Here is a 57,671-nt window from a genome sequence, read left to right as displayed (position 1 = left end):
GTCAAAGGGCACACTGTTTTGAAATGGCTTGAAAGGGATCATCCGGACCTTAAAATTTCCCTGGTGGAAAGCACCATCGAAGGATTGACAGAGGTTTCCTTCGGCGTGTCCGACGCCATGATCGCAGAGCTTCCCACAGCCTCTTATGTAATCAGCCAAAAAGGCATAACCAATCTCAAAGTCGCCGGAGATACGGGATACAACTACGACCTGCGCATTGGAGTGCGCAAAGACTGGCCCATCTTGAAGGAAATCATAAACACTGCTTTAGCCGGAATTTCAAATGATCAAAGGAAGGAAATAAAACAACACTGGATATCCTTTGACGGTTACGGTGAAAGCCTTATCAGGCGTTATTCCCTTGAATTGGGCTTGGTCATCGGCTTTTTAGCACTGATTTTCCTTATTGTTCTGGTCTGGAACCTGACGCTCAAAAAACAGGTCTCCCAACGCACACAACAGCTTTTAAAAGAGTTGGAAGACAGAAAGCAAGCGGAAAAAAGGGCCAGGCAAAGTGAGCTCAAATACAAGGGCCTGGTCAATAATATCGTGGGAGCCAGTTTTCGATGCCAGTTTGACCACTCATACAGCATGGAATTCATGAGTGACTATATCCAGACCATCACCGGTTATGCCTCCAAGAGTTTTGTAAGTGAGCCCACCCGGAGCTTGCGGGACATAATCATTGCCCAAGACAGAAAGCCATTCCGGGAAGCCCTGCAAAACCAGATCGAAAAGAACCTTCCCTTTGACCTGGAATGCAGGATTGTGGATTCCAAAGGCGGTGTTCATTGGTTGCAGGTAAGGGGGCAGGCCATAAAAGACAATCAGGGTATGGTTCAATATATAGACGGGGCCATGTTTGACATAACCCAACGCAAGGAAGCCGAAAAACAACTGAACTATTTTGAGAAGATTGTGGCCACCTCAAACGACTTCCTTATCCTGGTGGATCAAAACCTGTTTATAAAAGTCTGCAACCAAAAATTCGCCGATGCCTTTGAACTAAGCCAATGGGAGCTTAAAGGTAAAAACCTGGCCCGTTTTTTCATGGAAATTTTGGGTGAAGATCATTTTTTGGAACTGGCCCAAAGCAGCAGGTCCCAGGGAAACGCCAAGACGGTTTTTTGGTACCTTTTCCCTAAACAGGTCCACCGGAAGCTACTCAAGGTTATGATTTACCCGGAAAAAACCGCAAACGGAAGCCTTGATACACCGGGCTACCTCATCAACATAAGAGATATAACCAAAATCAACAAACTGGAGGTTCAACTGCGTCAGGCCGCCAAACTGGAGGCCATCGGCACCCTGGCCGGTGGTATTGCCCATGATTTCAACAATATCCTTTCGGCCATAATCGGCTATACAGAGCTGACCTTGAGACAGAACCAGGAAACCCCGAAGGTGGCCCAAAATATGGAGGAGGTGCTCAAGGCCGCGGAGCGGGCCCAAAGCCTCATAGCCCAGATTCTGACCTTCAGCCGCCAGGATGAGCAGGCATTTCAGGCCGTGCAGCTGGGCTCTTTGGTCAAGGAAGCCCTCAAACTGCTGAAGGCGTCCCTGCCCTCCACCATTGAAATGAAATTCAAGATTGAAAGCGACCTGGCTATAATGGCGGACCCCACCCAAATCCATCAGGTGGTCATGAATATTTGCACCAACGCTGGTCATGCCATGCTGGAAAAGGGCGGGGTCATGACCGTGCAGCTTACCTCGGAGCGGATGAATGATCAGGAGCTGGAAGGACATCCCGATCTGAAACCGGGCCGTTACCTCAAGCTTACAGTAAGCGACACGGGAATCGGTATGTCCCAGGAAGTAAAAGAACGTATATTCGAGCCTTTTTTCACCACCAAGGACAAGGGAAAAGGCACGGGCCTGGGTCTCAGCGTGGTGCATGGCATAGTCAAAAGCCATGGCGGAGATATAACGGTCTACAGCGAGCCTAACCAGGGTTCGGCCTTTAACATCCTGTTTCCGGCCATTGATCAAAAGGTAAAGGCCCCGCAAAAAGCCATAAACCAGATCCCCAAGGGAAACGAAAAAATCCTTCTGGTTGATGATGAACAGGTGCTGGTGGATATAGGCAAGATGTCCCTGGAGGTTTTGGGCTACCAGGTGGTGGGCGAGACCAGCAGCCTCAGGGCCTTGGAAATCTTTACCAAAAACCTAAATACCTTTGATCTGGTGATCACGGATATGACCATGCCTAAAATGACCGGCGAGGAACTCTGCAAAAACATCCGCAAGCTGGACGCAACCACACCGGTTATTATTTGCACTGGTTTCAGTTCCATGCTTGACAAGAAAAAGCTGGCCGAGATGGGAGCGGACGGCCTGTTGCCCAAACCGGTCAAGACCAGGGATATGGCCCTGACGATCAGAAAAATCCTGGATGAAAAAGGCCAAAAAAACAAAGAAAAGGCCGGATTCGATTCCACTGATCAAACCCGGCCCCAAGCCGATTGATTGGTTTTAAGCCGACGTGCCTGTCAACAGTTTTGTCAGATCCAGATTATTTTCCGCCAATGCCGCCAGTTCTTCAAAAGAAGCTTCCCCAAGCCGGTCAAGCCAGGGCAGGGTCCCCAGGTAAGGGGTCTTTGTATATTCGTTTATCAGTCCGGGATTAAGGCTTACCGAAGGGTCATTTGCCTGCTCGGGCTTAAGCCCGCTTAAACAATACCCGACCGTTAGCACCTGCTCTCTGGCCAGTTCACGTAGGGAAAGCAAAGTGTGGTTAATAGTGCCCAATCCGGGACGACCGACCAGAAGGACAGGCAAATCAAGGACTTTGATCAAATCCAGCATGGTTTTATTTTCACTCAAAGGGGCAAGGAGGCCTCCTGCCCCTTCAAAGACCACGATTTCGCGCAGCCTCATTATTTCAAGGGCTTTTTCCCTTAACTCTTCCAGGCCAAAGAACCTGTTTTCCCTGCGGGCGGCCGCCAGGGGAGTCAGGGGCTCGCTAAAACAAAGGGGGTTTACCAGGCTGAGATTATCTTCCAATTGAGCGGCCTGTTTGATCCAAACCGCATCCGGATTGTAAAGCCCCCCGTCTTTGGAAATTCCTTCAGTGCCCACGCATTTTTGATAGGAAGCATCGAGGCTACGTTTTTTCATGGCAGCCACCAGGGCTGCCGAGACCACGGTTTTGCCGGCGTCGGTATCCGTACCGGCCACGAATATTCCCTTGGGGGTCATGAAAAAAGCTCCTGTCTGGCCTCTTCAAAGGCCTTTACCGCAAAATCCACGTCTTCTTCGGTATGGGCGGCACTCACTGTAACCCTGATTCTGCTCTCTCCCGCTGGCACAGTGGGAGGCCGCATGGCAGGAGCGTACAAACCGTTTTTTAAAAGGCTTTTGGCCATGGCCACGGCCCGGGATGCCTCTCCCACCATGACCGGCAGGATGGGTCCGCTTTGACTCTTTACCGAAAATCCTTTTTCGATAAGACCGTTGCGCAACCGCCTGGACAGATTATGGAGTTTTTCCCTTCGCCAGGGTTCTTCATCCACCAGATCCAAGGCCTTTTCAGCCACCGCAGTCTGGGCTGGCGGAGGCGCAGTGGTATAGAGAAGCGGCCTTGCCCCCTGTATCAGACTGTTTATGACCACCTGGTCTGCGGCCACAAAGCCTCCCAATCCGCCAAGAGCCTTGCTGAAGGTGCCGACCTGAATCAAACCGGGTTGGGGAATCATGCGGAAAAATTCCAGAGTTCCCCTGCCGGCGGCTCCCCAGACCCCAGTGGCGTGGGCATCGTCCACCACCATGAGCGCCCCGTTTTTCCGGGCCGCCTCCCACAGATCAGGGAGCAAGGCCAGATCACCATCCATGGAAAAGACCCCGTCCGTGACCAAAAGCTTCAGGCCTTTGGTCTTTTCAGCGGCCAGAATCCGGGCCGCCTCCTTGGGGTGGTTATGAGGATAAACCTTTATCCTGGCCCGGCTTAATCGACAGGCGTCTATAATGCTGGCATGGTTTAAAGAATCGCTCACCACCAGGTCGTCCGGACCGGCCAGCCCGGAAATCGCTGCCAAATTGGTCATGTAGCCGGTGGAGAAAAAAAGGGCTGCCTCTGTGTGTTTGAATTCGGCGATCTTTCTTTCCAACTCCTGGTGGCCATCCATAGTGCCTGCGGCCAAACGGCTGGCCCCACAGCCCGCCCCCAACTTATGCGAGGCATTTTTAGCGGCCTCGACCAAAGCGGGGTGGCGGCACAAGCCCAGATAATCATTGCCGGCCATGAGCAGGCAATCTTTGCCCTGGACCCTGACCCTGGCGCCCGTGGCAGGCCCCACGGTCACCAGGGAGCGGCCCAACCCGGCCCGCCTTTTTTCTTCCAGGCGGGCCGTGAGAATATCTAAAGCCTCCGGGTGCATCATGCCGTCTCCGTCACCTCTGAGATCGCCTTTTCCGTGGCAGCGAGCAAAAGATCAAGCTCCTCCAGGGTGGAGGACAAAGGCGGCATCAAAATAACCGTGTCTCCCAGGGGACGGATGATCACCCCGTGTTTGCGCGCGGCCATAATCACCTTGTGTCCCATGCGTTCGCTGGCCTCATAGGGCTCGTCAGCCTCTTTATCCAGGGCAAGCTCAATGCCGACCATCATGCCCTGGCGGCGGATCTCAACCACATGCTTGAGAGCGGCGATTTTAGCCAGGCCCTTTTCCAGGTGATCTATGGAAGCGGCCAGATTTTCCAGCACCCGGTTTTCGGAAAAGAGCTCCAGGCTGGCCAGGGCCGCGGCGCAGGCCAGGGGGTTTCCGGTATAGGTGTGACCGTGGAAAAAGGTCTTGAATTCATCAAAATCACCCAAGAAGGCATTGTAAACCCGGTCGTTGGCCATAGTGGCGGCCAGAGGCAGGGTTCCGCCGGTTATGCCCTTGCCCATGCACATGATATCCGGCTCGATTCCCTCCAGTTCACAGGCGAACATCTTGCCCGTGCGGCCGAATCCAGTGGCGACTTCATCGGCCATGAAAAGAATATCGTGTTTTTGGGCTATTTCATAAAGCCTGGTCAGATAGCCCTTGGGCTGGGCCACCATGCCTGCCGCACCCTGCATCATGGGTTCAACCACCAGGGCGCAGACCTCGGGACCGTGCTTTTCCAAGATGTCATCCAGGGCATTGGCACAGGCCAGGTCGCATTCAGGATATTTGAGCCCCAAACGGCATGCGCGGCAATGGGGCTGAGGCAGGCGATGGACATCAAAAAGAAGTGGCCCGTAAACCTTGTGGAAAAGGTCTATGCCGCCTACGCTCACACTGCCGATGGTGTCTCCGTGATAGGCGTTTTCCAAGGCAACAAAGGTTTTTCTCTGGGTCTGTCCCACCTGCTGCCAATGCTGGTAGGCGATCTTGAGCCCGATCTCAACTGCGGTTGAACCGCTCTCCGAATAAAATGACCACTTAAGATCTCCCGGCGCAATCTCTGCCAGCCTGGCGGCCAGGAGAACGGCCAGGGGATGGCTCAGGCCCAGGAGAGTGGAGTGGTCCAGCCTTTCAAGCTGGTCTTTTATGGCGGCTTTAATGCGGGGGTGGTTGTGTCCGTGAACCGTGACCCAAAGTGAACTCACCCCGTCGAAATAACGGTTGCCGTCTGTATCGATGAGCCAGTTTTTGTCACCCTTTTCAATAATCAGGGGCGGCTCTTCCGGCCAGAGTTTCATCTGGGTGAAGGGATGCCAAAGGTGGTTTATATCTTTTTGTATCAGCTCTTCAGTACGGTTCATTTTACTTTCCAATCCCGGCCAGGTTTAAACCCAGGGCAGCGATATCCTTGACATCGCTGGTTGGCTCCTGGCCCTTGGTGGTGAGGTAATCGCCTATCATGGTGGAACTGGCCCCTGCCAAATGCATCAGGGGAGCCAGAGATCCCAGCACCTGATGTCTGCCCCCGCAGGTGCGCAAATGGGCCCTTGGAGCCATAATCCTGGCCACGGCCACGGCTGCCAGGGCCTTCAGGGGAGAAAGCATGGGGAGACTCCCCAATTTGGTGCCTGGTATGGGGTTCAAAAAATTAAGGGGGATGCTCTGGGGGGTTAAATCAGCCACCGCCTTCAGAAATTCGGCCCTTTCCCAGGCGGATTCACCCAGCCCCACAATCCCGCCCACACAGACCTCGAGACCGGCCTCTTTAGCCATAAGCACAGTCTCCACCCTTTGTTCATAGGCATGGGTGGTGCAGATGCGGGGGAAATGGGTGGGGCCTGACTCCAGGTTATGATGATAACGCACAAACCCGGCAGCCTTGAGCCGCTCCGCCTGGCCGGGAGCCAAAATACCCAAAGAGGCGCAAGGCAGAATGGTCTTTTCTTTTCTGAGGATCTCGGCCGCCCGGCAGAGGCTATCCAAATCAGCTCCCTTGGGACAGCCCCGGCCGCTGGTGACAATGCCAAAGCGCAAGGCCCCCGCCCTGGCCGCCGCCCTGCCCCTGTTGACAATCTCATCCACTTCCAAAAGGGAGTGTACAAGAGCCTTGGTCTGGTAATGACTGCTCTGGGCGCAAAAGGCGCAGTCCTCACTACATCGTCCGGAACGGGCGTTGACTATGGCGCAGAACTCCACCTCATTGCCTTGGGCTTTCTCACGCAGTCCGGTTGCCCGGGCCATGAGTTCGGCCAGCTCAGCCAGGGAACCCGGCTCAAGCCACTTGGCCGCTTCATCCAGGCTCATCTCCTTGCCGCCGAGTTTACCGGATGTGTTGCTTTCCATTTGTTCCAGCATGAAATCCGCCGCCTTTTTTCGATTATTGTCAACCATTATAAAATATAGGTTGACAATATATAAGAGCGGCGCGGATAACGCAACAAACTTGGCTGCGCCAAGTGGTTCACCCTCAAGTAGGAGCCTGTTTACCGGCAGGAAAAAGGGATGGAAGCAAATTGACACACCAAGGAGCCGGGCCAGAGGATCACCCCCGCCCGGCTCCTTGGGCGGTTTTCATCAAGACTTGTCCGTAAAAAGCTCTGTGCTTAGATAACGCTCGCCTGTACTGGCCAAAATCACCACCAGCACCTTGTCTTTATTCTCTTCCCTGGCCGCCACCTTGATTGCCGCAGCCAAAGCGGCCCCGGAAGAAATGCCGCAGAGCAGGCCCTCTTCTTTGGCCGCGCGCCTGGACATGGCAAAGGCTTCTTCACTGGTGACTGTAACCACCTCATCCAAAATAGAAAGGTTCAGCACGCAGGGCACAAAGCCCGCCCCGATGCCCTGGATTTTATGAGGCCCCGGAGAGCCGCCGGAGAGGACCGGAGACTCGGCCGGTTCCACGGCAATGGCCTTGAATCCGGGTTTAAGCTCCTTTATAACCTCTGCAATCCCGGTGATGGTGCCGCCGGTTCCCACCCCGGCAACCAGCATGTCGACCCGGCCGTTGGAGTCCCGCCAGATCTCCATGGCGGTTGTCCGGCGGTGGGCTGCGGGATTGGCCGGATTGGAGAACTGATCAGGCATAAATGACTTTGCCTTATAGGCCAACACCTCTCTGGCCTTGGCAATGGCCCCTTTCATGCCCTCGGCGGCCGGAGTCAGAATCAACCTGGCTCCAAGGTGGGTTAACAGCTTACGGCGCTCCATGCTCATGGATTCCGGCATGGTGAGCGTCAGTTGAAGCCCCCTGGCCGCGCAGATAAAGGCCAGGGCAATGCCGGTATTGCCGCTGGTGGGCTCCACCACCATGGTATCCTTATCCAGCACACCCCTGGCCAGGGCGTCTGCAATCATAGAGGCTCCGATGCGATCCTTTACACTTCCCAGGGGATTGTTGTACTCGATCTTGGCCCAAATCCGGGCATAAAGCCCCTTGGCCAGACGATTTACGCGCACCAGGGGAGTCTGGCCAATGGCCCATCCCAAGTCATCATACACCCGGCTCATGACTCTTCCTCCGGTCCTCTCGGCTCGGCCCCGCCTTTGTAAACCAGCTCCGGGGTCTTTAAAAAGACCTTGGTGTCCGCTGGAACCGACTCCGTGAGCCAGACGTTGCCGCCTATAACGCTTCTGGCCCCGATTACGGTTTCCCCGCCCAATATAGTCGCCCCGGAATAGATGATCACGTCATCTTCTATCGTGGGATGGCGCTTTAAATTTCTCATGCTGCGTCCCGAGCCCGGAGGCAGGCTCAAGGCTCCCAGGGTCACACCCTGATAGATGCGCACCCGATGACCGATATTCGTGGATTCCCCTATGACAACGCCGGTGCCGTGATCAATGAAAAAGCTCTCGCCTATCTCGGCCCCGGGATGGATGTCTATGCCTGTATGACTGTGGGCATATTCGGTCATCATCCTGGGCAGGATGGGTATGGCCATTTTACGAAGGATATGGGCCAGGCGATAAACCGTCATGGCATACTGGCCGGGATAGCTGAAGATGATCTCATCCACACTGCCGCTGGCCGGGTCTCCCTCAAAGGCGGCCATAATATCCTTGGCCAGGGTGGTGCGTAATCCAGGCAGGCTCTTAAGAAACCTCAGTCCGGCCTCCCTGCCCAGGCGCTCGCATTCAAGACAGTGTTTTTCATAGCGAAAGCAATCGTGACGCACCGCGTGGCTGATCTGATTGGAGATAAGCCGATAAAGCCTGGTCATTCTCTGCCCCAGGTAATATTCCAAATTGACTTGGTCAATGGGAGCATCGCCAAAATAACCGGGGAACAGCACCTCACGGCAAAGGTCGATTATCTTTACCATAGCTTGCCTGGAAGGTAAGGGAACCGGGCTTATATGGTCGTGACAATGCCCTCCATGGCAGGTGGAAACCAGTTCGGAAACAATTTTGGGCAGACTCTGATAATGTTGGTCACTGTCCACCAGGTCCTCCATGCACTTATCATATTCAGCCTCTGCCATGGTTTTGAGATCCATTTTTAGCCTCCATCAAGTTAGCAGGTTCAGTCGCCCGGAGGCAGGTTTCTGAATCTGCCGGTTTTCTTAAGCTTAAGGCCCAAGGCCATGGTGGCTGCCATAAGCCCGATTTTACGTTTTGTCTTGTCCAGGATGCCGTAAGCGGGTTTGGTTATTTTTTCCCCGGAGGCAATCCCCTCCAGGGGATCGGTCCAAACCAGGGTCTCTACCTTGCCGAGATCGGGATATTCCTCTGAGCCCTCCCCAAAAGGGCCGCCGGTCTGAAAACCGAGTTCCTGTTGGGCCGCTTTGGTGAGCATGATGTATTGGGCGGCATCAACTGAATTTTTGAGAAGGCTGTGCACTAAAATGGTGTCCAGCCCATGTAGGGTCGTAAAGTTGGCGATCTTGTCCAAGACTGCCTCCCCGGCGTGAACCACCACCTTGAGCTTAAGCTGCTCAAGGCTGCCGCAGGCTCCGCAGTGACAAGTGTTCGAACCTGTCAGGTAATCCAACTTACGGGAAAAAGCCAGGATAAAGGAAACCAGTTTATTTGAGATCTGCTCCTTGGCCTTCTGCCATTTGGCCTGGGAATTAGGGCGCAAGGCATACATAAAGACCGCGTCACCTTCAATCTCGGCCACCTGCAATGGGATATCCACCTCCCTGATTATGGCCTTGAGCAACTCGCCGATCAGGTGCTGGCTGTGAATCAACTCCATGCGGTTTTTAGTCATGAACCTGGTGTATCCGCTGATATCGGCGATCACCAAGATCACCTTCTTTTCCACTGGAGGCATCGGCTCTCCCTGCTGTCCAAAAAGTAAGATCCGGAACGTCTAAAACCTATTTTACTACTCTGAATAAGCAAGGCAATTCCATACTGGGAATTTACAGATCATTATCCGACCGGAATCAGGAAGTTTTACTTAAAAGCCCCAAGTTTTTTTCAAAAACAGCCTCGGCAAGATCCCCGGCGGGCCACAGCAGTGGGCATTTTTAGAAAGTTATTTTTAATCAAATATAAAAATAACTTTCTAAAAAGAGGAATTCTACAAATGTGAATCATTTTATTTTATTAAAAATATTTCTGTAAATACAAATATATAAAAAATATCAAAATTTTAATATTGACGGAAAGCCACCTATTCGTATATGTATACGATTCAGGATGTAATACGTATACGATTTTGATCGTTTCCAAGACCCATCTCTTTTCTTCCCTAAAACAATTCAGGGGAGAAATTTTAAAAGGCCCCAGCGGGAGGGTGTGTTGCCGAATCAGGCTCCCTATAAGTTGAAGAGAATCCGCGCTCGCAACAATCTCAAGGAGACGGTTTACCAGCGGCTTAAAGAGGCTATTGTGCAGGGGCTCTTTCCCCAAGGCTCCATGCTCAACGAGTCTGACCTGACCAAGGCCATGAATATCAGCCGAACTCCCTTGCGCGAGGCCTTTAACCGGCTCAGGGCGGAAGGCCTTATCCAGGCCATACCCAATCGGGGAGTCAGGGTGGTTGAGTTCAGCAAAGAAGATATGCTTGAACTCACCCGGGTGCGGGAGGTGTTGGAGACAACCTTTCTGTCCCAAAGCATGAAAAACATAACCGACCAAGATGTCAAAACCATCCGTAAAGCACTTAACGAAGCTGAATCAGACATCAAAGACGCGCTTACCGAAGACGACCTGCACCAGGCTCACCAGCGTTATCTGGAAGCGGACAAACTGCTCCACGACCGGCTGGTTGAAGCCTGCGGCAACAAGTATTGGATCGGACTCTACAACAACATCAAAAACAGGGTGCGGATGTGCAGCCAGCAGACAGTGAAGATTCCTTCCCGTTTTCTGTTGGCTATGGAACAGCACCATGCCATTTTGAACGCCCTGGAAAAGAAAGACGCCGAACTCGCTTGCCAGGTAATGGTCACGCACATAGGCAACGTGCAAAAAAGCGTTATACAGGCGGCCTATGAAAACACCGGGAGCGAAGCCCGGTAACAAGGCCTTTTCAATTACGAAATGGGGAAAGGCCAGGGAGCGTCGGAGATGAAACTACCCGCCTTTGGAATGATTAAACAGCTTTATCCCCACAACCCTCTGCCGGATGCTGCCGCCTGGGTAAACCAGGAATTTGCCAGGACCGATTTTCTAAAAACAGTCAAACCCGGCCAGAGTGTGGCCATAACCGCAGGTTCCAGGGGTATTAAATCCATGCCCCAGGTCCTGGCCGGCATAGTTCATGAAGTTAAAAAGGCGGGAGGAAAGCCCTTTATCATTCCTGCCATGGGCAGCCACGGAGGCGGCACCGGCCCGGGACAGGCCGAACTCCTGGACCATCTGGGCATCAATGAAAAGACCGTGGGAGCGCCGATTCACGACCGTTACGACCCAATTAAGGTGGGCGAAGCCAAGGGCATGGTCCCGGTATATGCGGACAAGGCCAGCAAAGAGGCCGATCACGTGATCCTGGTGAACCGGGTGAAAGAACACACCGAATACCAGGGCGAGACCGAATCCGGCCTGATCAAGATGGCGGCCATTGGCCTGGGTCGTCAGATGGGGGCTGAGACAACCCATCGCCTGGCAGTCAACATCACCTATTACGAGGCCCTGCACGCCGTGGCCAAGGTGCTTTTTGAGAACTTAAATGTGCTCGGCGGAGTGGCCATATTAGAGGACCAGCTGAACACCATGCGCCGCCTGGAGGCGGTGCCGGTTGACCTTATCTTTGAAAGGGAGCCGGAGATCTTAAAGGAGACTATCTCCTACAAGCCCAAACTTCCCTATGAAGAACTTGATCTGTTGATCATAGACGAAATCGGAAAAGAAATCTCCGGCACTGGGGCCGACACCAAGGTGGTGGGGCGCATCATGAATATCTATGAAAAAGAAGCCAAAAGCCCCAATATCACCCGTATTGTGATCCGGGATCTAAGCGAGAAAACAGACGGAAACGCCATTGGACTGGGTCTTGCCGACTACACCACCCAAAAGGCTGTGGACAAGATCAACCTGGACACAACCCTTTTGAACTGTGTTACCGGCGGCACCCCGGAGAAGGGGCGCATCCCCCTTTATCTTGCGAACGACCAAAAGGCGATCGAAACCGCCCTGCGCACTGTGGGTGTGTGGGATGAAACAACACTTAAGGCCGCATGGATCATAAACTCCAAGGACCTGGAGGTTATCGCCGTTTCCCAAAAACTCTGGCAGGAGGCAAAAGACTCTGAAAATACGGAGCCTTTGGGCAAACTCCTTGATCTGCCCTTTGACGAGGACGGCAACCTGCCCAAGTTAAGGGAGTTAATTCAGAAATAAAAAATACTCCGGCCAGGCCGATCAAGGTCAGGCTGTTTGGGTGTCTTTACCTGGAGGAAAAAGGTTTTTCTTCAAAAGGCCCGGCCGGAGATTTCTTAAGACAAGTGGACCGCATTTTTTGACCTTGTTTACTGAATTGGACTTGGGCTTTTTACGGCCCGGTCTTTTGAGAGGATGAAAAATGATCGAAGTGAGACTTCATGGCCGCGGCGGACAGGGGGCTGTGACCGCAGCCGAACTGGTGGCCCAGGCCGCTATTGCCGAGGGTAAATATGCCCAAGGCTTCCCCAGCTTTGGACCGGAACGCCGCGGCGCACCGGTTACCGCTTTCCTCAGGGTCTCGGACACTCCCATTGCCTTACGGGAAAGAGTCGACACCCCGGATGTGGTTGTGGTGTTGGATCCCACCCTTTTGGGAATCGTGGATGTAACCCACGGTATGAGGCCCGGCGGAACCCTGATTGTAAACCTGCCGCCCGATAAGCTCAGCGAGCTTAAAGATTTGAATGAAAAATACAACCTGACCCTGGTGGACGCCTCGGGCATCGCCATGGAGGCCCTGGGTGTGCCGATCACCAACACGGCCATCATCGGGTCCCTTATCAAGGCCACCGGCTTGTGTGAGCTTGATGCCCTGAACACTCCCCTGGAAAACCGTTTCGGCAAACTGGCCGCCAAGAACATAAAGGCCATGGGTCTGGCCCATCAGCGTTGTAGCCAGGCCGAAGCTCTCAATGCGGACGCCTATGACCAGCCCGAGGACGAGGGCTTTGTGATCGAAGCACTCCACCCCTTCCAGGAAATGGAAATCGGCGCAGAGGTCCCCCACCCCGGCAACAGCCGCGAATTTCTAACCGGCAACTGGCGCACGGCCGGACGCCCGGTGATCAACAAAGACAAATGCGTCAAATGCGGAATCTGCTGGGTGGTCTGCCCGGACATGGCCTTTAATGAAAACGAAGAAGGTTTCTTTGACTGGGATGAGCGCTACTGCAAGGGTTGCGGCATCTGCGCCGAACAATGCCCGGCCGGGGCCATCGTCATGGAGGCTGAATAAAAATGAACAAACCCATTGGAATTGAAGTTTCGCTGGCAGCGGCCGAGGCCGTTTCCCTGGCCAATGTAGACGTGGTGGCCGCCTACCCCATCACCCCCCAGACCCACGTGGTCGAGCATCTGGCCGAACTGGTGGCTGAAGGCGCACTCAAGGCCCAGTATGTGGCGGTCGAGAGCGAGCATTCCGCCATGAGCGCCTGTGTGGGAGCTTCCGCTGCGGGCAGCCGCACCTTCACGGCCACCGCCTCCCAGGGCCTGGCCTTGATGCATGAAATCCTGTATCTGCCTTCCAGCATGAGGCTCCCCATTGTCATGGTTGTGGCCAACCGGGCCTTATCCGCGCCGATCAACATCTGGGCCGACCATTCGGATATCATGCCCCAAAGGGACACCGGCTGGGTGCAACTCTTTGCTGAAAACGGTCAGGAGGTCTTTGACCTCACCCTGATGTCCTTTAAAGTGGCCGAAGACCACAAGGTGCTCCTGCCGGTGATGGTCAACATGGACGGATTCACCCTTTCCCATGTGATCGAGCCGGTGAGCATGCTCAACAAGGAAGAGGTCGACTCCTTCTTGCCTCCCATGGACCCGTTCCGTATGCTGGATCCGGAAAATCCCCGCAGCATCGGCGGATTTGCCACCCAGAACGCCTACACAGAAGTCAAGATGGCCCAGGAAGACGCCATGGGAAAAGCGGCCAAGGTGTTCGAGGCCGTGGCCGATGAATACAACCAGAAATTCGGTCGCGAGTACAAGGCAGTAGAGACCTATCGCACCGAAGACGCAGAAGTGATCCTGGTGACCATGGGCTCGGCCGGTGAGACCGCCCGCACCGCAGTGGACGAAATGCGCGAAACAGGCGTCAAGGTGGGGCAGGTCAGCATCCGCATGTGGCGTCCCTTCCCCTTGGATCAGTTCCGTCAGGCAGTCTCCGGAGCCAAGGTGGTGGCGGTTTTGGACCGCGCCCTTTCTCCCGGCAGCCAGGGGGGCCCCGTGGGCATGGAGGTGAGAAGCGCCTTCTTTGGATTCAATAACGCCCCGGTGATCAGGGATTTTGTGGCCGGTCTTGGCGGCCGTGAACTTAACCGCAAGGTCTTTAAAGAGATGACCTCTCGGGCCCTGGACCAGAACCAAGGGGACGAGGCCTACACCTTCTTGGATGCGAGGTTGAAATGAGTGCAGAACAAGCTTGTGCTTTTGAAAAAATAACCCCCAAGAACCTGCCCAAGTTCGAGGCCTTGGCCAGCGGACACAGGGCCTGCCAGGGCTGCGCCGAGATGCTGGCCATGCGTTTGGTCTTCAAAGCCGTGGGCCCCGATGTGATCGTGGTCAGCGCAACAGGCTGCATGGAGGTGGTCACCACCCCTTATCCCCAGACCGCCTGGGAGGTGCCTTGGCTGCACACTGCCTTTGAAAACGCCAGCGCAGTGGCCTCCGGTGTGGAAGCCGCGCGCAAGGCCATGTTCGATAAAGGCAGGTTGAAAAATAACGAAACAAAAATCGTGGCCATCGGCGGCGACGGCGGAACCGCGGACATTGGTTTCCAGTCCCTTTCCGGAGCCCTGGAGAGGGGTCACAACTTCACCTATGTCTGCTTTGACAACGAAGCTTACATGAACACGGGCATCCAGCGTTCCTCCGCCACTCCGGAAGGCGCCTGGACCACCACCACTCCCTTGGGTGAAATGGCGAAAAACGGCAAGGAAGGCCACAAAAAAGACCTGGCCGCCATTGTGGCCGCCCACAAAATTCCCTATGTGGCTACAGCCACCCCGGCCGGGCACATTGACCTTATGAACAAGGTGAGAAGAGCGGTCAACACTCCGGGACCGGCCTTTATCCATGTCCTGTCCCCTTGCCCCACCGGCTGGCGCATGCCCACCCAATATGCGGTGAAGGTTGCCAAAATGGCCGTGGACACTCGGGTTTTCCCACTCTATGAGGTAATCGACGGCAAGTATGTGCTCTCCCGTCAGGCCAAAAAGGCCAAGCCCATAGAGGAATACCTGAAAATGCAGGGCCGCTTCAAGCACCTGAAGCAGCAGGAAATAGACTTCCTGCAGGCTTCAGTGGACCAGCGCTTTGCCGAGTTGAACTGGCTGGCCGGTAAAGAAGACTAATCAAGCTCCTATCCTGACCCTCCCCGGCCGGAGCCTTTTCCCCAAAGGTTCCGGCCGGGGAACACATGGCGCCCCAAAAACCCGCGGTTTTTCGGGGGCCCTTAAGATCGCGTTTTGTGAAGTCCAGGGGAAAAAGCCGAAGAATCGGGTGCGGCGCGCTTGGGCGAAAAAAAAATTTTTTTTAGCGCCGTGCATCCAACAAATAAAGGAAAAACCGTCAAGCCAGGGTCTTGAGGAGGAAGTTATTTAACAGGCCGGAATATCATATTTTTTTATCTAAAAAATATACAAAAGCTGTTTATCATCTATTCTTCGATCAAAAAGAAAAGGCGACCTCATTCAGGACTTAATTTACAACCGGTGATCAGGGAAAGCGATGGGGGGAGGAAACAGGCAACGCAACTGCAAACCGCGTTCAAAAGGTTTGTAAAAATGTCCTCACTCCTGCCCAGATAAAGACATTTCATAAGGTTCAAAGGGGCAATGGATATTTTTTCCAATTGCAAGCCCCTTGGCCCCAACGCCTGCTTCTTCCATCGCTTCCCCTGGGCCGACCGGTTGTCCCTTTGTCAGGAGCCGTTTTTGGCCACTTGTATTTCCATGGACTTAAGTTTCTTATGCAGATGAGACCTTTCAAGCCCAATGGCCTCGGCGGTCTGGCTTACATTGCCCTGGTATTGATTAAGCTTTTCTTCCAGGTAAATCCGCTCAAAAAGCGCCTTGGCCTCTTTAAACCCATCCACACCAAGGGCCTGGTCATAGCGGCTGGAGCTTTTTTTCTTGCCGCCTAAGGTCTCGGGCAGATCCTCGGCTGTTATCACCTCGGAAGGGCAAAGAATAACCAGCCTTTCCACCAGGTTCTTGAGTTCCCGCACATTGCCGGGCCAGGCCTGCTGTTTCAAGGCCTCCAGGGCGCCGGGCGAAAACTCCTTGGGCTCCTGATGGGAGCGGGTCGCGATATCACGCAAAAACTCCTTCACCAAGCAGGGTATGTCTTCCATCCTTTCCCTCAGCGGAGGGACATGAATGGGAATCACATTCAAGCGGTAAAAAAGGTCCTCCCGAAAACGCCCGGCTTCTATCTCCTTGGGCAGGTCCTTGTTGGTGGCGGCCAAAACCCTTACATCAACAGATATGGTTGAGGTGCCGCCCACCCTCTCAAAACGCTGCTCCTGTAAAATCCTTAAAATTTTGGCCTGGGTGCGCAGGCTCATATCCGCTATTTCGTCCAGAAAAAGGGTCCCCTGGTCGGCCAGGTCGAACTTGCCTCTCTTGCGCACTCCGGCCCCGGTGAAGGCCCCCTTTTCATGACCGAAAAGTTCGGTTTCTATAAGGTCTTCAGGTATGGCGGCACAATTCACATCCACAAAGGCGTAGGTGGATCTGGCACTGCCCCGATGAACCGCGTGGGCCACCAGTTCCTTGCCGGTTCCGTTTTCACCGGTAATCAAAATCCAGGAATCCGTCGGGGCCACCCTGGATATGGCCTGGCGAATACTTTCTATGGCCGGGCTGGATCCGCTGATGGCGGGCGGTTCCTGTTTGGCCCGCAAAAGCCGGTTCTGCTCTGCCAACCGCCCCATTTCAAGGCCGTTTCTAACAGCCAAAAGGATCTTGTCCGCATCCAGGGGCTTTTCAATAAAATCAAAAGCTCCCAGCTTGGTTGAGGTGACCGCCGACTCCACGGAACCGTGGCCCGAGATCATCACCACCGGCAGATTGGGCCGGTCCTGCTTGAGCCTTTTCAGAACCTCCAGCCCATCCATCTCGGGCATCCAGATATCCAACAGCACCATCTCCGGGCTCTCTTCCCGGATCTTTTCCAGGGCGCTCGGTCCGTCATAGGCAGAGGAAACTTCGTATCCCTCGTCCTCCAGGATGCCCCTCAAGGACTGGCATATCATTTTTTCGTCGTCAACTATCATGACGTGTCCGGTCATAATGCCTCCAGAATTCCCCTTCGCTGTCGGCCGGCAGGCAACTCAACAATTATTCTGGCCCCCCTGGGTTGATTGTCCTGCACCCGCACGTATCCGTTATGATCCGCCACAATGGTGCTGACAATGGCCAGTCCCAGGCCGGTTCCGCCCCGTTTGGTGGAAAAGTAAGGTTCAAAAAGCCTGATGCGGTCTTTGGGCGGCACCCCCGGGCCGGTGTCCTCCACCTCCAGGCGCACTATCTTGAGAATATCGTCATAGGTCAGGCGAACCGTAATCTGCTTTGGCTGCTCCACGTCCTCTACCGCGGCCACCGCGTTTTCCAAAAGGTTGATCAAAACCCTGGACATCTGCTCCTTATCCAAGTCAAAAACAGGGATGGAATCCTCGCATTCCAGCTCAAAGGAGATATCCGGGCGCCCTCCCCTGAAAAGGGAGATGGCCTTTTCGCTGATAGCCACAATGTCACCCGGCTCCAGCCGGGAGGCCGGCAGGCGGGCAAAGGTCGAAAACTCGCTTACCAGCCGTTGCAGCTCATCGACCTGGTCAATTATAGTGCGGGTGCATTCCTTAAAGACCGCCTCGTCTTCTCCAAGCACCTTGGTATAGCGCCGCACCAGACGCTGGGCCGAAAGTTTAATGGGGGTGAGCGGATTTTTAACCTCATGGGCAATGCGCCGCGCCACTTCACGCCAGGCCGCCATGCGCTGGGCCTTTTCCAGTTCGGTCAAGTCTTCAAAGACCACAACCATGCCCAGATCCTTGCCCGCATCATCCTGCATAAAACCTATATGCACCATAAGGGTGAGGAATTCTCCGCCAAGCTTGAGCCGCACCTGCTTGCTGACCGAGGCCTTGGACCCGGGCAAAAGCCCCATCAAAAGCCTTTCGGCCATATCCAGGTGCTCGCCCTCCAGGAGCTTGCGCCAATGCTTGCCCACCACCAGCTCACTCTCCACCTTAAGCAGCCTGACCGCGGACTGGTTAAAGGTGGTTATACGCCCCATGGAATCCAGGGAAATAACCCCGGCCGCCACATTGCTGAGCACAATCTCCATGTAGCGCCGCCTTCTGTTCATCTCCAGGCTGGTGCGCTGCATCTCCTTGTGGGCCTCTTCCAAACGGGCCTTGCTGGTCTTCAAGTCCGCTGTCATGCGGTTGAAGGAACTGACCAGGGCCCCCATTTCATCAGATCCCAGATTGGAGCTGATGGAAAAGTCATAATCCCCTTCCGCCACCCTTTGAGTGCCCACGGCCAGTTCCTGCAAAGGCACCGTGATGGTCTTGGCCAGATGAAAGCCAAACCAGGTGGCCGCAAAGATAATGAGCAGGGTGACAATGGAAAGGGTTACATATTGATTGGTCTTTATGGGCTGTTTAAAGGCCTTGAGCTGGCGGTATCCCTCCAGGCCCTTGGCAATGGCCCGGGAGCGGGCCAGGGAATTTCTCGGCAAAAGGGTGAAAACCGCCACTGCGCCTATCACGCTTTTACCCCTGAATATGGGATGCACCCCGGCCACAAAGTCACCGGTGGGGGCATCCTGCATCTCGCTGAAGGGCTTGCCCGTGGTTATGGCCCTTTTTACCAGGTCCAGATGAAAGGCCTGTAAATGCCGGATGTGGGTGCCGCTTTGGGTGGCCGTGACTATTTCCTTCAACTCCGGATTGAATATACGCACCGCGGTCAGGTCAAATCTCCTTCTGCGGTATTCCACTATCTTCTCTAATCGATCAGTGGAATTATTAAGCCGGAAACGCCGGGACTCAATATCCTTGGCCATGGTCTCTGCAAAATGGGCGTTACTGGTCTTGATCATATTGCGATAGGCGTCTGAGATCTCCAGCGCGTCAAACAAAGAGGTCTCCACCTGGGCGCTGAACCAATACTCCATGGAGGTGCCCACGAACTGATAGGCGGCAAAGAAAAGTAGGCCTGTGGGGGCCAGGGAGAGAATCACAAACGCCACCACCAGCTTGGTGCGCAGGTGTGACCCCATCACACCTTTTCGCCTCTCCATCATCAGCTTTACCAGGTTTCTGAAAACCAGAAAGATGAGCAACAAGAGCAACAGCGCGTTTAAGTTGATAAGGGCAAAGAGCATGAGTGAGGAGCTTAAGGGCAACTCCACACCCAGGTCTGTCACCCTGGTCTCCAGGTAGGTGATAGCCGCCACGGCCACCAGGGTAATAAGGATAATGATCCTTTCCCTTTTGCGGCGGCGCAGCTCCTTGGTCAGCTCTTGGGAATCCCGCGCAGACACTTCTCGCTCAACTGATGAAGGTTAAGGGCCGGTGGTTTCAAACAAACACACCCGTAATGAATATACCAGGTTCCACCCGAATCCGGAAAAAGCCGGCTCTAACTGGGTGCCTGAGTAAAGAACAGTTTAAGACACCGCTATACGCCGGTCCGGCTTTTCATAGATAATGGCTATGTTACGGGAGCTGAAAGCTGCCCGCAAGACATAAGCGCCCGGACCGGCCCCTTTAGGAGGACCGGTCCGGAGAACTAGAAAGCTCCTTATCCGTTCTTTTTCACGGCATCCAGATACATCTTGGCCTGGCCATGGACAGTGGGTGAGGCCTTTTCCGAGACATTGTCCACTATATTTTCAAGGCAGCGGCAGGTCATGTCTTTCCAGGGCTGGCGCAGGTCGCAGACCTGTTGAAAGGCGTTTAACAGACGGCTGGTTGTCACCGGGTTAATGGAAGCCAAATCAATTATCCGGCAGGTGAGCCAGTCAACTCCCTTTTCCGTCCAAAGCATCCTGTTGTTAAAGGCCATGGGGGTGTAAAGGGCCCGGCACCAGGCAGGCTGATTAACATTAAAAGTGGGTCTTTCACGTTCCCGGTCTATCATTTCATATACATCCGGCTGCCAGCCTCCGGCCACCACCCTCAGGTAGTTGGCATATCCACTCAAGTTGTCTTTCCAGTTCTGATACACCTTTTCCAGCACATCCCTTCTCTTGGGGCAGGAAGTGCGGTTTAAGGCGCTTAAGGCGGAGACCCGGTCTGTGGCGGTGGTGGCGGCGCGCAGGTGGTCAAGTATCAGCTCATGGGTTTGTTCGTCATCCACCCGGACAATCAAGTTCAGCAACACCGCTTTAAGCATGCGCTCTTCCATGCCCGCCTTAGGTGTATTCCCCAGGTAATAGGTGTTCAGGCCGTTGAAGGCTTCGAGTAATTCCACCCGAAAAGCATTATTAATGCATTCCAAAAGCCGATCCCTGGCCGCCACCTGCTCCGGATACCAGGTCCTGAAGTCGCGGTTGAGAGGCTGCTCTTCAATGCGCAGGAAATAGGCCTTTAAGGAAGGGGCCACTCCCCTGTCACCCAAAAGTTCGCCATAGACCTCCAGCCAATGAGGGTCAACCTCTGCTTCGGGGTCCTGGATCAATTTGCTGCGCTCCAGGTCGGTCAAGGCGCGCATGGCCTCCACCCGATTAAAGTCGTTTGGATCCAAACGCACCCTTTTTATCAACTCCTCGGGTGCCGAGGCGGAGCTTTCCAAGGCCCCGTAAAAGGAATAATCCCGGTTCAGCGAGGCAAAGGCCGGTTTTTCCGAAATATTTTCAAAAGTCAACCGGGCCTGTTTTTGGTTAAGTTCAAAAACGCGGTCAGTACCGGCAATATCCCCGCCCTTTTGATCCACCAGGGCCAGTTTTATGGGCAGGCAAAAGGCGTCAACCCCTTCGGGCGCATCCTGCCTGAAATCAACGCTGAAGCTTTTTGTAGCAGGATCGTATTTTTCCGAGGCCTTAACCCTGGGATAGCCGATGACATGGAGCCAATTCCGTTTGAACTGTTCAAGGGAGCGCCCCGAAACCTCTTCAAAGCATTGGAAAAAGTCCTCACTGTTGGCGTTTGTATTTTTATAGCGGGAAAAATAAAGATCCTTGCCTCTATTAAAGGTTTCAGGCCCAAGGATCAGGCGCAGCATATTGATCACCTCGGCGGCCTTGACATAGGTCACACCGTCTATAAGCTCGTCCGGGTCGTTAAAGCCCTGACGCACGATCAGGCCCACATGGCCGCTGTCTTCCATGGCCAGGGGGCCCAAAAGCGGGTCCCTGATGCTGTCCACTTCGTTTAAGCGCATGTAGGTGGGATCAAACTGACCGGCCATGAAGCGGCGTTCCACATCCACGGTGTAGGCCTCGTTGAGCCATACGTCAAAAGGCGTCTCCATGGTGGTTTCGCTGCCGCATTGGTTGTGTTCAAACTCATGCACAATAACCGCATGGGCATACTGCACAAAACCATCCAGGGTGTGTTCATCTATCAGGGCCGCATCAGTGACGATGGTGGTGTTGCCCATGTTCTCCATGCCGCCGAAATTGGACTTGGTCATGCAGATGGTGCGATAGACGTCGTTTGTGTATTCATAGCCCTGGGTTTTTTCCACCCACAGTACGGATTCCTTTAATATCTCCATGGGAACCCGCACATGTTCCACCTGCCCCACCGGAACCAGGTATTCAAGACGCACGGCTCTGCCCGAGGGATAAGTCACCTGATCCACCAGCTCGTCCCAGGTGCCTGCCGCGGCCAGGAAAAGATAAGGCGCCATGGGGATGGGATTATGAAAAGTGATCACCTGGCGGTTGGGATCACCGGGCAAAGGCGCGGGTTTGCCCAGGGGATTGTTTTTCGGGTCTATGTTGCCGTTGGTAATGAGATGGGTGTAGCGCGCATCCCCTTCCAAAGTGGTGGTCATGGTGCATTTGGCCCGGCAATCATCCAAAATGGGCATAATCCGCTGAAAACCCCATTGCTGGCACTGGCTTATAAATTGCTGGGGAGCGCCCTCCGGCCCAACATCCCGGTATATGCCCTCCAGGATATGATCCGAAGGAATGCAGGTGGTCTGGGTCTCTATAAAAAAACTTTCCTGTTTTCTCAGAGTTCCGGGCAGGATAATTTCAAGTTTATTTTCATCTTCACGATAATTGTACTTAAGCTCCTGCCCTTGCTCATCATCCGGCCCATTCACCATGCGCACCTGGTGAATGGTAAGTTCCCTGGCATCCAGCTCAAGGCCGGAAAGGTCCTCAAGGCTGGTCATCTCCAGGCAGTTGCGGGCCTCAACCCGGTCTTCGAAAAATTTCAGGTAAATAGTCAGGTGATTCAACTCCACCGGTAACTCGGAAAAATCTTCTCTTTGATATTTAAAACGCCTCTGGCTCATTTTCCCCATCCTTTTAAAATCATTTTTACTTGCCACACCGCACAAGCCTTTGCCCGCCCGGGGCAACCGAAAAAACAGCCGAAACCAAAACACCTTGCAACCGGCTCGGAAAATCATCCGGGGATTAAAAGCGTGCAAGGGCTCTTCCCATGGATCGCAAAAAGGATCAAAACCTTTGGTGCAGACCGGATTATCAAATTGCCGATTTCCTCAAAACCCGGGCCTTCTACGTATCCGTCACTCTGCTTGCGGGCCAAGTCGGCCTTGTAAAGGTCTTTCAGGATTATAGTAACAGAATTAGTCCCAAACGAATTAAGTGGGGCGGGAAAACTTTTCCCTACCCTGTTTTCTTGCTCCGGAGAGTGAATTAAGGAGCCATCCCGGAGTTGGTAAATAAATTCGTCTTGTTGCTTTTTCCCTTAAGTCAGTTTCAGCTGATACCGATAACTTATTATAAAAGCCGGGCGCTAAAGGTTGACTTGCCCTGGAGGCCCGGTTTGCATATACTTTGGGTAGAACATGGTGGAGAAGACAAATGACCAAAATAGATCAGATTCTGCCGGGGCAGATCACTCCTCAAAACGGAGAAAAAGCTCCAGGCAAACCAACCAAGGGGCCATCCTTTCAAGAGGTCCTGGACCAGGCGGCCAAGCGCAGCCAGGATTCGGGCAACACCTCTGCCCCTGCCCAGGCCTTTGATCCCCTGAACCTGATAAACGGCGTGAAACCCACTCATGCTGTGGAGGCCCTCAGACCTGAACAAACCCAAGGTCTTATGCACGCCGAACGCACCATGGAGATCTTGGATGACTACCAGAACGCCCTGGCCGACCAAAGTAAGTCCCTTAAGGATATGGGACGTATTGTGGCTAAAATGGATGGCGAAGTAAAGGAACTCACAGGAGTGCTGGAAAAACTGGACCCCAAAGACGAACTTTACGGAATCATGGAAGAAGTGGCGGTCACCGCCATGGTGGAGTCCATCAAATTCAACCGCGGTGATTATATTCCCCAGGAAGCCTGATTCCGATAAAAAGCCGTTCAACCCGTCTATTTGTCAAACCCGCCCATTAGGCGGGTTTTTGCCGTCCGGTTATTTAAGAGAAGGGTTTCGGGTGTCTATGATCACACCTTTTAAGACTTCCATGCTCTTGTCTTCCTTTTCCCGCTCCCGGCGACGATTTTCTTCTATTTCCTCAGGCGTCTGACTGCCTGCGCGATAGACAACCTCATCCTCTGTCTCGGTCATGGGTCCCTGGGTTGCGACCCCCGCCTTTTCCTGCTCAAGCATTTTTTGGATCACTTCATCTGAGACTCCGGCCTTTTTCAGGCGGATCACTTCGTCAGGAGTAAGGGACCAGGCAGGCAAGGCAACTAAAAATAAAACACATAGGGCGCAAATAATTGACAAATGCCTCATGGAAATCCCCCTTGTCATTGTGGTCATTGACAGACCGTGCCGGATACCCTAAAATTTTTTTCGACCCTAACTTTGAAAGAGTTGAAAAAATTGGCCCTGGCTGAAAAAGAATCAAAAAAACCAACTATGTCCATAGCCAATATTATCACGCTCTCACGAGTGCCGCTGCTCTTACTCTTAGTGGGCCTATTATACCTTCCCTGGGGCTGGAGTATTCTGACCGCCCTGGTTCTTTTGCCGATTCTGTTCCTCATGGACTGGCTGGACGGCTATGTGGCCCGCAGTAAGAACCAGGTTACAGACCTGGGCAGCGTATTGGATATTGCCATAGATCGAGTGGTGGAAAACACCCTGTGGCTGGTCTTTGCCCATTTGGGCAGGGCTCCCATCTGGATTCCTATTCTCTTTATAATTCGCAGCTTTGTAATAGACGGGCTCAGGGGATACGCCCTTAGCCGGGGTCAAAGCGCCTTTGGCATGATGCATTCCCGCTGGGGCCGTTTTCTGGTTTCGGGCCGCTTGATGCGCGGCTTGTACGGCCTGGCCAAAGGCGGGGCATTCACCGCCTTGATCATGGGACAGGCCCTGACCATCATGGGCCCCCAGGAGCTGGCGGTTTCACTACCATCTTTAAGCGGAGTGATACCCTGGGTTCCCTGGGTGGAAGCTGTTACCATGTATTTAACCGCAGCCTTGTGCCTGGCGCGGGGCATTCCGGTTTTGCTTGATGTTCGCAAATATCTGGGCACCGAACCTCAAACCACTGATTGAGCGATAAAATGAAATACTCAGCGGCCTTCTTCGACGTAGACCGCACCCTCATACCGGGTCATTCCATGGAAAGGGTTTTCATGCCCTTCCTCTGGAAAGCCGGATATCTGCGGCCTGCTGATTTCGGGCGTTATCTATCTTTTATAGCCAAAAACCTTGATAAAAACTTAAGAGACCTGCTCTATCACAACAAACACCATTTCAGAGACAAGGATTCGGAAGAACTCAACCGCTTGGCTGAAACCTGTTTCAGAAGCAGAATTCTTCCCCTCATAAGCCCCAAGGGGCGGCAAGCCGTGGAAAAACACCAGAAAAATGGACGCGTGGTGGTTATCCTAACCGGCAGCCTGCATCCCCTGGCTGAATCGCTCAGAAAGGAATTGGGCGCCGACATGGCGCTCGCAACCCGGTTAAGTGAAGATCAAGGCATACTCACCGGCAAATTGGCCAACGCCCGCCCCTATGGCCCTGAAAAGGCCAGGCTGGTTCGCAATACAGCCGCCGAGTTTAACCTGGACCTCACCCACAGTTTTGCCTATGGGGACCATCATTCCGATGTAGATGTTCTGGCCTGTGTGGGGCACCCCAGGGCGGTCAACCCCCACCCCCGGCTCAAGGTTGAGGCCCGCAAAAGGGGATGGCCCATTGTGGAGTTTTAAATAACATCTTAAGAATTAATTAAAAAAGCCCGGAGGCAAATGCCTCCGGGCTTTTCAGACTGTTGCCGAGTAGCCTCAGACAAAGCCCAAGAGGGCTTTGCCAGCAAGCTAAAAAGACCGGGACGGCCTTTTAATAACCTTTTAGATGATTCCGAATGAATGTAAAAACACCACGCCAATTCCCACCGGAGCCACATATTTAGCTACAAAAATAAACAGGTTGGTATATTTTCCCTTGCCGCCGCTGGCCAACTCGTCTGAGGTGTTTTTCTTGCCGAGCCCCCAGCCCACAAACAAAACCACAGCCAGTCCACCAAAGGGTAATGCAAAATTAGAGGTGATGTAATCCAACCAATCAAAGAAATTTTTTCCGCCCAGGGTGAGGGCATCCTGGGAAGGGCCCATGGAGAGTGCGCAGAGGATACCCGCTCCGGAGATCAATGAACCAAGCAAAAGGGTGGCCTTGGTGCGGGAAAGGCCGAGATCTTCAGACAGATAAGCAACCCCGACCTCCAGCATGGAGATAGAGGAAGTGAGCGCGGCCACAGCCAGCAACACGAAAAATAAAATGCAGAAGATATACCCGCCGGGCATCTGGCCGAAAACATTGGGCAGGGTGACAAAAACCAGGCCGGGGCCGGCTCCGGGTTCCAACCCAAAGGCAAACACCGCCGGGAATATGGCCACACCGGCCAAAAGGGCGATCACTGTATCGGCCAGGGCCACCTGTACGGCCGTAGCGCTCAGGTTCTCCCTTTTACTGATATAGGAGCCATAGGTTATCATGGTGCCCGCGCCCAGGCTCAAGGTGAAGAAGGCGTGCCCCAGGGCATCAAGCACACCGCTCGCAGTAAGTTTGGAAAAATCGGGTTTAAATAAAAAGGAAAGTCCGCCGCCCGATCCTTCCAGGGTGACGGCTCTGATGCCCAACAGGATGATTATCCCCAACAGAACCGGCATCATGACCCTGGAAAACCCCTCGATGCCTTTTTTGACCCCGGCTATGATTATGCCCGCGGTCATGGCCATGAAGATAAGCTGGCAGGTAATGGTCTTGACCGGATTGGAGACATAACTCCCGAATATCTGGCCTATCTCCTGCGGCGATTTACCCTCAAAAACATTGGATACGGCCTTAACCACATATTCAAGAGTCCAGCCCGCCACAACTCCGTAAAAGGACAAAATCATGGCGCTGGCCATAATGGAAATAAAACCACCCAGTATCCATGGACTTTTCTTACCGGCCAACTTGGAATAAGAGCCGATAACGTTTTTTTGGCCCCTTCTTCCCACCAGAAACTCGGACATCAAGACCGGAAGACCGATCAGGGTGATGCAGACCAGATAGACGATAATAAAGGCAGCACCGCCGTTAACACCGGCTATATAAGGAAATTTCCAAATATTGCCCAAGCCTATGGCAGAACCGGCCGCCACGGCTATGATTGAAAACCTGCCGCCAAAGGATACTCGACCATTGTTCTCGTTACTCATAACATCCCCACTAAGATAGTTTAGTTAACAGAAAACAAACAACTTGGTGATATGACTTTTTTTCTTTTTTAACTGTTTACGAATTGAAATTTACAAGGCTTCAACACCAGGATATTTCCACAACCTATGGGGCATTGATTAATAATCACAGTCCACATCTACTGAAAAAGAGCATTAAACACACTTGCCTTCATAGCTCTTTCACCCCTGCCTCAGAATCAAAGGCCCAAATAAAAAAGGGGCTGATTTAATCAGACCCTGCATTTGACTGTAAATATATTTTTGAGAGTTAAAATCGTTTGTAAGCCGACGTTCTCCAATAGACTCAGTGCTGCCTCAAGCAGCCCGGGTACAGTAAATTTCGGGATAATATTCCTTTTTGTTCTAAACAACATCAGCATTGCAATAAATTCCTACAAATCAATCAGTTAAGAATTCATTTTCATTATGAGAGTCAAACGTTGACTGAGTCTGGTTAATTCCTACGCTCCCTGACCGGCTGCCTCCAAGGCAAGGAAAAATCCACGAAAATATCACGAAAAAAGCCGGCGTTATTTGCGGGCGGTAAAGGGTAATATTTCACAATTCCGACAAAAAACCCTACTGATTTAATTATACATACAACTAAAAACGAACTTACTATAGCACAGCCATTCCCGACTTTAAAAATATTTTTTCAAAAATATAACTGGTAGCTGTCAACGCTAATACTCAAAACTTTCCTCGGAAGCAAAGCAGTTAACTCAAGTAATTAGTTATTCACTATCACCACTTCACATATTAAAAAACTTATACTTTTTACACAAAGCAGTAGTTACATTGGGCGTTTTTAAGAATAAAAATGGTAATTTTTAAGTATTTTTAAGAAAACTGTATTATTTTGGATTTCCTTTTTAAAGTTTTCTGCCCTGCAACAGGGAGTATTTACCACAAAAAGCCACATCGTCCAGCTTCTGACAGGTTTACCTGGTTTAAAAACAATAACTCACTAAAAGTATTAGGCGATTAATCAGACTGGCGGCTAAAGAAAGGCTTTTGGTGGACGGCAACTAAAACCGGTTCCTGAACAGCTCGTTCGGAATTGGGGGCTCTCCCCTTTCGGAATTTAATTTTACCGTAATGACTTATTTGGGGTCAGGTTTGAATTCAGAGAAAGCGGCCCCTTTCAAAATTCCAGGCAGGTAAAGTAAAAATTTCATATCGGCCCGCCTTTTCAGGGAGAAACAGGCTCGCATATTGCTGCCGAAAAAGACAATCTGGCCTCACGTCCGCCTCTGACACCCCGGTTTTCATACTGCCAGCCGGACTTTTCCGTAATCTGGTCAACCAAAACCAACCCCAGGCCAAAGCCATAATCACTGCCGGTATGATCAAAGTCTTCCGGGGTTTGATTCAGATTGATCACTACAACCGAGTTGCCTTGCACCGCCACCTTGACCTTGCCCAGGGCAGTATATTGAAAAGCGTTTCGGATAAGGTTTCCTATGGCAATCCGGGCCGCATAGGGGTCAACCCGAACCTGAGAGGGGTTGAGATCCAGTTCAACCTTTACGTCTTTACCTTCCAGCAGGTAACTATTTTCCCTGATCAGCTCATTGGTCAGGCTGTCCAGGGCCACATTCGCCGGCTTGAGAGGCTTCTTTTCATCCATCCCAAGCCAAAGCAAGGTTTCAACCAGCTGGTTCATGTTATGGGCAGCCCTTCTGATACGCTCCCAGGGCAACTGGACAGGTCCGGTTACAGCCCCTTCAATTTTGTCCAACAACTCAATATTTGATTTTATTATTGCAATGGGCGTGCGCAGTTCATGGCTGGCGTTTCTTAAAAAACGCTGCTCCCTTTCCAGGGTTTGAGATAATTTCTTCATATTGCCATGCAAGAGCGAAGCCAAATGGTTGACCTCTTCAAAACCAAAGTCAGGCGCGGGCTTGGCAAGGCCCCCGGCGTCCAGATTCCCCGCCCAGTCGAGCAACTTACCCATGGGTAAATACAATTTCTGCAACATAAATCGCACCGCCATAAAAAAAAGCGCCACCACGAATATACCCAGGGGGAAGGCCAGGAAAAACAAAAGGTTTATTCCGTAATGGTTGCTTACGGCGTCATGTTCCGGTTTATAAGTTTTGGTTATAAAAAGCCTTTTCCCATCATGTAGGTCATAAGGCAGAAGCAGCAGGTAATTTTCGTCTTCCTGGTTCCCGTTTTCCGGCTTCTCCCGCGAGAGTAAAAGTTCACGATGCTCATACTTTTCCCCAGCAAAGGTGCGTTTATAGTTATCCGGGAGGTTCTGAAGACCAATACAGGAAGAAACCAAAATATCTTTTGGGAGGGGAGAGTGGGGATTTTCCTTATAGTCCTGGGCAAAATATGTGGCTTTCAACTCCATATCAAACCCGGCCTCGGACTTGATCCCCTTGATCAGATAAAAATTCATCAACAGGCTGTAAACCAGGGTCACAAGCCCGGTGAGGGCCAATAGATACCAGGTTATATAGCGACGAATGCTGGGCTTTTTCTTTTTCATTTCAACATGAACCCGTGGCCGGTTACGGTGTGTATCATGGCGGCGGAATCTTTATCATCCACCTGCTGCCTCAACTTGTGCATATGCACCTTAAGGGTGTTGCTCTCGGGCAGATCAGCTCCCCACAAGGCCTGCTCCAGGTCCCTTCGGCTCACCACTTCCGGCGATCTGCGCATCATGGTCTCCAGCAGATCCCAACAAGTGGGGGTGAGTTTCAGGAGCCTTTTTCCTCTGTGGGCCTGGCGCTGATCAAGATCCATGACCAATTCGCCCACTTTCAATTTCCTGGCCTGACCGCTTCTGCGCTGGGCCAAAACCTTGATCCGGGCTACAAGCTCCGCCATGGCAAAGGGCTTGACCAGATAATCATCCGTACCTGCCCTGAACCCGGCCAGCTTATCATCCAGGGTGTCCCTGGCGGTGAGCATCAAAACCGGCAGATCAACGCCTTGTTTTCTCAAACGGCTGCAAAGGGTCAGGCCGTCCATGCGGGGCAACATCACATCCAGAAGCAATACCTGGTAATTCTGTTCCGAGGCCAGGTTCAGGCCCGCATCTCCATTAAAGGCGCAGGCCACACTCATGCCCTCAAGCTCCAGATACTGAACCACCGTGGCGGCCAGATCAAGATCATCTTCCACCAACAAAACTGAAATTGGCATTATTCTCCCCTTGTCACCCTTTCCAGCCTGATCTGTGAGGGGCCAACTCAGCCTGGTCCGGTTCATGTCGGACCGAGTTTAAAAAAGATGAAATTAAAAAACCGGGACAGGGGAAACCCACCCCCGGCCCGGCTATTACTCAATCTTCCATTTTTGCCTTTGCAGGCCAAGCCTGAAGCACAGGTGGAAAACCACTACACCTCGGGCTTAGGGGATTTATGTTTTTTCAGATCCCAACTGCCTCCCAGGACCGTGAAGAGATCCACCAGGGCGATTCTGCGCCGGGATTCGGTTTCTATCAGGCTCAGGCGGTTGGCAAAACTTCTTCTCTGCGCGTCCAGATACCTGAGATGGTTATCGACTCCGTTATTATACCTCGCCTCCGAGAGCTTAAGGGACTCATCGCTGGAAGCGACCAGGTCCACCCTGGCCCTTTCCTCGCGCTTTAAGGTCTCCCGAGCAGCCAGGGCGTCGGCCACTTCGCGAAAAGCGGTCTGTATGGTCTTTTCATACTGAGCTATGGCCACATCTTTTCTGAGTTCGGCTATCTCCAGGTTGGCCTGGTTGCGGCCGCCGGTGAAGATGGGCAGGTGAATAGCCGGGGTAAAAATCCAGGTCCGGGAAGCCGAATCAAACAAACTGGAAAGTTCGTTACTCACATTACCAAAAGACCCGGTAAGGGATATGCTGGGAAAAAAGGCGGCCCTGGCCACTCCGATATCAGCGTTCCTGGCCTTAAGGCGATGTTCCGCGGCCAGGATATCGGGCCTTCTTTGCAAAAGATCCGAAGACAGGCCCGGGGCCAGGTCATCTTCCAGCAAAAGTCTCTCCACGCTCGACGGTTTGGGCAGTTCCCTGATTGAGTTCCCCACCAAAAGCCCCAGGGCGTTTTCCGCCTGGGCCAGCCCCAGGGCGTTCAGCTCCAGATCGGCCTTGGCCTGCTCCATAAGGTCCATGGCCTCAAGATAATCCAGTTTGGAGGCCGCACCTGCATACTGTCTTTTTCTAATCAATTCCAGGGAGACCTTCCTGGTCTCCAGGGTCTTTTTGGTCAGGTCATAACGCATCTGCGCACCGGCCCGGTTGATATAGGCCTTGATCACCTGGGATACCAGGCTGATCCTGGCGGCGTGGGCAGCCTCGGAAGTTCCCAGGTATTCCTCCAGGGCCGAGGCGGATAGGTTTCTAACCTTGCCGAACAGATCTATCTCAAAGGCGCTCATGCCCAGGCCCACCTGATAGGTGCTTTGGGTTTTCGGGTTGCCGGTGGGGCTCTGCACCTCGCCGAGCCGCTGACGCACTAAAGAGCCGTCCGCCCCAAAACCGGGCGCCAAAGCCGAACGCTCTATCTGGTATTTGGCCCGGACAATTTCTATATTCAAAAGGGTTTGCCTGAGGTCGCGGTTGTGGTCCAAAGCTGCCTGCACCACAGATTGCAGGTCTTTATCCAATACAAAATCCCGCCAGTTCAAAGAACCCAGGCTGCGTCCCTTTTCGGATTTTCCTTGGGAGAGATCCTGCGCTGCTGACCAGTCCCGGGGAACCGGAGCCTCTGGCCGATGATATTGAGGGGCCAGGGAGCAGCCCCCGGCCAGAAGGCCAAAAACAAGCAACCCGACCATTGAGAAGCTGGTATATCCATATTTCTTCGTCATTTAGCTAATTTCCTTTAAGCTGCTGTGGTGGAGCTCTTTTCCAGGGCGGGTATGGCCTGGCGCTTGGATCTGAAAACCGAAAGCACCCAGACAAAAAACACAGGTGTGAATACAACACCCAGGACAGTGGCGCTGAGCATACCGCCGATCACTCCGGTTCCAATGCCTCTCTGGCTGGCCGCGCCTGCTCCGGTGGCGATGGCCAGGGGGATGACACCGAGGATAAAGGCCATGGAGGTCATGATAATGGGGCGGAAACGAATTCTGGCCGCATCGACCGCAGACTTGACAAGGCTCTCGCCCTGATTGAAAAGCTCCTTGGCAAACTCAACGATCAAAATGGCGTTTTTCGCGCCTAAGCCGATGATGGTTACAAGCCCCACCTTGAAGTAAACCCCGTTTGCCATGCCCATCATTGTGACCGCGCCCACCGCACCCAAGGCGCCCACAGGCACTATCAACATGACCGAAAAAGGTATGGACCAACTCTCATAAAGCGCCACCAACAGTAAGAAGACCACCAAAAGGGCCAAAGAGAAAAGGATCGGCGCCTGGTCCCCGGCCAGCTTTTCCTGCAGTGAGAGCCCGGTCCATTCATAACCGACACCCTTGGGCAGGCCTTCGCAGATGCGCTCCATCTCGGCCATGGCCTCACCGGAGCTGTAACCGGGCGCAGCTTCACCGGATAAGCTGAAGGAGGTGTAGCCGTTGTAACGGTTGATCTGAACCGGCCCCCTTTCCCAGAGCATCTGGGTAAAGGCGGTTAAAGGCACCTGTTGTCCGGCAGCATTGGGCACATGCAGGTCCTTCAGGCTCTCCGGAGTGGTGCGGTTTATTTTATCGGCCTGCACTATCACCCTTTTCACCCGGCCGTTTTTAGTGAACTCATTGATCAAGGCGGAACCAAAGGCGCTGGAGAGCACAGTGCTGATGCTGCCGAAGCTGACCCCCAGGGTCTCGGCCTTTTGCCGGTCAATCCTGAGGCGAAGCTGGGGGGCGTCCGGAAGGCCTTCCAGCCTGGCATACTTCAGCACCTTGGAGCCGTTGGCCTGTCCCAAAACCTGGTGCATGGCCTTGGTCAGGGCTTCTCTGCCCAGACCGCCCCTATCCTGCAGGCGCAGGGAAAAACCTCCGGTGTTTCCCATGCCGTCGATGGCCGGCGGGTTAACGGCAAAAAGGCTGCCGTCTATGAAATTATGGAAATGCCGGTTGGCCGCAGCGATGATGCCGTGGACCGATTCACCGGGTCCGCGTTCGGCCCAGTCTTTGAGCTCCGGAAAAGCCAGGGCCGCATTCTGTCCGCTGCCCGAAAAGCTGAAGCCCAAAACAGTGGTGACGTTCTCGGTAGCCGGGTTGGAGCTCAGAAAATCTTCCATATATTCTGCGGCATTTAGGGTGCGGTTATAGGTCGCGCTTGCCGGAAGTTGTACATTGACAATAAAAACACCCTGATCTTCATCCGGCACAAAAGATTCAGGCAGATTCATGTAGCCATAGCCAAGCAGGGCCAAGAGCCCCAGGTAAAGCACCATCATCCGTCCGGCCCTTTTAACCACCTTTGCGGTCATGTTTCCATAACCATTGGTCAGGCGGGCAAACAAGCGGTTAAAAAACCCGAAAAAGCCCTTTTGCTTTTCCTTGTGTCCCTTGGCAATGGGTTTCAGCAAAGAAGCGCACAATGCGGGCGTCATGGTCAAGGCCAGAAAACCGCTGATAATGATGGAAACCGCCAGGGACATGGAAAACTGCCGGTAGATCACGCCCACGGAACCGTTCATAAAGGCTAGAGGCAAAAACACGGCTGAAAGCACCAGGGTGATGCCCACAATAGCGCCCGTGATCTGGTCCATGGCCTTGGTGGTGGCCTCACGAGGCGAAAGCCCCTCTTCGGCCATGATTCTTTCCACGTTTTCCACCACCACAATGGCGTCGTCCACCAGGATGCCGATGGCCAGAACCAGGCCGAACATGGTCATCATATTCACGGAAAAGCCCAGCGCCCACATAACCGCCAGGGTTCCCAAAAGGCATACCGGGACCACAATGGTGGGGATAAGGGTGTAGCGGAACCTCTGTAAAAAGAGGAACATCACCAAAAAGACCAGCAATACGGCCTCAAAAAGAGTGTGCACCACCTTTTCGATCGCCACATCCACAAACTTGGAGGTGTCGTAAGGAACCGTGATCCGCATATCATCCGGCAAAGAAGCCTTCAGCTCTTCCAGGCGTTTTTTCACCGCAGAGGCGGTGCTCACCGCATTGGCTCCGGGAGCCAGCATTACCGCGGCAATGGCCGCGGGCTTGCCGTTCAAGCGGGAGTTGAAGGCATAGTTCTCCGGCCCCACTTCCAGGCGGGCCACATCGGACAACCGCACAAGGGAGCCGTCCGGTTCGGTGCGCAGCACAATTTCGCCAAACTCCTCGGGTGAATCAAAAGTGCCTTTGACGATAAGGCTGGCGGTGAGTTCCTGCTCGCTCAGGCTGGGACGCGCGCCAAAACTGCCTGCCGGGACCTGCACGTTCTGAGCCGAGATGGCCCGGTTCACATCGGCCATGGAAAGGTCGTAGATCAAGAGCTTTTCCAGGTCCACCCACACCCGCATGGCGCTTTCAAAGGCGAAAAACTGAATCTTGCCCACCCCGGGCACGCGCCGGATCTCGTTGTTTATGTTCGAGGCCGCGAAATCTGCCAGCTTGGTCTGATTCCTTCCCTTGCCGCCGTCTTTGTAGCCCAGGGAATAGATCAACAAAAACCCGCTGTTGGCCTGTTCTACCTCTATACCCTGTTGTTTGACAGCCTGGGGCATGCGGGACTCGGCCTTGCTGATGCGGTTCTGCACGTCAACCTGGGCCATATCCGGGTCTGTTCCCGGCAAAAAGGTGGCGGTGATCTCGGCCATGCCGTTTGAAGCGCCGGAGGACTCGTAGTACATGAGGCCCTTGGCGCCGTTCAGCTGCTCTTCAATAAGGTTGGTCACCGAATCGGTCAGAACCTTGGCCGAAGCTCCGGGATAGTTGACCCTGATCGAAATCTGGGGAGGGGCCACCTGGGGATATTTTTCCACAGGCAATGACGGGATGGCCAAAAGGCCCACCAAACATATGAAAATAGCCACGACCCAGGCAAAATTGGGTCTTGCAATAAAAAACCTGGTCATAAGTGTTCCTCATCCAAGCCGGATAACAGGAGATTCATTTAAAAAACCTGTTTAAGGGCAAAAATCTCCTGTTGGGGCTGATCATCTGCGACCGGCCCTGGTCAACTCATCTGAATTAAAGGCGATTTTTTGAATCAGCCCTCGAGTTTTTTGGATTTCGCGCCCGCTGTCCGGGTCGGGGGAAGGCGCATTCCCGGCCGGATCTTGTCCACACCGCCTGCCACGATCTTTTCGCCGGCTTTGAGGCCTTCCAGGACCTGCCAGGTGTTTCCCTGCATGACACCGGTTTTGACAAACCTCACACCGGCTGTGTTTTTGTTATCCACAACCATGACATAGGCCTTGCCCTTGGGGTCCATCTGCACGGCCCGCTGGGGAATGAAAATGGCCTTGGGGTCTGTTTTCAAGTTTATTTTCAAGCGCACGAACATCCCCGGTAAAAGCACTCCGTTCGGGTTGGAAAATTCGCTGCGCAATGAAACCTGACCGGTGAGCTTATCCACCGTGACGTCGGAGAACAACAGGCGTCCCTTAAAGACCTGATCAATCTCCGGGAGACGGATCGAAACCCGGCCCGAGGCCTGTTCTTCCCCGGAGAGTTCGCACTTTTTCAAGGTGTTTCTAAGACGAAGAAAATCCGAGACCGGCTGGGTCACGTCAGCGTAAATTTTGTCAAGCTGTTGAATCTTGGCCATGGGGGTTGCCTCGCCCTGCCCCACCAGGCTGCCCTCGTTAACCAGGGCGCGCCCGATCCTGCCGGTGATGGGGGCCCGCACCGAGGCGTAGCCCAAATCCAGTTTCGCGGTCTTGATCTGGGCCAGGGCCGACTGTCGGGCCGCCTCGGCCCTTTTAAGGACCGCTATGGCCGTGTCGTTTTGCTGGGGGCTGATGGCTCCGACCTCAACCAGGGACTTATAGCGATTCACCACTTCCCGGGCCTCAAAAAGGCTTGCTTCCGCAGTGGCCAGGGAGGCCTTGGCCCTGGCCAGGGCAGCCTCAAAGGGAGCGGGATCAATCTGAAAGAGCAGTTGCCCCTCTTTCACCACGCTGCCTTCCTTGAAATTGCGGCTCAAAACAATACCGGCCACCCTTGCCCTCACCTCGGCCACCCTGCGGGCGGCGATGCGGCCAGGCAATTCAGTGCTTGAGGTGTAGGAGACGGCTTCAACTGTGTGAAGATCAACCTTGGGCGCAGGCCTGGCCATGGCTCCGGGCTGGGTCTCTTCATTACATCCGGTCAGCAATATCAAAAAAGCCAAGGCCATAAGCAGAGAAGGCTGATGCATTTTCCTGATCGACATATTCGATTCTTTTCCCATTGTTTAGCATTCGTTAATTCAAATCCACGCACTTTTCAGGCGACCCTGCCATCCCTTGGGGCAAAAAATTTCCCAATATTCGTCGCCTGGGGCCGGGGCAAGGTTATCGTGGCTTTAATATCTTTAATCTGGCAGAAACCTACTACAGGGGCGGTTAACACCGGGTTAAGAAAATGCCTTTACATAAAAAAGCCTCCAACGATTCCCTTTTAAAAAGGCTTTGAGCCATTTCCTGTCAGTTGCCTTTTGGGCAATACGCAGCCCTCGGGGAATTGAAAAAGCCTCCTGCCAAGACCAAAATCTTGGGGAAACAGACCCGGCGGACTTTTCTCAGATTCCTTTAAATATTGCACCTAAAATGTAGGGGGTGCTACTTCAGACAGTGGCTGGGAGACAGGGCAAAGTTACAAAAAAAGATCAGGCTCAAGCCTTTTTCCCCTTGATCCCGACACAGGCCAAAAATTCCGGACTAACTTGAGACTGCCCGGATTTACTTAACTTAATCAGCGTGATATCAAGCCTTAAAAGGCTTCCCCCTGAGTTTAGCCAATGCCTGTCTTGCATCCAGGACCAGGCTTAAGAGAGCGGGCATCATAATCAGGGTGAAGAGGGTGGAGACTATCAGCCCTCCCACCACAACCGCTCCCAGGCCGCGGTAAAGCTCCGAGCCCGCCCCCGGCATAAGCACAAGCGGCATCATGCCGAAGACAGAGGTGAGGGTGGACATAAAGATGGGCCTGACCCTAAGGCGCACAGCCTCGGCCACCGCATCCTTAATACTCAAGCCGTCTTCCCTTATGCCCCTTATGGATTGATCCACCAAAAGGATGGCGTTATTGACCACGATTCCAATCAGGATGATAAACCCTAGCATGGTCAGCACATCCAGGGGTTGGTAGACCAAGGCGTGGTTCACAATCCACAGGCCCAGGAACCCGCCGGCCGCGGCCAGGGGGACCGTGAACATGATCACCAACGGATAGAGATAACTACCGAAAAGGGCTGACATCAGGAGGAAGGTTATGGCCATGGCCAGAAAAAAGTTGCCTTTTAAGGCCTCATAAGTCTTGGTAAGGTCATCGGCTGTACCGGAGAGTTTGAGATCAAAGGGAGACCTGACCTGACCGGAGCTTAAAAGAGGCTGGACTATATTTTTTTCCAGGCGGATCATGGCCTCTTCCAAAGGCATCTGCTCAGGCGGATATATACGCAAGGTAACCGCCCTGTTGCGCTCAATATGGTTGATCTGGGTGGGACCGCCGATGAGTTTGGGAGGGGCCACGGATTCCAGGGTCACCAGGCTGCCCAAAGGGGTGTTCAACTGCATGGAGCCCAGATCCTGGGTTCTGTTCACCAAATCCGGGGCAGCCATCAATTTCAGGTCTATGTTATAGCCCCCCCGGCTCACTTCATCAATCTTGGAGCCTTCGCAGAGCACATCCAGGTTGAATCCCACATCCCGGGCGGTTAGCCCCACGGCAGCGGCCCTCACCCTGTCCGGTTCAAAACGCAACTCAGGGCGGCTTAGCTCCAGGCCGGGAATGGGGCGGATCTGGCAGCCGGGCAACAACCCCATTATCCGGCCGTAAAAGCGCCCGCCCAGGCTGACCAGGCGGCTTAAGTCCGGCCCTGTGATTTCAAGGTCAATGGTCCTTCCCTGGGACGTCCCCCTTTCAAAAAGGCTGGTCTGATTCACAATGGGTATCATGCCCGGAACAGGGGCCAGGGCCATTTTCAAAGGCGGGATAAGCCCCCTCACATTGGTTTCATCCCAGGATGCCACACCCATGAAGATCATGGAGCCCCAGCCAACAAAGAAGAAACTCTTTATGGCCGGTTCCTTTTCATTGCCTCCAAGGGTGAGAGGGTCGTCACCCCAATGGGGCTTAAGCCTGGCGGTTATCTCTTGCCCCACCTTCTCGTACTCGGCCATATTGTAGCCCGGCGGGGGGACCATCACGCCCAAGAGGAAATTTCTGTTGCCGGTCGGCAGGTATTCCGCCTTGGGGGAAAGAAACCAGGCAGTGGCCAGGGCCAGGCAGGTCATGATACTCACCACGGCCAGCCGGGCGCTGACTGACCCGGCCAGGCCACGCGCCATGGCCACAATGCCTCTGCGCACCGCACCGCCAAACCTTGCAGAAAGGCTCGATTTTTTTGCCGGATCGCCATTTGACTCTCCCCCGCCGACCAGTCGGGAGGCCAGGGTGGGGATCACGGTAATGGAGACTATAAGCGAGATCAAAACCGAAAAGCTCACCGCAATGGCAATATCGGCAAACAACTGCCCAGCCTCTTCCCGGATGCGGATAATCGGCAGAAACACGGCGATAGTAGTGGTGGTGCTGGCCAGGATGGCGCCCCAGACCTGAACCGTGCCCTTGTAAGAGGCGTCTTTTCTGGTCATGCCCTCCTGGCGCAGACGAAAAATATTTTCCAGAACCACAATGGCGGCATCAAGCACCATGCCCGAGGCAAAGGCCAGCCCGGCCAGGCTGATCACATTTATGTTGCGCCCGAACAACGACATCATCATAAAGGTGCCGATCAGGCTAATGGGCAGGGAAGCGGCGATTATAAAGGTGGTCCCCAAGCTGCGCAAAAATATAAGCAGAACCATCACGGCCAGGGAGCCGCCTACAAATATATTGTTGCGCACAAGCGCGATGGCCTGATTAATGTATTCCGTAACGTCGTAGACCTGGGTTATTTTTACATCCAGCTCGGAGAGCACTTCCTGGTTGACGTTTTTTATGGCCTCTTTCAGGGCTGCCATTACCTCCAATACATTGGTGCCCGACTCGCGGATCGCATTCATGGCCATGGTCGGCTGTCCGAAGTTCAAAGTCACGCTGTCCTTGACCGCATACCCCAACCTGGCCTTGCCCACATCCCCCAGAAAAACCGGGGCGCCGTCCTCATAGGCCAAAACCACCTTTTCCAAATCTTGGGGCTTTTCAAAGCGGCTTTTAACCCTCACCTGATAACGGCGCTTGCCCTCGTCTATGCCTCCCCCGGAATAGTCGTTGTTCTCGGCCACCAGCCGGTCGGCGATGCAGCGCATGGTGAGTTTATGGGCCGCAACGGCCTTGGGGTCCACCTCCACCTGCATCTCCCGGTCCTGGCCGCCATACAGGTTCACCGCAGCCAGGCCGGGCACCCTTTCCACCAAAGGAACCACTTTTTCATTGATAAAGGTGCGCAACCTGGAGATCTCCCCGGCCCTGGGACCGGTGGCCAAAACCACCATCCAGGCAATGGCAGAGGCATCCTGGTTGGCCGAAACCAGGACCGGTTTCTCTGCATTGGGGGGATAGGATTTAACCCTTTGCATCTGGTTGTTCACTCTTAAAAGCGCCTCGGCCGTATCGGTCCCCACCTCAAACTCCAGAATAACCCTGCCCCGGTTGGTGGTGGATTCACTGGTCATGCGAACCAGGCTCTCCAGGCTTTTGAGCTGCTTTTCCTGTTGCTCAACTATCTCCCGCTCTATCTCCTGGGGAGCGGCTCCAGGCCAGACAGTGGTAACGGTGATCATTGGGCGGTCCACATCCGGAACCAGCTGCACCGGCACGGACAACAGGGCCAAAATGCCGAACATCAAAAGCAGGATCACCCCCACACTCACGGCAATGGGGTGCTTGATGGACTGGGCGGCCAGCTTCACTTATCAGTCCCCCTTTTGTCTTTTTTGCCGAGAACCATAACCGGTTGACCGGGGCGCAGGCGTTCATTGCCCGAAACCACCACCTGCATGCCCGGTTTTAAAGGGCCTTTCAGCTCCCAGAGGTCTTTGTGCGAAGTCACCAGCTCCACAGGCAGATGAGTTGCCCTGCCCTTTTTAACCACCACCAGTTGGTATCGGTTGCCCGGCGCTATCACCAGGGCGTCTTTCGGCACCAAAAGGGCCTGATGGGGGTTGCCCACCGACAAACTGACCCTTGCCAGCATGCCGGGTTTTAAGTGGCCGGTCTGATTGGGTATCCTGATCTGAACCGGAAAGGTGCGGCTGTTTTGGTCTCCCTCTGGAATAACTGCCTTGATTATGCCTTCAAACACCTCCCCGGGCAGGGCGTCCGCGGTTATCCTGACGCTTGAACCGGGCTTTAACCTGGGCACATAACGCTCCGGCACCGGCACCACAACCTTGAGCGGGTCCAGAACCGCCAGTTTCAGCACGGGCCCCCCTTTTTTAACCCATTCCCCCTGGTAGGCCAGGCGTTCAACCACCACCCCGGCAGTTGGTGCCCTGACCTTGGCGTCGGCCAGATCCTGCTCCAAAATGGCGGTCCTTTCCCTGGCCCGATCCATCAGAGCGCGCTGACGCTCCACGGAAGTAAACGCATCTTCCATATCCTTGGCCGGAACCGACTTTTTAGTGTATAGGCTCTGCTTTCGCTTCAAGTCCCGCTGCATTTGCTCAAGAGCCGCCTTGGCTTCCCGCAACACGGCCCTGGCCTCCCGCAGGTGCAATTTCAGGCGCTGATCCTCAAGGCTGAGCAATAATTGCCCCTTTTCAACCCGCTGTCCCTCTTCCACATGTCCCCGGTCCACTATCTCCTCAATGCGCGAAGCCAAGGTCAAAAAAAGATGCGCCTCCACATTTCCCGTAAGGGCTACCTTTTCCTCCACTTCCCTCTGAATCACAAAAGCTGTTCTGACCGACGCGGCCGGGGGGCTTTTGCCTTTTTGAGCCCAGGCCCTGTCTGCCCCAATCGAACCCAAGAAAAATAATATGCACGAGCTTAATAGTAGTATTTTTCTGTAGGTCATGACTGCTCCGGACCGCCAAAGGCGTATTTACGTAGACACCAAATAAATTATCAAAAGAAGCTGAATAAAGGTAAGCATCGGTTCATTCCCTGGGCGGAGGCCTTTTCAGGCCCGGCAAGGAAAAAGCGCCATTGCGCCCGGATTACTCTCACCGATGTACTTTGTTAAGAGTTGTCGCCCGCTAAATTGCCCTTCAGTTAAAAACTGACAAACGCGCCACAAACAGACGGACGGTCAAGACAGATGTAAAAGGACTATCATGCGGCCATGGCGCCCTATTCGTTGTCCGCAAAAGTTTCCGGGAAGTTTCAGCAACCGCCTTAGGCAGACTATTTCACCCCAAACACCATCTGTGATCCGGTTTATTGCAAACGATTTGACCATACACGGTTTGAAAATCCCTGTCCAGATCCCGGCCGGTTAACTGCAATTTTCCAATAAGCTGAAGAATAAGCATATGTTACCTGTGCAAACTCAGTGAGAAAGGATCACACCACAGCTTTGGAAAAGACATGGATCACAACAACACCCGAGACGATCAACGCGATCCCCAGCCCTGCAGCCAAATCAATAGGCTGCTTATAAAAAAATACATCAACCAAAGTTATAAGGACAATCCCCAATCCTGCCCAAAAAGCATAAGCAACCCCCATGGGGATATATTTCAGCACCTGCCCCAAAAGAAAAAAGGCCGCGCCATAGCCAAGCACCACCAAAAGACTGGGGTAAAGCCTGGTAAACTGCTGCGATGCCTTTAAAGCGCTGGTTCCCACAATTTCCGCTGATATGGCTAAGAAAAGAAAAACAAAACCCACTGTTCCTCCACTGGTTCAAAAGCAACTCAAATCAAATTATGTTTTTATTCTAAAATAGTTTTAAGAAATTTATTAACTCCAAAAACCAACCCTCCCCGAACTGGAGAGGGCAGGCCCTTTGGGCTCATGCCGAAAAGTCGCTTGACTTTTCTAGACGACCGGTCTAATATGATAGCCGTAACTCTTGCAAAGGAAAACAGTTGGCCAAAGAAACCAAGGAACAAATTATCAAGACAGCGGCCCTTCTGGTTCATCGCCAGGGATTTAACAATACAGGATTGGGCGAAATTCTGAAAACAGCCGGAGTGCCCAAGGGATCTTTCTATCATTATTTTAAGAGCAAAGACGATCTGGGGCTGGCCCTGGTGGACTATTACGGCAAGGTCATGGCCGGGGAGGTCAGCCCCTTTTTACATGATCAGGACCTCCCGCCTCTAGAGCGTCTTAAGAAAATGTATGAAAAATTAAAACAGGATCTTGAGGTGCGGGGGTTTGCCATGGGCTGCCCATTGGGCAACCTCACCCAGGAGATGGCCGACCTGCACCCTGAGTTCAGGGCGCGTTTAAGCCGGGTGCTTGCTTCTTTTGAGGCCGAAATAGCCACATTGCTGGAAGAAGCCCGGCAAAAGGGACAATTGCCTGAGAACCTCTCCCCGAAAAACACGGCCGCCTTTATTTTACAAAGCTGGCAGGGCTCTTTGTTGGCCATGAAGTTAAGCAAAAGCCAGGCTCCTTTAAGTAATTTCATGCAGGCAATTTTTGGTCACCTGCTGAATTCTCAATAAAAATAATAAGTTATTATATCCATTCGACATGGGTGGACATTTTTCAAACCTGCTAGTAGACTGGTCTAATTTTCAGTCTTCGGCAAACTTAACCAGCCATTTTTTAAACTAAACAACCTTCACAAGGCAGCAGCCCCAAAAGGAGATTTAAATGTTCCACCTGAAAACAACTCCCCCCACAGAAGCAACCGGTGATTTGGCCAAAATCTATGCCATGTTTCCCAAGGAAGTGGGAGTGCCGGAACCATTTGAAATGCTCAGCGCCAGTCCTGAACTGATCCGAATCCAGGCCATGAACATGGGGCATTTCGTACATCACAAAAGCCTTAATCCCCATGTCCTGGCCCTTATACGTTTTCTGATCGCAACAGACAGAAAGCTGGACTATTGCATCAACCTTAACAAGGGGATGCTTAAACGGGCCGGTATGACGGATGAGGACTTTGATGACGTGCTGAAAGACACTGCCCGGGCCCCTTTGGAAAAAAGGGAAAACCAACTGGTGGATTTTGTCCGTAAGACTGTTTCCGCGCCATCTTACGCAAGCGACGAAAAAATACAGGCCTTGCGGGACCAGGGGTGGAAAGACGGGGACATCTTTGATGCCTTGCACCATGGAACAAGTATGGTGGCATTAAGCATTCTCTTTACGGCCTTGCGCAAATAACAACTCTCTCCGGGGCGGGCCTGTGGGTGCTTTTCACTAAACGGCCCGCCCCCTTTACAATCTGCGGTGTGGTTTTCCGATAAAAAACCACGACTAAAACCAGATATTTTTTCCGATCCACAGTTTGAAGGCGTAGTTTCAACCCGGCTGATCAACTTTTTTCCAAAAGGCCTAACTTGGATAAAAAAATAATTCCAAAACAACGGCTCTTTGAATGATGCCGGCTAACCTTCCATATTTTTACAACTTTTCCAATGAATACACGGACAACTTGACTTGACACCATGGCGTGCTACACTTATTTTTTGCGTAAATAAGCCGGTAAGGCTTTCAGCAGACCTCTGAAATAATTGCTACCATGCAGACAGGAATTGAAGTAAATCTCATCGTTTTGCTATAGTATATTAGTGGAATGATACTTGGCGTCGGTTGACGCAAGCCTGGTTTTACCATATACTGCCTGAATTTGCAGATGTAGCCCGTGGACAACTACGTGAGCAATCAACTATTGGGTGAGTGAAAATAGCGGATGTTCGATCACTTAAGCGACCGCCTGGCCGAAACATTTAAACGCCTTAAGGGTCACGGCAAGCTCACCGAGCAAAATATTGCCGATGCCATGCGCGAGGTCCGTCTGGCCTTGCTGGAGGCGGATGTCAATTACAAGGTGGTGAAAGACTTTATCTCACAGGTCAAGAAAAGAGCTGTGGGACAGGAAGTCATGCGTTCCATCACCCCGGCCCAGATGGTTATCAAAATTGTTCACGATGAACTCTGCACCCTGATGGGCAAAGAGGGCGAACCCCTTGTCTTGACCGGCAAGTCGCCCCTGGTTTATATGATGGTCGGCCTGCAGGGCGCCGGTAAGACCACAACCAGCGCCAAGCTGGCTTTAAACCTCAAAAAAAGGGGTAAAAAGCCTTTTCTGGTGCCCGCGGATGTGCAGAGGCCGGCAGCCATTGAGCAGCTCAAACGTCTGGGTAAACAGGTTGACGTCCCGGTTTTTGATACAGACCCGGGCCAGGACCCGGTTGATATATGCATCGCATCTTTGGCCGATGCGGCCAGGGCGGAATGTGACGTACTGATTCTGGATACCGCCGGCCGCCTTCATGTGGATGAGGCCTTAATGGCCCAGCTCAAGGCCATCAAGGAGCGCCTGCATCCCCAGGAAGCCCTCTTGGTGGCTGACTCCATGACCGGTCAGGACGCGGTCAACGTGGCCCAAAGCTTTCACCAAAGCCTGGGGCTCACCGGAGTGGTGTTGACCAAAGTCGAGGGCGACGCCAGGGGCGGAGCCGCCATATCCATCCGGGCCGTGGTCGATGTACCGATCAAGTTCTTGGGTGTGGGTGAAAAGCTTGACGCCTTAGAGGTGTTCCATCCGGACCGTCTGGCCAACCGCATTCTGGGTATGGGCGATGTTTTAAGTCTGGTGGAAAAGGCCAGCGAGGCCATTGACCAGGAAAAAGCCGAGGCCCTGGCCAAAAAGATGGCCAAAAACCAGTTCACCCTGGAAGACTTCAGAGATCAGCTGAGACAAATTCGCAAAATGGGATCGTTAGATTCCATTTTGAAGATGCTGCCCGGAGCGGGTAAGCTTAAAAATATGAAGAATATGGCCCCCGATGAAAAAGAAATAAAACGCATCGAGGCCATTATCGGCTCCATGACAGTGGCGGAAAGGCAAAATCACAATATAATCAATGCCTCCCGCAGAAAAAGAATTGCCAAGGGGTCGGGAACCACAGTGACGGATGTGAACCGGCTGTTGAAAAACTTCCGTCAATCTCAAAAAATGATGAAACAAATGGCTCGCATGGGGCCCAAAAAGGGTTTGGGTAAGATGCTCTCCATGCGGGGATTTTAAATATCAGGGTCTTTATTTGAAGTCTCTAACTCATCTGAGGCGCTTGCCTTAGGTGACAGGCACACTAAAAAGGCGAAACTAAGCACATGGCAGTTAAAATCAGGCTGACTAGGATGGGGGCCAAAAAGCGTCCCTTCTATCGGATTGTCGCGGCAGATTCACAGTCTCCGCGTGACGGCAGGTTCCTGGAGATATTGGGTACATATGATCCCAAGCAGGAGCCCTCACAAGTAGAGGTTAAGGGTGAGCTGCTTTCCAAGTGGCTTGAACGGGGCGCGCAACCCACAGACACGGTTAAGAGTCTGCTCAAGGCCAATCGCCTTTGGCCCGGCCAGGAAGAAGGCTCCGGGGGAACCGAGTTGGCCCAGTAGGGAATTTTCCCTGGGCCGGTAGGGTTGGAATCTCCGGTTGCGTATCTCATGGTGGAGAGGTGCCGAATGAAGGAGTTGATCAAGTACATTGCCCAGGCGCTGGTGGACAATCCCGAGCAGGTCGATGTCTCCGAGATTGAAGGAGAACAAACCTCGGTCATCGAGTTGAAGGTAGCCAAGGAGGATCTGGGCAAAGTCATTGGCAAGCAGGGCCGTACGGCCCGGGCCATGCGCACAATCCTCAGTGCTGCCTCCACCAAGATTCGTAAGAGATCGGTGTTGGAGATTATCGAGTAAAGATGAATTGCCCCCAACTGGTCCTTATGGGCCGATCTTCAGGATCATTCGGCCTTAAGGGAGAGGTTCGGGTATACCCCTATACCGGGGACTCGGAACTTTTCCTTACGGCGGAAAAGTTATACGCGGGGCCAAACCCCGAGGCAGCGCAGGAATTGAACTTGAAATCCCTGCGCCGCCACAAGGGCAGGCTTCTTTTTAAGGTGGAAGAGATAAACACCAAGGAAGAAGCCGATAAGCTCAAGGGTTTTTTCATCTATATTTCACAAGATCAGCTACCAGCCTTGGCGGAAGACGAGTATTACTGGTTCCAGCTTAAGGGTGTGGAAGTCCGGGACTTGGAAAACCGGGTCCTGGGGCGAATAGCCCATGTGACCGATCCCGGCGGCCAGGAGATCTGGGTTATAAAGAACTCCTCCGGCCAGGAGGGCCTGATACCGGCTACAGATGAATTCGTAGTCCGGATGGAGCTTTCCAAAGGCTATATCCAGGTGGACCTTCCCGAAGGCCTTCTGGAAAGCCAGGGATTTGGCGAGTCATGAACCGTAATCAACTCACTCTGGCCGTTTTTATACGGCCGGGTGAAACTTCCGGCTTTGGTCCATATGATCTTTGACATACTAACTCTTCTCCCGGAAGTCTGCGATCTTTACTGCAGGACTTCCATAATGGGCAGGGCCCGGGACAAAGGGCTGATAGAGGTGCGTGTCACCAATATCCGCGACTTTGCCACAGACAAGCACCGCACAGTCGACGATTCCCCCTATGGAGGCGGCGACGGCATGGTGATGATGCCCGGCCCCCTGATGGCTGCCCTGGAAAGCCTTCCCGCAGAGCCCAAGGGCCGCAGGATCATGCTGTCTCCCCAGGGCAGACCCTTTGATCAGGACCTGGCCGGGGAACTGACCAGGGAGCCCAGGCTCACCTTGATCTGTGGGCGCTATGAGGGGCTGGACCAAAGGGCCCTTGATCTTTCCGGAGCGGAAGAGATAAGCTTGGGAGATTTTGTCCTCACAGGCGGTGAGCTGGGAGCTCTTTGCCTGGTGGATGCGGTCGCCAGGTTGTTGCCCGGGGTGTTGGGCGGAAAAGATTCAGCCCAGGCAGACAGTTTCATGGATGGCCTTTTGGAGCATCCCCACTACACCAGGCCTGCGGTTTTTCAAGGCCTGTCGGTGCCGGAGATACTCTTAAGCGGTAACCATGCGGCCATAGAGCGTTGGCGCAGAAACGAATCTTTGCGTCACACCCTTGAAAAAAGGCCCGACCTCTTGCCAAAAGTGCAATTGAGCCAAGAGGATAAAGAGGCTCTGGCCAGGATCAAGGCCGAGCTGAAAAACAAAGCGTAAACTGCCGATCCGAAAAGGATGGGCAATTTTAGTAGAAATAAGTAGCCGATTTCGCACTGGTTTTAGTTTGTGCGCTCCCGCACCGCACTGGGTGTCGGGATTTTTGTGCGTTTAAACGGGCGAACCGGCTGAGTTTTGGTATATTTTAGCATTTTCCAGGTACAATTCCCGAAGCCGGGGGGCAGGCGCCGCCCCACTTCGGACAGCCGGATTTCAGGAGGCTTTATCATGGACGCCATCAAACAAATCGCCCGCGAGCAGATGAGGGTGGATATCCCCCAGTTCCGCGCAGGCGACACTGTCAAGGTCCACGTCCGCATTAAAGAAGGTGAAAAAGAACGTGTCCAGGTTTTTGAAGGCGTGGTGCTCAGGCGTCGCGGCGCAGGTGTGGGAGCCACCTTTACAGTACGCAAAGTCTCCTACAGCGTGGGCGTGGAACGTATCTTCCCCTTGCACTCCCCTGTCATCGACAAGGTGGAGATTGTGACCCGTGGTCGGGTCCGCCGTGGCCGCATCTACTACTTGCGCAACTTGAGGGGCAAGGCCGCCCGCATCAAGGAACTGCGCAGGGCCTGAGGTCTTTTTTGAGGCCTTCTTGCCACGAAAACTAACACCCATGGCCTCCAAATTCGAACTGGAGGCCAGGCTCAGGCGTCAGGGTTACGCCCTGCTGGCCGGCCTGGATGAAGTGGGACGGGGTCCCTTGGCCGGACCCGTGGTGGCGGCGTGCGTTATCCTACCCGAAGGCTGGGAGGATCCCGGAGTTGCGGACTCCAAAAAACTCTCGGCCAAAAAACGGGAAGAGCTCGCCGCGATCATCGGTGACACCGCAGTTGCCAGCGGAATCGGTCAATGCGACCCCGACGAAATAGATCGTCTGAATATTCACCAGGCCAGTTTAACCGCCATGGCCCGAGCGCTTTTAGACACATCGTTCAAACCGGATCACCTTCTGGTTGACGGACGCTTCACCATTGAATCACGCCTGCCCCAGATAGCTGTGATAAAGGGAGACGGGCTGTGCCAGTGCATTGGTGCGGCCAGCATCCTCGCCAAGGTTCACAGAGACGCTCTCATGCTGAAATGGCACGAAAAGTATCCCCAGTACAATTTCGCTGCCAACAAAGGATATCCCACCAAAGAACACAGGCGGATGCTGACCCAAATAGGGCCCTCTCCAATCCACCGCAAAAGTTACGCGCCAGTGGCCCAAATGTCGTTTTTGGGCCTATAGGATAAGACCTATGGCCGGTCGCATTCCCCAAAAAAGAGGAACGCTGGCCGAGAAATGGGTCGCGGCCCAACTGATAAAAGCAGGCTACACCATAGAAGCCACTAATCGGCGCCTCGGAGGGGGAGAAATAGACATAATCTGCTTGGACGGACCGGTGCTTGTGTTCCTGGAGGTAAAAAGCAGATCCCGAAACCAATATGGCCTGCCCGAAGAGGCCGTGGACCAGCACAAGCGGGCCAGGCTCATTAACGCGGCCACGGCTTATCTGGCCCAAAGGGAGGGGCCGGTGCCCTTGTGCCGCTTTGACGTGGCCGCCGTGCAGATGGAGCAAGGCAGGCCGCAAGCCTTACGCCTTATTAAAGACGCATTCAGACCAGGAGACTAAATTGGCAACCCTTTTTGTTGTGGCCACCCCAATCGGTAATCTTGACGATCTCACCCCCAGGGCCAGACGCATTCTGGAAGAGGTCGATTTTATTGCCGCGGAAAGCGTTGGCCGCACCAAAAAACTCCTGGCCCATTTATCCATTAGCGGCAAGAGGCTTATTTCCTGCCGGGAAGCCAACCGAAAAAGAGCCTCTTACGAGGTCCTGAATCTTCTGGATCAGGGCCGCGATGTGGCCCTGGTTTCAGACGCAGGCACCCCCGGCATAAGTGATCCCGGGGGTGCGGTGGTTTTGGCCGTCGCCCAGGCCGGACACAAACTCACTCCCCTGCCCGGCGCTTCGGCCCTGGCCGCGGGACTCAGCGTAGCCGGGCTGCCCGGTGCGCCGGTGACTTTTTTGGGCTTTCTTCCGGCCAAGACCGGAGCCAGAAAAAAACTTCTGGAACAGGCCAAAGCCACGGGGTGGCCCTTTGTGGTCTATGAGGCCCCCCATCGCCTGGCTGCCACAGCGGCAGACCTTTTAGAGGTGTTGGGAGACCGGACCGTGGTAATGGCCAGGGAAATCAGCAAAATTCACGAAGAGGTGGCCCATACCACCACCAGCCTCCTGGCGGAAAAGGCCAATGCCAGCCAGGCCAAGGGTGAAATCACCCTTATAGTCAGTGGCGGAGAACCACCTCAGGCAGATGAAAATCTGGTAAAAGAATTATTAAGTCAAGGCCTTTTGGAAGAAAAGGAAAAACCGGCCAAACTGGCGGCCAAGGTGGCGGCCAAAACCGGGATGAAAAAGGCCCCCGTCTATGAGATGTTAATGACTTTAAAAAACAAACAAGGCACTTAGCGCCTTTTTCCGGTGAATACATCATGGACTCAAAAGATGATAAACAGGCACTGACCTGTGAACTGGACGTCATAAACAAACTGGGCTTGCATGCCAGGGTGGCCGCCCGTATTGCAGAAGTAGTCCAGGCCCATGAATGCGAAGCGATCCTGTCCAAAGACAATATTGAGGCAGATGCATCCAGTATTCTTTCCATACTCACATTGGACGCACCCAGGGGCAGCACCCTTATTGCAAAGATATGGGGCCCCCAGGCCGCCGAAGCCATAAAAGCACTTAAAGAACAATTTGCCAAAGGCTTTGGAGAATAAAAGTGGATCCAAAAGGCGAAAAGATTATCAAGGGAGTTGGGGCCTCACCCGGCATCACCATTGGCAGGGCCTTGCCGGTGATCAAAAGGCCCAACAAAGTGGCTTACAAACGCCTGGAAGACCCAAAAGAAGTGGAGCGGGAGGCCTCCCGCTTCCACCAGGCGGTGCAGGACACCGAACGCTCCCTTATCCAGGCCAGAGATGAACTGAGCCAGGATGAGGGGGACTACTCCTATATAATCGAAGCCCATCTTTTGATCCTAAAAGACAAAATGATCTTCGACCACACCAAGGAGCTGATACGGCAGCAGTCGGTCAATGCCGAGTGGGCCTTGAGCCAGGCCATGAGCGAGGCGGAAGAGACCTTCCGCAAGATCAAAAACTCCTATATCCGCTCCCGCTTCGCGGATGTGGAATATGTGGTCGATACACTTATGCGCAACCTGGCCGGTGACCAGGATAACGCCCTGGCCGATATCAAGGAAAAGGTGATCCTGGTTGCCCATGACCTTTCACCGGCCGAAACCACTCAAATGGATCTCGACTGGGTGCTGGGTTTTGTCACCGACATGGGCGGGCCCACCAGCCACACCGCCATTTTGGCCCAGGCCAAGGGCATACCCGCGGTTGTGGGCACCGAAAAAATAACCCTTGAGGTTGAAAGCGGGGATTTTCTGATCGTCGACGGCCTGGAAGGGCTGGTGGTGGTAAACCCGGACGAGGAAACCCTGCATGACTACCGCGATCGCCAGGAGGCCTACCAGCATTACACCCAGGAAGTCCTGGCCCAGGCCCATCTGCCTGCCGACACCCTGGACGGCCATTCAGTGGCAGTCGGCGCCAATATGGAGATGGCCGAGGAGGTAGGCTCCATACTGAGCTACGGAGCGGAAAGCATAGGGCTTTACCGCACCGAATTTCTTTATGTGACCCGCAGGGACTTTCCCGGGGAAGAAGAGCTCTTAGAAAATTTCAAGACAGTGGTGACCCGCATGGAGGGGCGGCCTGTCACAATCCGCACCCTGGATCTGGGCGGCGACAAATTCGCCAGCCACATGGAAGGCAGCCTCACTGCTGAGAACAACCCGGCCCTGGGGCTCCGGGCGATCCGTTTCTGCCTTAAGGAGAAAGACCTTTTCAAGGCCCAGTTAAGGGCCATTTTAAGAGCCTCGGCCTTGGGCAGGGTGAGAATCATGTTCCCCCTTATCTCCGGCGTGGGGGAGCTTCTGGAGGCCAAGGAGGTTCTGGAAGAGGTAGAGGCCGAACTGGAACAAAAAGGCCAGGAATATGACAAAAACCTGGAAGTCGGTATCATGGTGGAGGTGCCTTCGGCCGTAACCGTGGCCGACATGCTCGCCAAGCATGTGGATTATTTTTCCATTGGCACAAATGATCTGATCCAATACTCTTTAGCCATTGACCGGATTAACGAGCATGTGGCCCACCTTTACCAGCCTTTACACCCGGCTGTTCTGCGCATGATTCAGCAGGTGGTGGAATCGGGCCATGCGGTGGGCATTCCGGTGGCCATGTGCGGTGAGATGGCAGGCGACCAAAGGGTGGTGCCCTTGCTTCTCGGCCTGGGCCTGGATTATCTTTCCGTGAACGCCCTGGCCGTGCCGAGGGTCAAACAGGTGGTGCGCCTTACTTCAAAGGAGACCTGGCGGCAGTTGGCCAAAGAAGCCTTGAGTTTCCCCACCGCGGCCCAGGTCAGGGAATTTATAAACGGAAAGCTGGCTAAGCACATACCTGAACTATTCAGTGAACTGGGATAAGGCCAATGAAAAACACATCCCCCGCCGGTGTAAAACTGGTGGCCAGAAATAAAAAAGCCAGGTTCAACTACGAACTCGGCGACAGATATGAAGCAGGTCTGGTGCTCAAGGGTACGGAGGTGAAATCCTTACGCCTGGGTCAGGTCCAGCTTACAGACAGTTATGCCAAGCTTAAAAACGGCGAGGCATGGCTGCTCTCCTGCACCATCAATCCCTACCCCTTTGCCTATTACGACAACCACGCGCCCGAGCGCCCCAGAAAACTGCTCCTGCATAAAAAAGAGCTGAACAAAATCGGGGTCAAGGTCAAGGAGCAGGGGTTGAGCCTGATACCCCTTGCAATTTACTTCAAAAGGGGCAAAGCCAAGGTGGAATTGGCCCTGGCCAAGGGTAAAAAATTGCACGATAAGCGCCAAACTCTCAAGAAAAGGGACCAACAAAGAGAGATGGAACGCGCCTTGAGAAGATAAAATTCCCAGCCCCACCAGAGCCATAAGCCCCATCTGGTGGGGGTTATTTAAAAATCAATTTAAAAAACCACACCTTGTGTCCATCTTCACTTGAGGAAACCTGTACTATCCATTATATTTTTCCAGGTTAACAACACTATCTCACCGTGTAAGCCGGGGTTTAGGTTGACAGCTCCCAAAATGGTGGATATAGTATTAATCTCCATAATAACTACGTTATTGGTATGGATTTAACGTAGTGAAAGGACGAAAGATTGGCCCGGATCGGTGTGGCCATTAGCGGAGGAGTGGATTCCACCGCCGCATTAATCCTGCTTAAGGAGCAAGGCCACGAGGTTCAGGGCTTTACTTTAAAGTTGGGACTGGGTCCTGACAAGGCCCTTGAGCCCGGCAGGCAAGTAGCCCGGCACCTGGGCATATCCCACACAATAGTGGATGTGGCGCAGGAATTTGCAGACCGTGTGGCCAAACCGGTTGCCGGCACCTACGCTATGGGTAAAACTCCTAATCCCTGTGTAGTCTGCAATGAAAGGGTTAAGATTCCCCTTTTGCTAAAAGCAGCCAGGGAAAAGGGTTGCGAAAAGCTGGCTACCGGGCATTACGCCCGTTTGGAAAAGCAAGATGACACCTGGCTTTTGAAAGAGGGGCTCGATCCCCAAAAAAGCCAGGCTTATTTTCTGGCCAGGGTTCCAGCAGAAATGTGGGATCACATTCTCTTTCCCCTTGGCGGCCTGACTAAAGTTCAGGCCAGGGAAATTGTGCAAAAAGCCGGTATTGAGTCCTTTGACAGCACCGAGAGTCAGGACTTGTGCTTTTTGCCTTCCGGCGGCTGGGATGAACTTCTCACCCGCTATGGAAAAATCAGGCCCGGCGTTATCCAGGATCTTGAGGGTAATGTCCTGGCCGAGCACCAGGGAATACATAAATACACGGTTGGCCAGCGTAGGGGAATCGGTGTCGCCCTTGGCTATCCGGGCTATGTTATTTCCTTGGACGGCCCTCGGGCAAAGGTGACGGTAGGTCCGTTGGAAAGCCTTATGGCGAGGGGTTTTTGGGCGAATAAAACCATTTTGAACAGTGGTTTGGAGGAGGCGAGCCTGAAGGTTCGCTACAGATACAACCAGGCCGGGATAGGATGCCGCATCCTGCCCCAAGCAGACCGGATGAGGGTGGAATTTGAATCGCCCCAACGAGCGGCGCCGCCCGGACAACTGGCGGTCATTTACCACGAGGATACAGTGGTAGGCTCCGCCTGGATTACAGAAGCTATTTTTTGAAAATAGGAAAGGCATATCATGAAGCTTTCTACAAGAGGACGTTACGGTGTAAGGGCCATGTTGGAATTGGCTTTGCACGCTGAAGATAACCCGGTGCCCCTTCGTGACCTGGCCGTACGACAGGAAATATCCGCCAAATACCTTGAGCAGCTTCTCATCCCCTTGAAGGGCGCTGGTTTGGTGAAGAGCGTTCGCGGGGCAAGGGGCGGCTATTTATTGGCAAAAGATCCCAATGACGTTACCCTTTATGAGATCGTGCGCAGCCTGGAAGGCCCTCTGGCCCCGGTGGAGTGCGTACAGGACCCCAAATACTGCGACCGCGTGGGTGGTTGCACCGTGCATCTCATTTGGGGCGAAATGGGCGATATGCTCGTCAAGTACTTGAGCAATCTCACTCTAGCGGATATGGTGGACAAGCAGAAGGAAAAAGACAAGGTCTGCCCTCCCCCGCAGATCAGCGCAGTTGGCTAAATCAACCGGAGTTGAAATATGAAACGCACCCTGGAGGAGATAAACGCCAAAATCAGATCCGGCAAGGCGGTTGTCTTCACAGCTGAAGAAGTAGTAGGTCTGGTTAAAGAAAAAGGTGTCAAAAAAGCAGCCGAACAGGTGGACGTAGTCACCACCGGTACCTTTGGCCCCATGTGCTCCTCGGGTGCGTATTTCAATATCCCCCAGTCCACCCCCAAAATCAAAATCGGGGGAGGAACTGTTTCAGTCAACGGCGTTCATGCATATGGGGGCTGGGCTGCGGCGGATTTCTGTCTCGGCGCCACCGCCCTGCCCCCTGAAGACCCCAGAAACGAGGTCTATCCCGGACTCTTTAAATACGGCGGCGCCCATGTAATCGAAGACCTGGTTTCCGGTAAAAAGGTTAAGGTCAAGATTCAGGCCCACGGAACAGACTGCTATCCCAGGAAAGAATATCAGGCCGAGTACGGGCTGAAAGACTTTAACAACGCGGTTCTCTTTAATCCCAGAAACGCCTATCAGCTTTACAATGTGGCGGTCAACTTAAGTGACCGCACCATATACACCTACATGGGGGTGCTTAAACCCAGGCTGGGCAATGCCAACTATTCCACAGCCGGGGCCTTAAGCCCTCTTTTAAACGACCCCAAACTTGCCACAGTGGGCATTGGAACCCGTTTGTTTTTCGGCGGGTCCGAAGGTTACGTGGCCTGGAACGGCACCCAACATGTGGCAGAGCCTGAACGCGACGAAAAGGATCTGCCCTTAAGCCCTTCGGCCACCATTGCCCTGATCGGAGACCTCACCCGTATGAGCCCCAGGTATTTAAGAGGCACCTCCGTAACCGGCTATGGCGTCTCCTTAAGCGTGGGAGTGGGGCTTCCCATCCCGATTGTCAACGAAGACATCATGGCCCACGCTGCGGTGAGCGACGAAGACATCACCTTCCCCATCGTGGATTATTCAGAAGATTATCCCCTGGGGCGCTCAGCCAATTTAGGCCGCATTTCAATTGCGGAACTGATGACGGGACGTATACAGGTGGATGCCAAGAAGATCCCCGCAGGATGCATGGCCAGCCGGGCCAGGGCCAGGGAAATAGCGCTGCTTTTGAAAAAGCTGGTTCAGGAAGGCGAGTTCCTTTTGACCAGGCCGGTGGCGCCATTACCCGGAGCCACCCTGGCGGAGATGTAATCCACTTAGGGCTTTTTTGTGCAAGCGTTTTCTTTGTTCCTTATGATCTGCAAATAAAAGGTGATCTGTCGTGGCCAAAAAAAAGGTAATTTTCAGCTTTCCCCCGACTCTGATTGAAGAGCCGGTAACCTATAAACTGGTCAAGTCCTATGACCTGCAGGTGAACATACTGCGGGCCAGGGTGGTTCCCCGGGAAAAGGGCCGCATGGTGGTGGAGCTGAAAGGAACCCCGGAAAACCTGGAAAAGGCCTTTGACTATCTGGAAACCCAAGGCGTGCAGATAGACACCATGATCCAGGAGATGCGGCACCACACAGACCGCTGTGTGCACTGCACCGCCTGTACGGCTGCCTGTCCCACAGGGGCGCTCAGCGTGGACCAGGAGACCAGGGAGGTTTCATTTGACGCGTCCCTTTGCATAATCTGTGAGGCTTGTATACCGGTCTGCTCCTACGAGGCCATTGAGAGCCTCTTTTAACCCGCATTCACGCGCACTAAAACTGTTTCATCGAAAACCCTTGTGACCAGGGGGCATGCCTTGAATCTCTTGCCCGCGATCTCTCCCAGGCGTGTTGTTTTAGCGGTTTTTATGCTTATGGCCCTGGGCCTGAGGCTCTGGGGCCTGGGTTGGGGCCCCGGAGAACCCCTTGAAGCCGGGCAGTGGACCTGGTCCATCGTTGAAAGCCTCTCTCTATACAACCTCACCTCGCCCCAGACCTGGAACCAGGCCTTTTTCAGCCTGGCGGCCTTGGTCCAGGGAGTTCTATCCTTTGTGGCCGGCTGGACGGGTTATCTTCTCGGCGTGGTGAAAGATTCCAGCGACATAGCAATACCCGCCTACATGGCGGGTAGGATCACAGTTGCCTTTTTAGGCGCCGGCCAAACGATTCTCGCTTACTTATTGGGTAAAAAGGCCCTTAAGAGCCCGGCCGCAGGACTTATGGCAGCCGCCCTGGTGGGGGTTCACCCGCTGCTCACCAGCCAAAGCCATTACCTGTCGCTGGAGATTCCCCTTGGGTTCGCGCTCTTGAGCTGCATGCTGGTGGCCTGGCGCATAGCAGATCAACCCGGTCCCCGAATTACATATGCGGCCGGAATAATCCTGGGCCTCACCATAACCACCCATGAAGCAGGCATCTTCGCCCTGCCGATTTTGCTGCTGGCCTATATCTTCGGCGTTGGGCGCAACCGGCCCAAGCGCATTTCCTGGGCCCTTTTTTGGCCTATTTACTTTCTGGGCGGGCTCATCACCGGCCTTGCCATTGGGTACCCCGGCTTCATTCTGGAACCTTATCGGACTGAAGATCTTCTCCATGCAAGTATAGCCAACAATCTGCCCGCCCCTTCCTTGCTCAGCTTTACGGTCAAACAGGGACTGGCTTCAACCTGGAGCGCTATCCTCAAGAATGGAACCTGGCTTGCCTTGATCCTCTGGGCCGTCTCGGCGATAATGATGGCCTTTACCAGACCGGTGCGCAGATTTTTATTGCTCCTGGTTCCACCTGTTTTTTTCGTGGCAGGGCTTATAACCACCTCCTTAAACCCAATGACCTGGATCGCGGTGTGGCTGCCGGCGGCCCTTGTGCCAGGGGTCTGGCCCCTAATCTGGCTTTGCCGCCGCATGCCCCATTACTACTGGGGGCTATCCGCCGCATGGGTCCTGGGAATCTTGGTTTGCCTGGCGCCCCTTATCCATTCCCTTGAAACCGGTTATATCTTTTGGCAACAAGACACCCTGAGATCCGCCAGAATCTGGCTTAAAGAAAATCTTAAACCGGAAGCCCCGCTTTTTATTGATTCATATCTTCCCAAGGCGGCCTTGCCCCGAGCAATGGCAATTGGTCCGGAGATCTATTCCGACATTCTAAAACAAAACCGGGGTTACCTGCTCCATCAGCCCCAAGAGAATATTCCTTCTCCCAACCTGCAAAGGATAAAGGATTTCAAGTTTGATGCTGACCAGATGCTTCCCTTGTCCCATGCCGCCTACACCATCTATGCCGGATTTGCTCCCAGCCGGATAAAAGAGCCCCTGGCCCTTTTCCGCCCTGCGGTTGGAATAAAACGTAAAAAGTGCCTGGTCTTTGGGGATGATCAGGATTACAGCCTGAACAACAGCGTGATCAAGCTTACCGGCCCGCAAAACCACTGGCGCACCCTGAAGCTGGCCAAACCGCCCAAAACCATAACCGCCGTTCTTTCAAACCAGGGTCAGGACCTGGCCAAGATCAAAATCAGTCAGGGGCCTTTTAACAACCATCAAATGACCCTCTACCCTGGTCAATCCCGTAGTCTGATCATAAAGACCCGTCCCTGGCCGCCCATAGCCCAGGGCTTTCTACCGGTCAAGGCGCATCTGAAAAGAGGCGACAATCTGCTTCTCTATCTGAATTGGACGCCTCTATTAATGGCCCGGCGCGCCCTTGAGGCAGAGCGTTTTCAAGAGGTTGTGGACCACCTGCTGCCTCTTTCGGAAAAAGGAAACCTTGGTTTTGAAGGCAATTGTTTTTTGGCCGAGGCCTATGCCAGATTGGAAAAATACAAGGAAGCCGGCTGGGCCCTGGCCGCTCTGGGTCCTTTTGATGAAAAACCGGCTCTTGACTACATTGGACTTGCGCAAAAAATACTCCCAAGCGCCAAGTGGGACAAAACTTTC

Annotated in this window: 48 protein-coding genes and 1 pseudogene (2 of these 49 cut by a window edge); 29 read left to right on the top strand and 20 right to left on the bottom strand. The window is 53.4% G+C overall.

Annotated features, from left to right (window positions below; translation table 11 throughout):
- Positions 1 to 2,469, top strand: the 3' portion of a protein-coding gene (locus X474_RS04810; protein ID WP_052514867.1) for a response regulator. The gene continues 486 nt to the left of window position 1, outside the view; only the last 2,469 of its 2,955 coding nucleotides appear in the window; the start codon falls outside the window, past its left edge; the stop codon is at positions 2,467 to 2,469.
- A gap of 6 nt (positions 2,470 to 2,475) precedes the next feature.
- Here X474_RS04810 and bioD read toward each other — a convergent pair whose 3' ends face one another.
- The 7 genes from bioD to X474_RS04775 form a co-directional block, all read right to left on the bottom strand.
- The gene (gene bioD / locus X474_RS04805) at positions 2,476 to 3,201 is read right to left on the bottom strand and encodes a dethiobiotin synthase (RefSeq protein WP_044347128.1); all 726 of its coding nucleotides are present in this window, start codon (positions 3,199 to 3,201) and stop codon (positions 2,476 to 2,478) included.
- Positions 3,198 to 4,382, bottom strand: a complete 1,185-nt coding sequence (gene bioF, locus X474_RS04800) for an 8-amino-7-oxononanoate synthase (protein WP_044347127.1) — start codon at positions 4,380 to 4,382, stop codon at positions 3,198 to 3,200. The genes bioD and bioF overlap by 4 nt, the downstream gene beginning before the upstream one ends.
- On the bottom strand, positions 4,379 to 5,734 hold the full coding sequence (gene bioA, locus X474_RS04795; protein ID WP_044347126.1) for an adenosylmethionine--8-amino-7-oxononanoate transaminase: 1,356 nt from the start codon (positions 5,732 to 5,734) through the stop codon (positions 4,379 to 4,381). Before bioA ends, bioF begins: the two co-directional genes overlap by 4 nt.
- A gap of 1 nt (position 5,735) precedes the next feature.
- On the bottom strand, positions 5,736 to 6,728 hold the full coding sequence (bioB, locus tag X474_RS04790; protein ID WP_044347125.1) for a biotin synthase BioB: 993 nt from the start codon (positions 6,726 to 6,728) through the stop codon (positions 5,736 to 5,738).
- 219 nt (positions 6,729 to 6,947) lie between these two features.
- Positions 6,948 to 7,880 (bottom strand): cysteine synthase A, encoded by a 933-nt coding sequence (cysK, locus tag X474_RS04785; RefSeq protein ID WP_044347124.1) that lies wholly within the window; start codon positions 7,878 to 7,880, stop codon positions 6,948 to 6,950.
- Positions 7,877 to 8,869, bottom strand: coding sequence for a serine O-acetyltransferase (locus X474_RS04780; RefSeq protein WP_052514866.1), 993 nt, complete (start codon positions 8,867 to 8,869; stop codon positions 7,877 to 7,879). The genes cysK and X474_RS04780 overlap by 4 nt, the downstream gene beginning before the upstream one ends.
- 26 nt (positions 8,870 to 8,895) lie before the next feature.
- Positions 8,896 to 9,648: a DUF2652 domain-containing protein gene (locus X474_RS04775; protein WP_044347123.1), complete on the bottom strand. Its 753-nt coding sequence runs from the start codon at positions 9,646 to 9,648 to the stop codon at positions 8,896 to 8,898.
- 473 nt (positions 9,649 to 10,121) lie between these two features.
- Between X474_RS04775 and X474_RS04770 the strand changes: the two genes are divergently transcribed.
- The 6 genes and pseudogenes from X474_RS04770 (at position 10,122) to X474_RS04750 (ending at position 15,340) form a co-directional block, all read left to right on the top strand.
- Positions 10,122 to 10,844 (top strand): GntR family transcriptional regulator, encoded by a 723-nt coding sequence (locus X474_RS04770; RefSeq protein ID WP_044347122.1) that lies wholly within the window; start codon positions 10,122 to 10,124, stop codon positions 10,842 to 10,844.
- 48 nt (positions 10,845 to 10,892) lie between these two features.
- Positions 10,893 to 12,164: a nickel pincer cofactor-dependent isomerase, group 22 gene (locus X474_RS04765; RefSeq protein ID WP_052514865.1), complete on the top strand. Its 1,272-nt coding sequence runs from the start codon at positions 10,893 to 10,895 to the stop codon at positions 12,162 to 12,164.
- A gap of 181 nt (positions 12,165 to 12,345) precedes the next feature.
- A pseudogene (locus tag X474_RS27200) lies at positions 12,346 to 12,870 on the top strand (2-oxoacid:acceptor oxidoreductase subunit gamma family protein); the annotation flags it as partial.
- On the top strand, positions 12,856 to 13,221 hold the full coding sequence (locus X474_RS27195) for a 4Fe-4S binding protein (RefSeq protein WP_353743127.1): 366 nt from the start codon (positions 12,856 to 12,858) through the stop codon (positions 13,219 to 13,221). The pseudogene X474_RS27200 and the gene X474_RS27195, both read left to right, overlap by 15 nt.
- Before the next feature lie 2 nt (positions 13,222 to 13,223).
- Positions 13,224 to 14,396, top strand: coding sequence for a pyruvate ferredoxin oxidoreductase (porA, locus tag X474_RS04755; RefSeq protein WP_044347121.1), 1,173 nt, complete (start codon positions 13,224 to 13,226; stop codon positions 14,394 to 14,396).
- A complete protein-coding gene (locus X474_RS04750; protein ID WP_044347120.1) occupies positions 14,393 to 15,340 on the top strand; it encodes a thiamine pyrophosphate-dependent enzyme in 948 nt (315 codons plus the stop codon). The genes porA and X474_RS04750 overlap by 4 nt, the downstream gene beginning before the upstream one ends.
- A gap of 569 nt (positions 15,341 to 15,909) precedes the next feature.
- Here the strand turns inward: X474_RS04750 and X474_RS04745 are convergent.
- From X474_RS04745 to X474_RS04735, 3 genes are all read right to left on the bottom strand, one after another.
- Complete coding sequence (locus X474_RS04745) at positions 15,910 to 17,280, bottom strand: sigma-54-dependent transcriptional regulator (protein WP_044347118.1); 1,371 nt, start codon at positions 17,278 to 17,280, stop codon at positions 15,910 to 15,912.
- Entirely contained in the window at positions 17,277 to 19,538 is a 2,262-nt protein-coding gene (locus X474_RS04740; RefSeq protein WP_044347117.1) for a sensor histidine kinase, read from the bottom strand. The genes X474_RS04745 and X474_RS04740 overlap by 4 nt, the downstream gene beginning before the upstream one ends.
- 260 nt (positions 19,539 to 19,798) lie before the next feature.
- Positions 19,799 to 22,468: a DUF3458 domain-containing protein gene (locus X474_RS04735; RefSeq protein ID WP_044347193.1), complete on the bottom strand. Its 2,670-nt coding sequence runs from the start codon at positions 22,466 to 22,468 to the stop codon at positions 19,799 to 19,801.
- A gap of 535 nt (positions 22,469 to 23,003) precedes the next feature.
- Between X474_RS04735 and X474_RS04725 the strand changes: the two genes are divergently transcribed.
- Positions 23,004 to 23,492, top strand: a complete 489-nt coding sequence (locus X474_RS04725; protein ID WP_044347115.1) for a hypothetical protein — start codon at positions 23,004 to 23,006, stop codon at positions 23,490 to 23,492.
- Between the two features lie 69 nt (positions 23,493 to 23,561).
- Here the strand turns inward: X474_RS04725 and X474_RS04720 are convergent, their stop codons facing one another.
- Positions 23,562 to 23,888 (bottom strand): hypothetical protein, encoded by a 327-nt coding sequence (locus tag X474_RS04720; RefSeq protein ID WP_044347113.1) that lies wholly within the window; start codon positions 23,886 to 23,888, stop codon positions 23,562 to 23,564.
- 126 nt (positions 23,889 to 24,014) lie between these two features.
- On the opposite strand from X474_RS04720, the gene X474_RS04715 reads away from it, so the two are divergent.
- Together X474_RS04715 and X474_RS04710 are read left to right on the top strand one after the other, a co-directional pair.
- Positions 24,015 to 24,659, top strand: coding sequence for a CDP-alcohol phosphatidyltransferase family protein (locus X474_RS04715; protein ID WP_156360624.1), 645 nt, complete (start codon positions 24,015 to 24,017; stop codon positions 24,657 to 24,659).
- Between the two features lie 8 nt (positions 24,660 to 24,667).
- Positions 24,668 to 25,318, top strand: a complete 651-nt coding sequence (locus X474_RS04710; protein ID WP_044347112.1) for an HAD family hydrolase — start codon at positions 24,668 to 24,670, stop codon at positions 25,316 to 25,318.
- A 141-nt stretch (positions 25,319 to 25,459) separates the two neighbouring features.
- Here the strand turns inward: X474_RS04710 and X474_RS04705 are convergent, their stop codons facing one another.
- The 9 genes from X474_RS04705 to X474_RS04665 all read right to left on the bottom strand — a co-directional run bounded on the left by X474_RS04705 (position 25,460) and on the right by X474_RS04665 (position 41,721).
- Entirely contained in the window at positions 25,460 to 26,815 is a 1,356-nt protein-coding gene (locus X474_RS04705; RefSeq protein ID WP_044347110.1) for a sodium-dependent transporter, read from the bottom strand.
- Positions 26,816 to 28,028: 1,213 nt separating this feature from the next.
- The gene (locus X474_RS04700; protein WP_052514863.1) at positions 28,029 to 29,339 is read right to left on the bottom strand and encodes a sensor histidine kinase; all 1,311 of its coding nucleotides are present in this window, start codon (positions 29,337 to 29,339) and stop codon (positions 28,029 to 28,031) included.
- Positions 29,336 to 30,001, bottom strand: coding sequence for a response regulator transcription factor (locus X474_RS04695; protein WP_044347109.1), 666 nt, complete (start codon positions 29,999 to 30,001; stop codon positions 29,336 to 29,338). Before X474_RS04695 ends, X474_RS04700 begins: the two co-directional genes overlap by 4 nt.
- Positions 30,002 to 30,195: 194 nt before the next feature.
- Positions 30,196 to 31,656: an efflux transporter outer membrane subunit gene (locus X474_RS04690; protein ID WP_044347108.1), complete on the bottom strand. Its 1,461-nt coding sequence runs from the start codon at positions 31,654 to 31,656 to the stop codon at positions 30,196 to 30,198.
- 14 nt (positions 31,657 to 31,670) lie between these two features.
- Positions 31,671 to 34,814 carry a multidrug efflux RND transporter permease subunit gene (locus X474_RS04685; protein ID WP_044347107.1) on the bottom strand — a complete coding sequence of 1,048 codons (3,144 nt, stop codon included), beginning with the start codon at positions 34,812 to 34,814 and terminating at the stop codon, positions 31,671 to 31,673.
- Between the two features lie 134 nt (positions 34,815 to 34,948).
- A complete protein-coding gene (locus X474_RS04680) occupies positions 34,949 to 36,115 on the bottom strand; it encodes an efflux RND transporter periplasmic adaptor subunit (protein ID WP_197281974.1) in 1,167 nt (388 codons plus the stop codon).
- 532 nt (positions 36,116 to 36,647) lie between these two features.
- Positions 36,648 to 39,800, bottom strand: a complete 3,153-nt coding sequence (locus X474_RS04675) for an efflux RND transporter permease subunit (protein WP_044347104.1) — start codon at positions 39,798 to 39,800, stop codon at positions 36,648 to 36,650.
- Complete coding sequence (locus tag X474_RS04670; protein WP_044347102.1) at positions 39,797 to 40,906, bottom strand: efflux RND transporter periplasmic adaptor subunit; 1,110 nt, start codon at positions 40,904 to 40,906, stop codon at positions 39,797 to 39,799. Before X474_RS04670 ends, X474_RS04675 begins: the two co-directional genes overlap by 4 nt.
- A gap of 488 nt (positions 40,907 to 41,394) precedes the next feature.
- Positions 41,395 to 41,721 carry a DMT family transporter gene (locus X474_RS04665; RefSeq protein WP_044347100.1) on the bottom strand — a complete coding sequence of 109 codons (327 nt, stop codon included), beginning with the start codon at positions 41,719 to 41,721 and terminating at the stop codon, positions 41,395 to 41,397.
- A 200-nt stretch (positions 41,722 to 41,921) separates the two neighbouring features.
- On the opposite strand from X474_RS04665, the gene X474_RS04660 reads away from it, so the two are divergent.
- From X474_RS04660 to X474_RS04570, 19 genes are all read left to right on the top strand, one after another.
- Positions 41,922 to 42,506 carry a TetR/AcrR family transcriptional regulator gene (locus X474_RS04660; RefSeq protein WP_044347098.1) on the top strand — a complete coding sequence of 195 codons (585 nt, stop codon included), beginning with the start codon at positions 41,922 to 41,924 and terminating at the stop codon, positions 42,504 to 42,506.
- A 151-nt stretch (positions 42,507 to 42,657) separates the two neighbouring features.
- Positions 42,658 to 43,173: a carboxymuconolactone decarboxylase family protein gene (locus tag X474_RS04655; protein ID WP_044347097.1), complete on the top strand. Its 516-nt coding sequence runs from the start codon at positions 42,658 to 42,660 to the stop codon at positions 43,171 to 43,173.
- Between the two features lie 529 nt (positions 43,174 to 43,702).
- Positions 43,703 to 45,043 carry a signal recognition particle protein gene (gene ffh / locus X474_RS04650; protein WP_044347095.1) on the top strand — a complete coding sequence of 447 codons (1,341 nt, stop codon included), beginning with the start codon at positions 43,703 to 43,705 and terminating at the stop codon, positions 45,041 to 45,043.
- An 86-nt stretch (positions 45,044 to 45,129) separates the two neighbouring features.
- Positions 45,130 to 45,414: a 30S ribosomal protein S16 gene (gene rpsP, locus X474_RS04645; protein WP_044347094.1), complete on the top strand. Its 285-nt coding sequence runs from the start codon at positions 45,130 to 45,132 to the stop codon at positions 45,412 to 45,414.
- A 66-nt stretch (positions 45,415 to 45,480) separates the two neighbouring features.
- The gene (locus X474_RS04640; protein ID WP_044347092.1) at positions 45,481 to 45,711 is read left to right on the top strand and encodes a KH domain-containing protein; all 231 of its coding nucleotides are present in this window, start codon (positions 45,481 to 45,483) and stop codon (positions 45,709 to 45,711) included.
- Between the two features lie 2 nt (positions 45,712 to 45,713).
- Positions 45,714 to 46,253 carry a ribosome maturation factor RimM gene (gene rimM, locus X474_RS04635; RefSeq protein ID WP_044347090.1) on the top strand — a complete coding sequence of 180 codons (540 nt, stop codon included), beginning with the start codon at positions 45,714 to 45,716 and terminating at the stop codon, positions 46,251 to 46,253.
- 63 nt (positions 46,254 to 46,316) lie between these two features.
- Complete coding sequence (gene trmD / locus X474_RS04630) at positions 46,317 to 47,057, top strand: tRNA (guanosine(37)-N1)-methyltransferase TrmD (RefSeq protein WP_044347089.1); 741 nt, start codon at positions 46,317 to 46,319, stop codon at positions 47,055 to 47,057.
- Between the two features lie 228 nt (positions 47,058 to 47,285).
- Positions 47,286 to 47,633, top strand: a complete 348-nt coding sequence (gene rplS / locus X474_RS04625; protein ID WP_197281973.1) for a 50S ribosomal protein L19 — start codon at positions 47,286 to 47,288, stop codon at positions 47,631 to 47,633.
- 19 nt (positions 47,634 to 47,652) lie between these two features.
- Entirely contained in the window at positions 47,653 to 48,291 is a 639-nt protein-coding gene (gene rnhB / locus X474_RS04620; RefSeq protein ID WP_231688284.1) for a ribonuclease HII, read from the top strand.
- 10 nt (positions 48,292 to 48,301) lie between these two features.
- Complete coding sequence (locus tag X474_RS04615) at positions 48,302 to 48,676, top strand: YraN family protein (protein WP_044347087.1); 375 nt, start codon at positions 48,302 to 48,304, stop codon at positions 48,674 to 48,676.
- Position 48,677: 1 nt separating this feature from the next.
- Complete coding sequence (rsmI, locus tag X474_RS04610; protein ID WP_044347085.1) at positions 48,678 to 49,517, top strand: 16S rRNA (cytidine(1402)-2'-O)-methyltransferase; 840 nt, start codon at positions 48,678 to 48,680, stop codon at positions 49,515 to 49,517.
- A gap of 23 nt (positions 49,518 to 49,540) precedes the next feature.
- Positions 49,541 to 49,828 carry an HPr family phosphocarrier protein gene (locus tag X474_RS04605; protein ID WP_044347084.1) on the top strand — a complete coding sequence of 96 codons (288 nt, stop codon included), beginning with the start codon at positions 49,541 to 49,543 and terminating at the stop codon, positions 49,826 to 49,828.
- A gap of 2 nt (positions 49,829 to 49,830) precedes the next feature.
- The gene (ptsP, locus tag X474_RS04600; RefSeq protein WP_044347082.1) at positions 49,831 to 51,603 is read left to right on the top strand and encodes a phosphoenolpyruvate--protein phosphotransferase; all 1,773 of its coding nucleotides are present in this window, start codon (positions 49,831 to 49,833) and stop codon (positions 51,601 to 51,603) included.
- Between the two features lie 5 nt (positions 51,604 to 51,608).
- Positions 51,609 to 52,073, top strand: a complete 465-nt coding sequence (gene smpB / locus X474_RS04595; RefSeq protein ID WP_044347081.1) for an SsrA-binding protein SmpB — start codon at positions 51,609 to 51,611, stop codon at positions 52,071 to 52,073.
- A gap of 254 nt (positions 52,074 to 52,327) precedes the next feature.
- Positions 52,328 to 53,350, top strand: coding sequence for a tRNA 2-thiouridine(34) synthase MnmA (gene mnmA, locus X474_RS04590; RefSeq protein ID WP_044347080.1), 1,023 nt, complete (start codon positions 52,328 to 52,330; stop codon positions 53,348 to 53,350).
- A gap of 18 nt (positions 53,351 to 53,368) precedes the next feature.
- Entirely contained in the window at positions 53,369 to 53,821 is a 453-nt protein-coding gene (locus X474_RS04585; protein WP_044347079.1) for an RrF2 family transcriptional regulator, read from the top strand.
- Positions 53,822 to 53,839: 18 nt separating this feature from the next.
- Entirely contained in the window at positions 53,840 to 55,015 is a 1,176-nt protein-coding gene (locus X474_RS04580; protein WP_044347078.1) for a homocysteine biosynthesis protein, read from the top strand.
- A 70-nt stretch (positions 55,016 to 55,085) separates the two neighbouring features.
- Entirely contained in the window at positions 55,086 to 55,493 is a 408-nt protein-coding gene (locus tag X474_RS04575; protein ID WP_044347077.1) for an NIL domain-containing protein, read from the top strand.
- 60 nt (positions 55,494 to 55,553) lie between these two features.
- Positions 55,554 to 57,671, top strand: the 5' portion of a protein-coding gene (locus X474_RS04570) for a phospholipid carrier-dependent glycosyltransferase (RefSeq protein WP_044347075.1). 1,209 nt of this gene lie beyond the right edge of the window; only the first 2,118 of its 3,327 coding nucleotides appear in the window; it begins with the start codon at positions 55,554 to 55,556; its stop codon lies off the right edge, out of view.

Source organism: Dethiosulfatarculus sandiegensis (assembly GCF_000931935.2).
In the GTDB taxonomy this organism is placed as follows: Bacteria; Desulfobacterota; Desulfarculia; order Desulfarculales; family Desulfarculaceae; genus Dethiosulfatarculus; species Dethiosulfatarculus sandiegensis.
The sequence above is the reverse complement of the archived record's forward strand: the minus strand, read 5'-3'. Positions and strand labels throughout refer to the sequence as shown.

Coding starts and splice junctions, on each gene's coding strand:
- bioA (WP_044347126.1), bottom strand. CDS start 5,734: ATGAACCGTACTGAAGAGCTGATACAAAAAGATATAAACCACCTTTGG.
- rimM (WP_044347090.1), top strand. CDS start 45,714: ATGAATTGCCCCCAACTGGTCCTTATGGGCCGATCTTCAGGATCATTC.
- X474_RS27195 (WP_353743127.1), top strand. CDS start 12,856: ATGGGTCTGGCCCATCAGCGTTGTAGCCAGGCCGAAGCTCTCAATGCG.
- X474_RS04715 (WP_156360624.1), top strand. CDS start 24,015: ATGTCCATAGCCAATATTATCACGCTCTCACGAGTGCCGCTGCTCTTA.
- X474_RS04585 (WP_044347079.1), top strand. CDS start 53,369: ATGAAGCTTTCTACAAGAGGACGTTACGGTGTAAGGGCCATGTTGGAA.
- X474_RS04750 (WP_044347120.1), top strand. CDS start 14,393: ATGAGTGCAGAACAAGCTTGTGCTTTTGAAAAAATAACCCCCAAGAAC.
- X474_RS04685 (WP_044347107.1), bottom strand. CDS start 34,814: ATGACCAGGTTTTTTATTGCAAGACCCAATTTTGCCTGGGTCGTGGCT.
- X474_RS04780 (WP_052514866.1), bottom strand. CDS start 8,869: ATGGATCTCAAAACCATGGCAGAGGCTGAATATGATAAGTGCATGGAG.
- X474_RS04670 (WP_044347102.1), bottom strand. CDS start 40,906: ATGACCTACAGAAAAATACTACTATTAAGCTCGTGCATATTATTTTTC.
- X474_RS04775 (WP_044347123.1), bottom strand. CDS start 9,648: ATGCCTCCAGTGGAAAAGAAGGTGATCTTGGTGATCGCCGATATCAGC.
- X474_RS04710 (WP_044347112.1), top strand. CDS start 24,668: ATGAAATACTCAGCGGCCTTCTTCGACGTAGACCGCACCCTCATACCG.
- smpB (WP_044347081.1), top strand. CDS start 51,609: ATGAAAAACACATCCCCCGCCGGTGTAAAACTGGTGGCCAGAAATAAA.
- X474_RS04705 (WP_044347110.1), bottom strand. CDS start 26,815: ATGAGTAACGAGAACAATGGTCGAGTATCCTTTGGCGGCAGGTTTTCA.
- bioF (WP_044347127.1), bottom strand. CDS start 4,382: ATGATGCACCCGGAGGCTTTAGATATTCTCACGGCCCGCCTGGAAGAA.
- X474_RS04695 (WP_044347109.1), bottom strand. CDS start 30,001: ATGCCAATTTCAGTTTTGTTGGTGGAAGATGATCTTGATCTGGCCGCC.
- bioD (WP_044347128.1), bottom strand. CDS start 3,201: ATGACCCCCAAGGGAATATTCGTGGCCGGTACGGATACCGACGCCGGC.
- X474_RS04745 (WP_044347118.1), bottom strand. CDS start 17,280: ATGACCGGACACGTCATGATAGTTGACGACGAAAAAATGATATGCCAG.
- trmD (WP_044347089.1), top strand. CDS start 46,317: ATGATCTTTGACATACTAACTCTTCTCCCGGAAGTCTGCGATCTTTAC.
- X474_RS04700 (WP_052514863.1), bottom strand. CDS start 29,339: ATGAAAAAGAAAAAGCCCAGCATTCGTCGCTATATAACCTGGTATCTA.
- X474_RS04680 (WP_197281974.1), bottom strand. CDS start 36,115: ATGTCGATCAGGAAAATGCATCAGCCTTCTCTGCTTATGGCCTTGGCT.
- X474_RS04615 (WP_044347087.1), top strand. CDS start 48,302: ATGGCCGGTCGCATTCCCCAAAAAAGAGGAACGCTGGCCGAGAAATGG.
- X474_RS04640 (WP_044347092.1), top strand. CDS start 45,481: ATGAAGGAGTTGATCAAGTACATTGCCCAGGCGCTGGTGGACAATCCC.
- X474_RS04765 (WP_052514865.1), top strand. CDS start 10,893: ATGAAACTACCCGCCTTTGGAATGATTAAACAGCTTTATCCCCACAAC.
- rplS (WP_197281973.1), top strand. CDS start 47,286: ATGGACGCCATCAAACAAATCGCCCGCGAGCAGATGAGGGTGGATATC.
- X474_RS04655 (WP_044347097.1), top strand. CDS start 42,658: ATGTTCCACCTGAAAACAACTCCCCCCACAGAAGCAACCGGTGATTTG.
- ffh (WP_044347095.1), top strand. CDS start 43,703: ATGTTCGATCACTTAAGCGACCGCCTGGCCGAAACATTTAAACGCCTT.
- X474_RS04725 (WP_044347115.1), top strand. CDS start 23,004: ATGACCAAAATAGATCAGATTCTGCCGGGGCAGATCACTCCTCAAAAC.
- X474_RS04605 (WP_044347084.1), top strand. CDS start 49,541: ATGGACTCAAAAGATGATAAACAGGCACTGACCTGTGAACTGGACGTC.
- X474_RS04690 (WP_044347108.1), bottom strand. CDS start 31,656: ATGACGAAGAAATATGGATATACCAGCTTCTCAATGGTCGGGTTGCTT.
- rpsP (WP_044347094.1), top strand. CDS start 45,130: ATGGCAGTTAAAATCAGGCTGACTAGGATGGGGGCCAAAAAGCGTCCC.
- X474_RS04720 (WP_044347113.1), bottom strand. CDS start 23,888: ATGAGGCATTTGTCAATTATTTGCGCCCTATGTGTTTTATTTTTAGTT.
- X474_RS04580 (WP_044347078.1), top strand. CDS start 53,840: ATGAAACGCACCCTGGAGGAGATAAACGCCAAAATCAGATCCGGCAAG.
- bioB (WP_044347125.1), bottom strand. CDS start 6,728: ATGCTGGAACAAATGGAAAGCAACACATCCGGTAAACTCGGCGGCAAG.
- cysK (WP_044347124.1), bottom strand. CDS start 7,880: ATGAGCCGGGTGTATGATGACTTGGGATGGGCCATTGGCCAGACTCCC.
- porA (WP_044347121.1), top strand. CDS start 13,224: ATGAACAAACCCATTGGAATTGAAGTTTCGCTGGCAGCGGCCGAGGCC.
- X474_RS04735 (WP_044347193.1), bottom strand. CDS start 22,468: ATGAGCCAGAGGCGTTTTAAATATCAAAGAGAAGATTTTTCCGAGTTA.